Below are 57,671 nucleotides of genomic sequence, written 5' to 3'. Positions count from 1 at the left end.
CCGCCGGCTCCAGCGCGGCGGCCGTGTTGGTTGGAACAATTCCAGGAAAAGTGCGACGCGGTTTAGGCTTGGCGACTTCGCCATAGTTTCCGCCTGGAATTGCGTGAAATAAGAGACGTCAGCCTTTCTTGATCGCCGGGCTGAACACCATCAGGCTCAGAATCTCGAACAGCACCTGGGCGCCGACATGGGCGGTGTTGGTGGTGGCGTCATATTGCGGCGCCACCTCGACGACGTCGCCGCCGACGACGTTGAGGCCCTTCAGGCCGCGCAGCAGCTCCAGCACCTCGCGCGTCGTCAGCCCGCCGACTTCCGGCGTGCCGGTGCCCGGCGCGAAAGCCGGATCGATGCTGTCGACGTCGAAGGAGATGTAGGTCGGGCCATCGCCGACGATTTTCCGCGCCTTCTCGATGATGGCGGGGATGCCGAGGCCGGTCACCTCCTCGGCATGCACGACCGTCATGCCGGATTCATAGGTGAACTCCCACAGATATTCGGCCGAGCCGCGAATGCCGATCTGGATCGTTCGGGTGGGATCGAGCACGCCGTCCAGCACCGCGTTGCGGAACGGTCCGCCGTGGTGGAACTTGGTCATGTCGAACAGGCCGCTGGTGTCGCAGTGGGCGTCGATATGGATCATGCCGACCGGACCCTTTTTGCCGACCGCCTTCAGGATCGGATGGCTGATCGAGTGGTCGCCGCCGACCGAGAGCGGCAGCACGCCGGCATCGACGATCTGGTTGGTGCGCTTTTCGATGTCCTCATGGCTGATTTCCAGTCGATAGCGGCTGCGGAACGGCGTGTCGCCGATATCGGCGACGCGAAGCTCATGCGTCGGCGCGCATTCCAGCACATGGTTGTAAGGGCCGATGCGCTCGATGGCGCGCAACGCCCTGGGTCCAAAGCGCGCGCCCGGCCTGTTGGTGACGCCGAGATCCATCGGCACGCCGATCATCGCCACCTGCAGGTCGCCGAAATCCGGATTGTCGGCAGCGACCTGCAGGTAGGGCGCGGCGAGGAAGGTCGGGACGCCGGAATAGGGGGCGAGGCGCGTGCCGCTCTTCGAAAAGATCTTGTCGGCGACCTTGCGGAATTTCGGGTCGAACATCTCGCCGCCATGGCTCTCGCCATATTTGCGGCGCAACGCTTCGAGCTTGCCGCGATCGTAACCCATGTCCGGTCCTCCTCTGCTTGCAGCGCTGCCCGCATGGACGATTTGCCAAGCCGGCCCCTTGTCCAACCCGTTGTCCGGCTGGATCGTCGCCCCGCTGGCGCCCGCGGGTTCCACATCTGTTGAAGCTGTTCCGGGCAAAAGTGTCGGGCAGCCGCTTTGAAAAATCAATTGATATTGTTAGGGTCTTCGTTGTGAGAAAATTTCACAAAGTCGGGAGGTATCCGTGGCCAAGCGCCTGCCGCCGCTGAACCCGCTTCGCGCCTTCGAGGCTACGGCGCGGCATGCCTCGCTGACCAAGGCGGCGGGCGAGCTCAACGTCACCCATGGCGCCGTCAGCCATCAGATCAAGGCGCTCGAGCGGTCGCTCGGCGTGAAGCTCTTCGAGCGCACCGGTCAGCGGGTCAAGCTGACGCCGCATGGCGCGGAGTTCCTGCCGGCGGTTTCGGTCGCCTTCGAGGGCATCGCCGCCGCCACCCAGCGCATGACGCGGCCGGCAAGCGCCGGCGTGCTGTCGGTATCCTGTGTGCCGGCGCTGTTGCTGCTATGGATGACGCCGCGGCTCGGCTCCTTCACAGCGCAATATCCGGACATCCAGCTCACGCTGATCCCCTCCAACGACGCCAGGGACATCCGCGCGCCGCATATCGACGTTTGCGTGCACTATGGCGACGGCAGCTGGAGCGACTGCTGGATACGCAAATGGTCGGGCCTCGAGCTGTTTCCGGTGGTCAGCCCGACACTGATCAACAACCGGCCGATCCGCAGCGTCCGCGACCTCGCCGATCACGTCTTCCTGCATGGCGACGACGGCCGCGAGTGGCACACCTGGCTCGCCGCCGCCGATGCGCTCGACCTGGAGCGCGGCCGCCGCCATCATCTGGGCGACGCGCGCATGGCGACGGAGGCGGCGGTCCACGGCCATGGCGTGGCGCTGGGCGATTCCGTGACCGCGCGCGCCTTGCTCGCCAGGGGCATGCTGGTCGCGCCCTTCACTTTGTCTGTGCCGGCGGTCGACGATTTCTATGTCGTCTGTCGCAACGAGATGCGCTCGGCGCCGATCGTCCAGCTCTTCATCGACTGGCTGTTTGCCGAGAAGGAACAGGACGAGGGCAGGGCCGATGCGCCGGTGGCCGGCCGCCTGCCGAGCCGCAGGAAGCGGCCTGCGCTCAAGGTGATCGGGGCCAGAGCAATTCCAGGAAAGGTGTGAAACGGTTTCCGTCCGGAATTGCGTCAACAAAAACCGGAGCAATTCCAGGAAAAGTGTGAAACGGTTTCCGTCCGGAATTGCGTCAACAAAAACCGGAGCAATTCCAGGAAAAGTGTGAAACGGTTTTCCGTCCGGAATTGCGTCAACAAAAACCGGAGCAATTCCAGGAAAAGTGTGAAACGGTTTTCCGTCCGGAATTGCGTCAACAAAAAACTGGAGCATTTCGCCGGTTCCGTGAAACGGTGAAATGGTCCAGGACGGCGTCCTGAGCGCTGGACTTGCATGGCTGCTTTTTGTCGGGCCAGCGGGCAAAGCGGGCAGAACTTTCGGAAATTCGATGCTAAGAGGCTTTCGGAGCAATTCCAGGAAAAGCCTGTAGCGGTTTTCCGTCCGGAATTGCTCAATAACAAGGCTAGCCTGAGCAGTGAAGGCAGGACATGGCAAAGACCGATATAGCGCGGCGCGTCTACAACCACACCTGGAAGCTGGACCCGATCGTCCGCAGCCTGCTGGACACCGATTTCTACAAGCTTCTGATGCTGCAGATGATCTGGGGCATGTACCCCAAGGTCGACGCCACCTTCACCCTGATCAACCGAACCACCTCGGTGCGGCTCGCCGACGAGATCGACGAAGGCGAATTGCGCGAGCAGCTCGACCATGCCCGCACCTTGCGCTTCTCGAAGAAAGAAATGATCTGGCTGGGCGGCAATACCTTCTATGGCCGCAAGCAGATTTTCGAGCCGGAATTCCTCGCTTGGCTCGAAGATTTCCAGCTGCCCGACTATGAGCTCACCAAGCGCGATGGCCAGTACGAACTGTCCTTCCCCGGCCCCTGGATGTACACCACGCTGTGGGAGATCCCGGCGCTGGCAATCATCAATGAGCTGCGTTCCCGCGCAGCCTTGCGCTCCTTCGGCCCGTTCGCGCTCGACGTGCTCTATGCCCGGGCCAAGGCCAAGATGTGGGACAAGACCGAGCGGCTCAAGGCCTTGCCCGGCATCCGCATTTCCGATTTCGGCACGCGCCGCCGCCACTCCTTCCTGTGGCAGCGCTGGTGCGTCGAGGCGCTGAAGGAAGGCATCGGCGAGGCCTTCACCGGCACCTCCAACGTGCTTCTGGCCATGGACAACGACCTCGAGGCGCTTGGCACCAATGCCCATGAGCTGCCGATGGTCTTTGGCGCGCTTGCCAATTCCGAAGAGGAGTTGCGCGAAGCGCCCTACAAGGTGCTGCAGGACTGGCAGCGCTACTACGGCGGCAACCTTCTGATCGTGCTGCCGGACACCTTCGGCACGGCTGCCTTCCTGCGCGATGCGCCGGACTGGATCGCCGACTGGACCGGCTTCCGCCCCGACAGCGCGCCGCCGATCGAAGGCGGCGAGAAGATCCTCTCCTGGTGGCGCGAGAAGGGCAGGGACCCGAGGCAAAAGCTGCTCATCTTCTCCGACGGGCTCGAGGTCGAGACCATCGAGGAGGCCTATCGTCACTTCAAGGGCAAGGTGCGCATGTCCTTCGGCTGGGGCACCAACCTCACCAATGATTTCGAAGGCTGCGCGCCGACAGAGACCAAGAGCCTCGATGCCATCTCGCTGGTCTGCAAGGTCAGCGAAGCCAATGGCCGGCCTGCGGTGAAACTCTCCGACAACCCGGCCAAGGCGACGGGGGATGAGAAGGAGATCAAGAGGTATCTCAGGATATTTGGCGAGAAAGGGCGCGTGAGACAGCTGGTCAAGGTTTGAGGGTGGCGGGTGCTTCCCGTATCGCCACGCGAGACGGCAAAGTTGGATAGGCTGAGTTCCTTCGCGCCCCCCTCTGTCCTGCCGGACATCTCCCCCTCAAGGGGGGAGATTGGTCTCTCATCTCCACCTTCGCCAATCTTCAGCGTTGCAGGGGAAGCGCCGGCAGAGAAGCTGCCAATCTCCCCCCTTGAGGGGGAGATGTCCGGCAGGACAGAGGGGGGCGCAGGCGCCGTAGGGCGCCAACCTTCGCGATTGGCTCTCGCGACCGCATTCACACTGCTCGTCCCCACCCTCGCCTTCGCCCATGCCTCCGACCGCGGCCATGTCCTCCTTCTGCCGACCGGCTATTACATCGCCGGCGGCGCTTTTGCCGTGGCCGCCAGCTTCCTCGTCTTGGTGCTGCTGCCGCCGGCGGTCCTCGACAATTTCTGGCGTCGGCGCTTCTCCCTGTTCCCCTTCGGCGACGCGCCACGCACCATCGTCAGCCTGCTTTCCTTTGCCGGCTTCGTGCTGCTCATCGCCGCCGGCCTCCTCGGCAGCCGCGATCCCCTCTCCAACCCGCTTCCGCTGGTGATCTGGACGTTGCTTTGGGCCGGCTTCACCTTGCTGCAGGGCGTCTTCGGCGACCTCTGGTCCTGGCTCAACCCGTGGTACGGGCCGTGGCGCGTCGTATCCCTGCTTGTCGGCAAAAGCGGAAGCGAGACCCCGCAACGTCTGCCCTCACGGCTCGGCCTCTGGCCGGCCTTCGCGCTGTTCCTCGCCTTCGCCTGGTTCGAGCTGATCGACCCGGCGCCCGACGATCCGTCCCGCCTGGCCCTCGCTGCCGGCCTCTACTGGCTGTTCAGCGCCGTCGCCATGCTGGCCTTCGGCTACGAGGACTGGAGCCGGCGCGGCGAATTCCTGACGATCTTCTTCTCCATGGTCGCCCGCTTCGCGCCCTTCCAGCGCGAGCAAGGCCGGCTCGGCCTCGGCTGGCCGGGCTCGAAGCTGCTGGCCGCGTCCCCGCTGCCGGCAAGCGGCACGGCCTTTCTCTTGCTGGCCTTGTCTTCGGTATCTTTCGACGGCCTGTCCAAAACCTTCTTCTGGCTCGGCCTGTTCGGCATCAATCCGCTGGAGTTTCCCGGCCGCACCGCGCTGATCGGCATCGGCACTTCCGGCCTCGTGCTGACTTTTGTCTTGCTGGCGGCGATCTTCGCGCTGGCGGTCTTCCTCGGCCAGCGCCTTGCCGGCGGCGGGCATTCATTCGGCGAGGCGTCCGGCCTGCTGGTGTGGTCGATCGTGCCGATCGCGCTCGCCTATCACATCGCCCACTACCTCGCAGCGCTGCTGGTCGACGGCCAATACGCGCTGGCTGCGCTGTCCGATCCCTTCGCGCTAGGCTGGAACCTGTTCGGCACCGCCGACATGGTGGTCGAGGCGGGTGTCGTGGCCGGCGCCGGATCGGCCTGGTGGCTGTGGAATTGCCAGGCCGGCGTCATCATCGCCGGCCACGTGCTTGCGGTGCTGATCGCGCACGGGCTCGCCTGGCGCCTGCATCCGCAACCGTCCCGCGCGGCGCTCAGCCAGTTGCCGCTGACGCTTCTGATGATCGCCTACACGATATTCGGCCTATGGCTGCTTGCCACGCCGACTGCCGGGTGAGAGTGTCCCAGCGAAGCTCGCTTGCCACGCCATGGCTTTGGTGATTTAGTTTGTACACATGCAATTTTCGCGTCCTCCGAGCGCGGAGGATCGTGCCGCCTTATCGCTGGTCAAGACTGAAAAAACAGGGGAACGGACATGGCTGACAAGAACGGATTTTTCGACCTCTCCAAGACCACGCTTTCGCGCCGCACCGCGCTGAAGGGCATGGCGGCCGGCGCCGGTCTGGCGCTGGCGCCCGGCTTCGTCCGCTACAGCCAGGCGCAGAGCTCGGCGCCGATCAAGATCGGCTTCCAGTCGCACCGCACCGGCATCGGCGCCGCCTATGGCCGCTGGTACGAGAAGACGAGCGCAGCCGCCGTCAAGGCGATCAACGACGCTGGCGGCATCGGCGGCCGCAAGGTCGAGCTTGTCATCGAGGATGACGGCACCGACCCCGCCCGCGGCGCCGAGGTGGTCGGCAAGTTCGCCAAGCAGCACAAGACTGACATCGTCTTCGGCACGCTGTTCTCGCATGTCGTGATCGGCTCGGCGCCCGCTGCCGGCGAGAACAAGATCCCCTATTTCGTGGTCAGCGAAGGCCACCACGTCGCCTCGACCAAGCTCAACCGCTACGTCTTCCAGCCGGGCATCACCGACGTGAAGAGCCAGATCCAGTCGATGGCGCCTTGGATCGCGGCCAACGCCGGCAAGAAGGTGACGCAGATCTTCCCCGACTTCGCCTTCGGCTACGACCATCGCGACTACCTGCCGCCGGCGCTGAAGGCGCAGGGTGCCGACGTCATCGCGCAGATCGCCATCCCGCCGACGGAGAGTTCCTTCACCAAATACTTCCCGCAGATCCCGGCCGAGACGGAGGTCATCTACCACGTCATGGTCGGCCCGGCGGTGCTCACCTTCGTCAAGGAGCTTGGCGAGTTCTACGGATCGCAGAGGCCGCAGCTGTTCGGCTTCATGGATTCGCTGGAGGCCACCGACATCAACAGCCCCGGCCTCGAATTCCTCGACGGCAGCCATTTCTGGGAAGGCTCGCCGCGCTACGCGCAGCCCGATGACTCCGCCGCGCAGAAGGCCTACCGCGCCGCCGTCGGCATCGACGACAATGGTGCTGCCGTCGGCGATCCCAAGGACGTCTCCACCGCCTCGCACATGTTCGGCTGCTGGGAAACGCTCTATGTCGTCAAGAAGGCGATGGAGGATGCCGGCTACAAGGGGCCGGAAGACCGGGCCAAGCTGGTCGAGGCGACCGAGGCGCTGAAGGAATTCGCCGAGGGACCGGAGCATCCGCAGGGGCCGAAGACCTTCAACGGCAAGATCCACCAGTGCTTCGGCATCCAGAACATCTCCAAGGTCGAGGGCGGCAAGCTCAAGGTCGTCCACAAGACCAAGATCGAGGACGGCCTCTACGAGCCGGAAGGGGATTACACGACGCAGGCGCTGTGAAGTGCCTTTACCCTCCCCCTTGTGGGGAGGGTCGGCGAATTGGCTTCGCTCGCGAAGCTAATGAGACGGGGTGGGGGTCGCTACGACTCGTGCCCCACCCCCCACCCGACCGCTGCGCGGTCACCCTCCCCACAAGGGGGAGGGTCAAGGGCGCCCTGAATGCACTTCGGACCCCACCTCCTCCTCGCTGCCCTGGAAGGCCTCGTCACCTCCGCCGTGCTGGCGCTGACGGCGCTTGGCCTGTCGCTGGTCTTCGGCGTCATGCGCATCGTCAATGTCGCCCATGGCGAATTCTTCATGCTGGGCGCGGTGCTCGCCTGGGCGGTCTCGACGGCGATTTCCGGCCATCCGGCGATCGGCTTCGTCGCGGCACTCGTGATCGCGCCCTTGCTGGTCGGGCTGGTGGCGTTTCTCGCCGAATGGCTGGTGCTGCGCCGGCTGAACTACAATCCCGAAAGCACAATCGTCGCCACCATCGGCATGCTCTACATCATCCAGCAGCTGGCGCTCTCTTTCTACGGCCCGGAGGCGCGCCCGGTCGAGCCGCCCTTCAGCTACCGCATCCTTCTGCCCTGGTTCGGCTATTCCGGCTACAAGCTCTCGGTGGTTGCGGCCTCAGCGGTTCTGCTCCTGCTCACATGGCTGGTGCTGACGCGCACCAGGATCGGCCTGATCATGCGCGCCACCCAGTATGACCGCGAGACGGCGCAGGCCTTCGGCATTCCGGTCGAGCGCGTCTATGCCGGCGTCTTCGCCATCGGCGCCATGCTGGCGGCGATCGCCGCGGTGCTGATCGTGCCGATCAGCCAGGCCCACTACCTGATGGGGCAGGACCCGCTGCTGTTGTCCTTCATCGTCGTCATCATCGGCGGCCTCGGCTCGCTGCGCGGCACCGTGGTCGCCGCCATATTGATCGGCCTCTCCGACGGTATCGTCTCGGTGTTCTTCTCGCCGACGCTGGCCAAGATCATCGCCACGCTGGTCGTCGCCATGGTTCTTGTGTTCCGGCCGCAGGGCCTGTTCGGGACCGCCCAGCGATGAGGAATGCTTCGCCGGCAAAAATCTACGCCCTGCATGTCGGCGTCATCGCGCTGCTGTTCGCGCTGAACTTCGTCCTGCCCGACTATCACCAGGGCGTCTTCGCGCGCATCATGGCGCTGGCCGTCTTCGCCATGGGCTACAATCTGCTCTTCGGCTATGTCGGCCTGCTCAGCCTCGGCCACGCCATGTTCTTCTCCGCCGGTCTCTACGGCGCCGGGCTGACGGTCTATCATCTCGGCTGGGGCGTGCCGGAGGCCTTCATTGCCGGCATCGTCTGCGGCGCGGCGCTCGCCTTGGTCATCGGACTGCTGGCGCTGCGCACCTCGGGTGTGGCGTTCATGATCGTCACCATGATGTTCGCGCAGGCCTTCTATCTGCTCATTCTCTATTTCGCCGCCTGGACCGGCGGCGACCAGGGCCTTGTCATCCAGCAGGCGTCGCGAATGATCACCATCGGCGGCGCTTCGCTCGACCTGACAAACCCTACCGTCCGCTACATGAGCGCGCTGGCGCTGTTCTCGGTCGTGTTGCTTGCCACGCTGGCCATCGTTCGCTCCCGCTTCGGTCGCGTTCTTGTCGCCATTCGCGAGAACGAGGAGCGCACCAAGATGCTGGGCTACGACACGGTCGCCAACAAGCTCGCAGCGGTCGTTATCTCCGGCGCCATCTGCGCCGCGTCCGGTGCTGCCTATGCGCTGCTGTTCGGCTATATCGGTTCCAGCTTCGCCTCGGTGCAGTATTCGATCCTGCCGTTGCTGTGGGTGCTGCTCGGCGGCGCCGCGACGACGCTCGGACCGCTCATCGGCACGCTGTTCATGTATTATGTCACCGACATCACCAGCGGCTTCACATCCGCCTATCTGCTGATCGTCGGCGTCGCGTTGATCCTGCTGGTGCTGTTCGCCCCGAAGGGCGTTCTGGGCTCCATCCGTCAGCGCTGGCTGGGGTGGCTGCCGTGATGCCGCTGCTCACCACCAAGGGCTTGTCGCGCCATTTCGGCGGCCTGCGCGCCGTCGACGGCGTCGACTTCGCGCTGATCCCCGGCGAAATCCGCGCCATCATCGGTCCCAACGGCGCCGGCAAGACCACCTTCGTCAGCCTGCTCTCGGGCCGCATCCGCCCGTCCTCCGGCATGATCGTCTTCGACGGCGCCGACATCACGACCATGCCGGCTTACAAAAGGGTTCGCCTCGGCGTCGCCTACACCTTCCAGATCACCAGCGTCTTCGCCAATCTGACGGCATTCGACAACGTCGCCCTGCCGGTGCAGCGCACGCTGACCGACGGCCGCTCGAAGGGCCAGGTGAGGAGCGGCGTCATGGAGGCGCTGGAGCGCACCGGCCTCGCCGACCGCGCCGGCACGCTGGCCGGGCATCTCTCCTACGGCCACCAGCGCCTGCTGGAAGTCGCGATGGGCCTGGCGCTCAGGCCGCGCCTCTTGATCCTCGACGAGCCGACGCAAGGCCTGGCCGACAGCGAGATCGACAATTTCATCACGCTGGTGCGCGAGATCGCCAAAAGCGCCACCGTGCTTTTGATCGAGCACAACATGCCGGTGGTCATGCAACTCGCCGACCGCATCACCGTCTTCAATTCGGGAAAGATCCTCGCAGAGGGCACGCCGGAGCAGATCCGCGCCGACACGCAAGTGCAGGACGCCTATCTCGGAGCGACCCATGGCTGAGGCGCTCACCATTTCCGGCCTCGACTGCTTCTACGGCGAGGTGCAGGTGCTCTACGGCCTCGACCTCACGCTCGACAAGGGCGAGGTGCTTTGCCTGTTCGGCCGCAACGGCGCCGGCAAGACGACGACGCTGAAGGCGATCATGGGGCTGGTTCCGGCCACGGCAGGCTCGATCAGGCTGGACGGCACGGAATTGACCGGGCTCGCCGCGCATGACGTGCCGAGGGCGGGCGTCGCCTATGTGCCGCAGGGCAGGCGGCTGTTTGCCGAGATGACGGTGGCGGAGAACATCGAGATCGGCCTGATGACCCGCGGCAAGGGCAAGGCGACGCGTGAGAGAGTGCTCGATCTTTTCCCGCTGCTGCGCGAGCGGCTGAAGCAGCGCTCCGGCACGCTCTCCGGCGGCGAGCAGCAGATGCTGGCCATGGCCCGCGCGCTCTGCCTGGAGCCGCAGGTGCTGTTGCTCGACGAGCCGACCGAAGGGCTGATGCCGTCGATGATCGCAAAGATCCGCGAGACGGTGGCGAAGCTGCGCGATCTCGGCGTCTCGACGATCCTGGTCGAGCAGCGCGTCGATGCCGTGCTCTCGGTCGCCGACCGCGTCTCATTCATCGAGAACGGCCGCAACCGCGAGACGGTCGATGTCGAGGCCTTGCGCGCCGATCCATCGGCGGTGCGGCGGTATGTGGGAGTGGGTTGAGGCAGGCCCCGGATTTTGAGTCGAGAGCAATTCCAGGAAAAGTGTGAGCGTTTTTCCGTCCGGAATTGCGCAAAAACAAGGAGATAGGGCGTTTCGCCGTTTCCGTGAAACGGTGAAACGCACTAGTTGTCCAGGGCGCCGGTCGCTTTCGCGCGCACAAATGCCAGGCCGGCTATTGCGAGATCGCCGACCGCCATGCCACGGAACACGAAAGCAGTTCGCTCACTCGGGCTTTGACGACCGGACACGTCGCCGCTGACCAGACCCGTCAAGTCGCCGGCAACGCGTTCGGGCCTGACCATCGGTCTGCTCATCTGCGCCTCTTGCACCAAGTCGTCGATGACGATGCGATCGAAGCTGACCATGGTGTCAGGGAACCAGGGCAGGGCCAGATCGGTCATGGTCGCAAAAACGCCGGCCTTCAGCCAACGCGCATCCAGAAATGGAACCGGCTCGGGCACCAGAGTGACCGTCGTCACCACGATGTCGGCCGACTCGACCGCCGCTTTGGCGGTATCGCTCGGCACCGCGGTGAGGCCACGCGCCTCGGCCATCCGACACAGTGCGTCGCGGCTGCTTTTGCCCCGACTGAAGGCGCGAATCTCCTGCAGCGGAAAAAGGTCAGCCAGCGCCTCGAGATGGCCGCGCGCCTGAACGCCGCACCCGATGAACGCGACGCTTGTCGAACCGGCCCGAGCCAGTCGCCTCGCCGCCACGCAGCTTAGACCGGCCGTGCGCTTCGCGGTCACCCAATTGCCGTCGACCACGGCAAGCGGCAGCCCCGTTTCGCCGTCGAGAAGGGTGACGATTGAGTTGAGGGTTGCAAGTCCCCGCTCGGGGTTTCGGGGGTTGACCACCAGCGATTTGGTCGCCAGCACCGGGGGCTCGGTCGCGACCCCGAGAGTCGCCATGATGTAGCGGTCGTCGCCCGGCAGCACCACCGCCTTCGGCGCGCACCAGACCTCGCCCTGCCTCTGACCGATGATCTGGCGCTCGATTTCGTCAACCACGTCGGATGTCGAAATCGCCAAGCCATCCAGAAAATCGGCCGACAGATAGGGCAGCTTCTCGATGGTCATTGTTGCCCCGGGAATGGCGTGTTTTCGATAAGCATTTACTCGGTTCGGCTTCTGAAACGAACCTGATCGCGGACTCTCGCCTCGCTCATAGCAGAAATTGCCAACCGCGCATACGCAGCCGCCGTCGCCCATGGCGGCGGCCCACCAGCTTCGAGGCCGATGGCGGCGATCACGCGAACAGAGCGACCCGGTGGTGGTTTCCCGGCTCACCTGAAGAACAGGAATCCCGCAATCAAAAAGGTCGGGATCAGCACCAGGCCCGACCACGCCATGTAGCCGAAGAAGCCGGGCATCTTGAAGCCGCGATGCCTGGCGATGGCAAAGACCATGAAGTTCGGCGCATTGCCGATATAGGTGTTGGCGCCCATGAACACCGCCCCGGCCGAGATCGCGGCAAGCGTCGAGGCGGCCTCGGTCATCAGGTGCTTTGCATCGCCGCCGGCAAGCTCGAAGAACACCAGATAGGTCGGCGCGTTGTCGAGGAAGGACGACAGCGCTCCGGTCAGCCAGAAATAGGCCAGATTGTTCGGCTGGCCGTCGGCGGAGGTGACGAGCGACACAAGCGGCGCCAGCGCGCCGTCGTGGCCGGCCCGAAGGATGGCGATGACCGGCACGATGCAGATGAAGATGCCGGCAAACAATTTCGCCACTTCGGCGATCGGCCCCCAGCTGAAGCCGTTCGCTTGCCTGTGGCTCTTGTAGGACACGCGAAGCGACAGCCAGGCCAGCGCCAGGATGATCGCGTCGCGCACCAGGTTCTGCAGTTCGAGGCCGACGCCGAGGATCGGAATGCTGATGCCGGGCTTCCAGCCGGCGGAAAGCAGGATGGCGCCGATCACGCCGGCGAGCAGCGGCAGGTTGGCGAGGCCCCGCAGGCGCACCTTCGTGTCCGGTGTCGGGTCCTTGATCTTCGGCAAGCCGCCTTCGCGGCGATGCAGGACAATGTCGAGCGCCAGGAAGATGACGAGCACCAGCCCGCCGGTGAACAGCGTCTCGCGCCAGAGATTGGCTGTCGTCCAGAAGAAGTCGACGCCGCGCAGGAAGCCGACGAACAGCGGCGGGTCGCCGAGCGGCGTCAGCGAGCCGCCGATGTTGGAGACCAGGAAGATGAAGAAGATCACCACATGGGCGTTGAACGGCCGGTTGTCGTTGGCGCGCAGCATCGGCCGGATCAGGATCATCGAGGCGCCGGTGGTGCCGATGACCGAGGCAAGGAGCGCGCCGACGAGCAGCAGCCCGGCATTGACCAGCGGCGTGCCGTGGATGTTGCCGGCAAGCAGGATGCCGCCCGAAATCGTGTAGAGCGCGAACAACAGGATGATGAAGGACATATATTCGGTGAGCAGCGTGTGCAGCACCGCTTCGCCCGCGGTCGGGATGCCGAAGGCGATCGCCAGCGGCGCCACCACCAGCGCAGCCCAGCCGGCGGCGATCTTGCCGTAGTGATGTTCCCAGACATGATGGAAGAGCAGCGGTCCGGTCGCGATCGAAAGCAGCAGCCCGGCAAAAGGCAGCGCCCACAACAACGACATCGCCGCGCCCGGCAGTTCGTGGGCCTCGGCGGCGAAAGCCGACTGCGGAAAAGCGATCGGGAGTGCGCCGGCCATGCCAGCCGCCAACGCCTTCGCAGATATCGTGAAGCCCCCTCGATGCCTCACAGGTGGGTCAGTCCGACGAATGGTCTTCGAGCGTCACGCCGGCTTCCCGCATACCTTTCAACATCGTGTCGAGCGAGCCGCCGAGGTCGATGCCGCGGCAGGCGTCGAGCCGCACGGTCGCCTTGAAGCCCTGCTTGACCGCATCGAGCGCCGAATAGGCGACGCAGAAATCGGTGGCGAGCCCGACCAGGGTGACGGTATCGATGCCGCGTTCCTTCAGATAGCCGGCAAGCCCGGTCGGCGTCGTATGGTCGTTTTCGAAGAAGGCCGAATAGCTATCGATCGCCGTGCGAAAGCCCTTGCGGATCACCAGCTCGGCCTTGGTCCAGGCAAGCCCGGAATGGAAATCCGAGCCCAGGCTGCCCTGGATGCAGTGGTCCGGCCAGAGGGTCTGAGGCCCGTAGGGCATCTCGATGGTCTCGAAAGGCTGCTTTCCGGGATGGCTGGAAGCGAAGCTCGAATGGCCGGCGGGATGCCAGTCCTGCGTCAGGATCACATGGTCGGTCCGCCGGATCAGGTCGTTGACCAGCGGCACGATCTCATCGCCGCCGGCAACAGCCAGCGCGCCGCCGGGGCAAAAATCGTTCTGCAGGTCGATGACGATGAGCGCTTCGTCGGCCATGCGGCCTCCCTTCTGTCTCGGCTTGGGCTCCGGTTGACGAGACCGGACACGGAACCTTGACCAGATGGCCGGCGGCGTCAACCTCCATAGGCATAACAAAGCCGTGGCGGCTTGTTTGCGACAGGCCTGGCCGGTGGCTTCGCTTTGACAATCGCCGCGAAGTTGATATCATTTGCATACGAATGAATTTGCCTGACTGGGACGGCGGCAGATTCCCTCGGAAAGGCCCCTTTTCGGGAAGGCAAGGCGTGACCCGTTACGCGAAACCCACCACGGTCGACGAGGCGCTCGCTCTGCTCGGCGAGGATCGCTGGCGCGTTCTCGCCGGCGGCACGGATTTCTATCCGGCGCAGGGCGCGAAGCCTTTCCGCGACAACATCCTCGACATCAACGGTCTCGCCGCGCTGCGCGGCATTGCCGAGACGGCCGATCACTGGCGGATCGGCGCCCGCACGACCTGGACCGACATCGTGCGCCAGCCGCTGCCGGCGGCATTCGACGCGCTGAAGGCCGCCGCGCGCGAAGTAGGCTCCGTCCAGATCCAGAACGTCGCCTCCGTCGCCGGCAATCTCTGCAACGCCTCGCCCGCCGCCGATGGCGTGCCGGCGCTGCTGGTGCTCGATGCCGATGTCGAACTGCGGTCGGCGAAGGCCACGCGCCACTTGCCGCTCGGCGCGTTCATCCTCGGCAATCGCCGCACGGCGCTGCAGCCCGGCGAGATGGTCACGGCCATTCGCGTGCCGAAGCGCTCGGCTGTCGGCGCATCGGCCTTCGTCAAGCTCGGCGCCCGGCGCTACCTGGTCATCTCCATCGCCATGGCTGCGGCTCGGCTGGTGGTCGAGGGCGGCGTGGTCGCGGATGCCGCTATCGCCGTCGGCGCCTGCTCGGCGGTTGCCCGCCGTCTGGCCGGCGTGGAGGCCGCCCTGCGCGGCCAGCCGATCACCGCCGCGGTTGGCGGCGCGATATTGTCTGCGCCGATCGATGAACTGTCGCCGATCGGCGATGTGCGCGGCAGCGCCGAATACCGAGAGCACGCCGCGCGTGAGATCATTGTGCGCGCCGCGGGTGCCGCCCTCGGCCAGGATAGCGGCAGGGTGGCGGCATGAACGACGCGCGGCCCGACATCGGCAAAGCCTGGCCGTCCACGAGCATGGAACGCGCCGACATCGCCTTCCAGGTCAACGGTGCCGCCGTCAATGTATCGGTGCCGCCGGTGCGGCGGCTGTCGCAGGTTCTGCGCGACGAGTTGCGGCTCACCGGCACCAAGGTCGGCTGCGATGCCGGCGATTGCGGTGCCTGCACCGTGCTGGTCGACGGCGAGCCGGTGTGCGCCTGCCTGGTGCCGGCGGCCTCGGTGTCCGGCGCTTGTGTCACCACGGTCGAGGGCCTCGCCAATGGCAGGCTGTCCGCCTTGCAGGCCTCGTTCCTGGCGCATGGCGCCGCGCAGTGCGGCATCTGCACGCCGGGCCTGCTGGTGGCGGCCACCGCGCTTCTGGAACGCAACCCGACACCGAGCGAGGCCGAGACGCAGGACGCGCTGGGCGGCGTGCTCTGCCGCTGCACCGGCTACCGGAAGATCGTCGCCGCTGTCATGGACGCATCGCGTCACGTTGGCGGCCTTGATCATCGGATGCCGACGATTGGCAGCGCCGTCGGCGCCTCGCCGATCCGCCTCGATGGCGTGCCGAAGATCACCGGCGGCGAAAAATTCGGTGGCGATACCTTCCCGGCCGATGCGCTCGCCGTGCTGGTGGTGCGCTCGCCGCACCACCACGCCCGTTTCAGCTTCGACGAAATCGAAGCCTGGGCCAAATCCCATCCCGGCGTCGCCGGTGTGTTCACCGCCGCCGATATTCCGGGCAAGAACTGCTTCGGCGTCATCGGGCCCTTTGCCGACCAGCCGGCGCTTGCCGAAGGCTTCGCACGCTTTCGCGGCGAAGCGGTGGCGCTGGTGGCTGGCGAACGCGAAGCGATCTTGGATCTCGACCTGACGGATTTTCCAGTCGCCTGGACGGAGCTGCCGCATGTGCTGCAGCCCTCAGACGCGAAGGCCGACGGCGCCAAGCTCATCCACCAGCATCGGCCGGCGAACCTGCTCACCTCCGGCTTTGTCGAGCGCGGCGATCCCGATGGCGCGCTTGCCGGCGCTGCCGTCACGGCGTCCGGCGCCATCGAGACCTCCTTCGTCGAGCACGCCTATATCGAGCCGGAAGCCGGCTATGCCTACATGGACGGCGGCACGCTGGTCGTGGTCGCCTGCACGCAGGCGCCCTATATGGACCGCGACGACACGGCCAAGGTGCTGGGCCTTCCCGTCGACAAGGTGCGCATCGTGCCGACCGCCACCGGCGGCGGCTTCGGCTCCAAGCTCGATGTCTCGCTGCAGCCGCTGATCGGCTTGGTGGCGATGAAGACGGGCCGGCCGGCGGCACTCGTCTACACGCGCAACGAATCGATGATGTCGACCACCAAGCGCCATCCGGCCGAGATGCAGGCAACCATCGGCACGGACGCCGGGGGCCGCGTCACCGGCATGGTCTTCTCCGGCGATTTCAACACCGGCGCCTACGCAAGCTGGGGCCCCACCGTCGCCAATCGGGTGCCGGTGCATGCCTCCGGCCCCTATGTCACACCGAACTATCGGGCAGAAGGCCGGGCCATCCACACCAACGGCCCGATCTCCGGCGCCTTCCGCGGCTTCGGCGTGCCGCAGGCGACCATCATGCAGGAGACTCTCTATGACGATCTCGCCATTAAGCTCGGCCTGGATCGGCTCGACTTCCGCCTGAAAAACTGTCTTCGTAACGGTTCCGAAACGGTCACCGGCCAGCGCCTGGAATCGGGCGTCGGCATCGGCGAATGCCTGGAGCAGCTTCAGCCGCACTGGGCGCGCGCGCTCGCGGATGCGGAGGCCTTCAACGCGGCCCATACGGCAAGCAAACGCGGCGTCGGCGTCGCCTCCTGCTGGTATGGCTGCGGCAACACCTCGCTGCCCAATCCCTCGACCATCAAGGTCGGTATCTCGGCCTCCGGCGACGTCGTCCTTCACCAGGGCGCCGTCGACATCGGCCAGGGCTCGAACACCGTCATCACGCAGATCTGCGCCGACGCGCTTGGCCTGCCGCTTGAAAAATTCCGGCTGAAAAGCGCCGACACCGCCATCACGCCCGATGCCGGCAAGACATCCGCCTCACGGCAGACTTTTGTCACCGGCAAGGCCGCCGAGAAGGCCGGCCGCGCGCTGCGCGAGAAAATCCTGCGCTTTGCCAATGTGTCCGACCGGGCTTCGATCGCGCTCGATGGCGCAAGCATCTCAATCCAGGAAGGCGACGCGACGCGGCTGATCGATCTCGCGACCCTGAAGGCTGATGCCGACGGCCTGGTCTTCGTCGCCGAAGAAACCTACGACCCGCCGACGCTGCCGCTCGACGCCAAGGGCCAGGGCAAGCCCTACGCCGTCTATGGCTATGGCGCGCAGATCGCCGAGCTCGAGGTCGACCTCAGGCTCGGCACCGTGAAGCTGATCAAGATCACCGCCGCGCATGATGTCGGCAAGGCGATCAACCCGGTGCTGGTCGAAGGCCAGATCGAGGGCGGCATCGCGCAAGGCATCGGCATGGCGCTGATGGAGGAATACATCCCCGGCCGTACCGAGAACCTGCACGACTATCTCATTCCGACCATCGGCGACGTGCCGCCGATCGAGCATATTCTCGTCGAGGTTCCGGATCCCGAAGGTCCCTTCGGCGCCAAGGGCCTGGGCGAGCATGTGCTGATCCCGACGGCGCCGGCGATCCTCAATGCCATCCGCCATGCCAGCGGCGTCCTGGTCACCAAGGTGCCGGCGACGCCGAGCCGCATCCTTGCGGCGATCCGCGAGAAGGAGGCGCGCCGATGAGCGAGCTTGCCGAGCGTTTCGAAACCCACGATCCCGGCGAGAAGCAGGTGGCGGAGAAGGTCCGCTGCGATGCCTGCCCGGTCATGTGCTACATCGCCGACGGCCGCACCGGCGCCTGCGACCGCTACGGCAATGTCGGCGGCCGCATCGTGCGCATGGACCCGCTGACCATCCTCGACCATGCCGCCGAGACCGGCGGCGCGGTCGTGCCCTTCGTCGCCGAGGGCGAGGCCTGGAATGGCGAGCTGGTCAACACCGGCCGCCGCTTTGTCACCGCGATCGGCGCCGGCACCACCTATCCGGACTACAAGCCGGCGCCCTTCATCGTCAGCCAGGAGGTCGAGGGCGTCGACCTCGTCACCGTCGTCACCGAAGGCATCTTCTCCTACTGCGGCGTCAAGGTGAAGATCGACACGGATCGCCACATCGGCGACGAGACGACGACGGTGCGCTCCGAAGGCGAGGCGATCGGTCATGTCACCACCGGCGAATACGGTTCGCAGATGCTGTCGCTCGGCGGCGTCCATCACCTGACCGGCGGCTCCAAGGCTGAAGGCCGCGCCACCTGCGACGCGCTGCTCAACCTTTGCAACAGGAAGCCCGTCGAGCTCACCATCGACGGCGGCGCGACGATCGTTGTCGAGGCCGGCAAGGCGCCGGTCATCGACGGCAAGGTCGAACACCGCATGCGCGTCGGCTGCGGCTCGGCCACCATCGGCATGTTCGCCACGCAATGGCGCGGTCTCGTCGACGAGGTGGTGGTGGTCGACGATCACATCACCGGCGTCGTCTCCGAGCACCAGGCCGGCAAGGTGCTGGGCTGGGAGGATACCGGGATAAAGATCATTGGCCGCCGCTCGACGCCTGGCCGCTATTTCAAGGTCTCGGAACCCGGCCTCGGCTGGGGCGGCACGACGATTTCCGATCCGTTGTCGATCCTCGGCGACTGGAACGCCAAGAAGGGGGCGCGCCCCGGCCTGTCGCTGCTGATGGTGTCGACCACGGGCGAGCAGTTCGCCTATTACGAGCTCGACGACCAGCTGAAGCCGGTCGAGAAGCCGTTTCCGGAGCGGCTCCAAAAGTCCGTCGGCCTGATCGAGGACAATTGTGAGCCGGCGCTGTGCACCGTGCTGTTCATCGGCGGCGCCGGCGGCTCGCTGCGCGCCGGCGTCACCGAAAACCCTGTGAATCTCACCCGCTCGGTGCAGGGTTTGAAAACCTATGTCACGGTTGGCGGCGCGCCGGTCTATGTCTGGCCGGGCGGCGGCATCACGCTGATGGTCGACGTCACCCGCGTGCCCGAAGGCGCCTTCGGTTATGTGCCGACGCCGGCGCTCGTCGCGCCGATCGAGTTCACGCTGCGCCGCGACGACTATATCCGGCTCGGCGGCTACGAGAACGAGATCCGCAGCGTCGAGGATATCCTCGCCAAGGGCGGCGAGTATCTCAATCCGCGCCGTGGCGCTGGCGCACCGGTAAACAACCCCTGGCCGCCGCTGGCGCAACTGCGGCGCGCCGCGGCGAACGGGGCCGGCTGATGAACGGCCCGCAAGCGCATTGGCTTGCCGACGGCAGGCGGCTCCATCTCAACCATGGGCCGATCGACCTGATCGTCGAGGCCTTTGGTGCTGCGGATGAATGCCGTGCCGCCTACGCGCAGGCTGTCGCGCGCTTCCAGACGGTTTTGAACGGGCTGGTCGCGGAGCTTCCTGAACTGCGTCGCCCGGCATCATTGAAGCCACGAGCATTCGCCGACCCGACGGCACGGCGCATGGAGGCGGCGGTTGTGCCATTGTCCGAAAGGTTCATCACGCCGATGGCAGCCGTCGCCGGCTCGGTAGCCGACGAAATGCTTGCCGCATTGCTTCCCGGGCGCCGGCTGCAGCGCGCCTATGTCAACAATGGCGGCGACAGCGCCATCCATCTCGGCAAGGGCCAGTCGATGACGCTGGCGATCGCCGGCACCGGGCATGGCATGGCCGATCGCATCACGATCCATGCCGAGGACGGCGTGCGCGGCGTCGCGACCAGCGGCTGGCGCGGCCGCTCCTTTTCGCTCGGCATAGCGGATGCGGTTACTGTGCTAGCGCGCTCCGGCGCCGAGGCCGACGCTGCGGCAACGCTCATCGCCAACGCCGTCGATCTGCCTGGACACCCCGCGATCCATCGCGAGCCCGCGCGCGATCTGGCGCCCGACAGCGATCTCGGCGACCGGCCGGTGACACAGGGCGTCGGCGCGCTCGCATCCGATGCGGTCGCTCGGGCGCTGGACAACGGCCTTGCCGTCGCCGAAGATTTTCGCCGGCGCGGCCTGATCGCCGCATCGGCGCTGTTTCTGGCGGGCCAAACCCGCATCAGTGGCTCGGTGGCGCTCGTCGCGCCCAACAAGCATAAAGCGAAGGAAACTGCCCATGCCTGAATTCCCGATCCGTAAGATCGCGGTCCTGACCGAAGAAATTTTTCACGACGGTGGTCCCGTGGCCAAGGAGCCAAGGCTGCGCGCCGCCGCTCTCGCCGTGGTCAAGAACCCCTTCGCCGGCCGCTACGTCGAGGAGTTGCAGGGCGCGATGGATGACCTGAAGCCGCTCGGCCTTCTGCTGGCCGACAAGCTGATTGCGGCACTTGGCGGCGACGTGAAGAAGATCGACGGCTACGGCAAGGGCGCCATCGTCGGCTCTGCGGGCGAACTGGAGCACGGCGCGCTATGGCACGTGCCGGGCGGTTACGCCATGCGCGAGCGGCTCGGCGACGCCAAGGCGATCGTGCCGTCGGCCAAGAAGGTCGGCGCCTTCGGTTCGCGGCTCGACGTGCCGCTCGGCCACATCAACGCCGCCTATGTGCGCAGCCATTTCGACGCGATGGAGGTCGGCATCAGCGACGGGCCACGTCCGGACGAGATCCTGTTCTGCCTGGCCATGACCTGCGGTCCGCGTGTCCACAACCGGATGGGCGGTCTTGCTGCAAGCGACATCAAGGCATGGGATGGGTTGCGATGAGCGGCGAGGACAATCTGCTGCGGCTGGTCGAGGCCGAAGAGCCGGATGAAAACAATTACCATCTGCAGGACCAGGTCGGCTTCATCCTGCGCAAGGCGCACCAGCGACATGTCTCGATCTTTGCCTCGCACATCGGCGATCTGACGCCGCCGCAATTCGCGGCTTTGGCCAAGCTCTACGACATCGGCGAGACCTCGCAGAACCAACTCGGCACGCTGATCGCCATGGATGCCGCGACAGTGAAAGGCGTCATCGACCGGCTGAAAGCGCGCGGCCTGGTCGAACTTTCCAAGCACGAGGTCGACAAGCGTCGCCTGCTGGTCAACCTGACACCGGAAGGCCGCGAGGCGATCGAACGGCTGATCCCGCTCGCCCGCACCATCACCGAGGAGACACTGGCGCCCCTGACCGCCAAGGAGGCCGCGACCTTCCTGCGGCTGTTGGCGAAGCTGGCCTAATCAGTCGGTCGGAACGCTCCCGAACATCTCCTTGGCCTGTTCGGCCGTATAGTAGCCGAGCCTGACATCCTCGGCGACCAGCTTCGGGTCGCGCTGGCGCGGGTCGCCATAGCCGCCGCCGCCAGGTGTGCCGACACGCACGCGGTCGCCGGCCTTGAGCGCGATGTCCTGCTCCTTGGACAGATGCGGCGGCACATGCGCTTCGCCGCCCCGGAACACGGTCACGCTGTTCGGCATGCCATCCTTGCCGCCGAGCGCGCCTTGCGGGCCGAAGCGGCCGTGATCCATGACGAAGGACGCGCGCGCCTCGCCGCGCAGGATCTCCACTTCATAGGCAAGCCCGAAGCCGCCGCGATGCCTGCCGGCGCCGCCGGAGCCTTCGCGCAGCGCATAATGCCGGTAGAGCACCGGAAAGGCCTGCTCCATGATCTCGACCGGCGGCGATTTCGAAATGCCGATGGTCGAGCAGCCGTTGCTCAAGCCGTCATGGCCGGCATTGCCGCCGTAGCCGCCGCCGGAGATCTGGTACATGACGTAGTCGCGGCCGCGCACGGGATCGTTGCCGCCGAGCGCGAAATTGCCGCTGGAGCCGGCGGGAGCCGCCGTCACCTTCTCCGGCAACGCCTGCACCATGGCCGCGAACACCGCCTCGGCGATGCGCTGCGAAACCTCCGCCGCGCAGCCCGACACGGGCCGAGGATATTTCGCGTCGAGGAAGGTGCCCTCCGGTCGCTTCACGATCAGCGGCTCGAAGGCGCCGGCGCTGATCGGCACCTCGGGGAAGATGTGGCGCATGGCGAGATAGACCGACGACAGGGTCGTCGCCAGCACGCTGTTCATCGGCCCGGCGCAGGGTTTTGACGAGCCGGTGAAATCGAAGGTCAGCGTGTCGCCCTTCTTCTCGACGGCGAGATTGATGGTCAGCGGCTCGTTCACCACCCCGTCGGAATCGACGAAGGCCTGCGAGCGGTAGACGCCGTCCGGTATGGCGGCGATCGAGGCCCGCATCTGCTCGGCGGCGCGGCGGCGCAGTTCCGCGATCGCCTCGACAACGGTTTCGTCACCGTAACGATCCAGGATTTCATTGAGCCTGTCCTGACCGATCAGCAGGGCCGCAGCCTGCGCGCGGATGTCGCCGATGCGCTGGTCGGCGACGCGGATGTTCGAGCAGATGATGGCGTAGATCTCCGGATCGAGCGTGCCCTTCTTGAACAGTTTCACCGGCGGCAGCCTGAGCCCTTCCTGCTCGACCGCGGTGGCCGAGGCCGAAAAACCGCCCGGCACCGAGCCGCCGATATCCGGCCAGTGGCCGGTGTTGGAAAGCCAGCAGAAGATTTTTCCACCCCGATAGACCGGCATGACGAAGCGCACATCCATCAGATGCGTGCCGCCGAGATAGGGATCGTTGACGATGTAGATGTCGCCCGGCTCCGGGGCGAGACAGCGGCCGTCGGCGATCATCTCGATCACCGTCCTGGTCGAATATTGCATGACGCCGACGAAGACCGGCAGGCCCTGGCTGCCTTGCGCGATCAGCGAGCCGTCGACGGCCGAATAGATCCCGTCCGAGCGGTCGTTGGCCTCGGCAATCACCGGCGAGAAGGCGGCGCGGGAAAACGTCAGATCCATCTCGTCGCAGACCTGCTGCAGCGCCGCCTGCAGCACCGAAAGCGTGATGGTGTCGAGGGTGCTCATCTCAGGCCTCGCCGATGTCGATGATGATGTTGCCGTCGGCATCGGAGAGTGCCCGATCGCCGGGTTCGAGCACTGTCGTGGCATCCATTTGCTCCAGGATCGCCGGCCCCTTGATGATCGCGTCGAGCGGCAGCTTTTCGCGGGCGTAGACCGGCGTGTCGTGCCAGGCGCCGTGATACCAGACCGGCCGGATCTCGCGCCGCGCCTCCTCAAGCGTCGCCGCGCGTCCCGCCGGGTCGATCAGCTTCGACAGGTCGATCTGCGGCCGCACCCCGGTCACCGATGTGTTGAGGTTGACGAGGTTGGCGCGGATCTCCGGCAGTTCAACCTTGAAGCGCGCGAAATAGGCCTTTTCGAACAGCTGCTGCAGCGTTTCTCGTGAAACCGACGACGAAGGCAGTGGCACGTTGATGATATGCGTCTGGCCGACGAACTGCATGTCGGCGGAATGCGTGACGCGGATCGCGTCCGGCTTCACCGCTTCCTTGGCGATCAGCGCCTCGCCTTCGTTACGGTGCCGTTCCAACACCTCGCGAAGCGCAGCTTCGTCGAGCCCGCCCACCGGCATGTTGATTGTGTTGACAAAGTCATGCCGCATATCCGCGACCACGCAGCCGAGCGCGTTGGTGATGCCGGGGCGCGCCGGCACCAGCACTTTCGGCAGGCCGAGCTCGCGGGCGAGCGCCGTCGCATGCAGCGGTCCGGCGCCGCCGAAGGCGAACAGCGCAAAATCGCGCGGATCGTGGCCGCGCGAGACGGAAACCATGCGGATGGCGCCCGCCATCTTCATGTTGCCGAGTCTCAGCACCGCGCCGGCCGCCTCGACGCCGGAGAGGCCGGTGTGCTTGCCGATACTGTCCTCGAAGATTGCCGTCACGCGCTCGACGGTGACCGGATTGTCGACCGCGAGCAGCTTCTTCGGCGCCAGCCGGCCGAGCACCAGATTGGCATCGGTGATGGTCGGCTCCGTGCCACCGCGCCCGTAGCAGATCGGACCGGGATTGGCGCCGGCGCTTTCCGGGCCGATCTGGATCAGCCCGGCCGCGTCGACGCGCGCGATCGAGCCGCCGCCGGCGCCGACCGTGTGCACCGCCACCATCGGCACATGGATGGGCATCGCATATTCGATCTCGATCTCGTTCGAGACGGCGGGCTCGGCGTTGCGGATCAGCGCCACGTCGGTCGAGGTGCCGCCCATGTCATAGGTGACGAGGTTGCCGAAGCCGGCGCGTTTTCCGGTATAGGCGGCGGCGATCACGCCCGACGCCGGGCCCGACATGACGGTTTTGGCCGATTCCAGCGTGACGAAGCGGGCCGAGATCATGCCGCCATTGCCGTTCATGATCAGAAAGTCGCGGGCATAGCCTTTTGCGGCGAGCTCCTTGCGCAGCCGTTCGACATAGCGCTCGAGAATCGGCTGCACCGAGGCGTTGACCGCGGCCGTCACGCCGCGCTCGAACTCGCGCGCTTCCGAAAGCAGCGCATGGCCGGTGGTGATGTGGCCGTTCGGCCAGAACTCCGCCGCGATCTCGGCCGCGCGCCGTTCATGCGCCGGGTTGGCGTAGGAATGCAGGAAATGGATGACGAGCGATTCGCAGCCGGCCGCGAGCAGCCGCTTCAGCGCATCGCGCATCTCGGTCTCGTCGAGCGGCACGCGAACGGCGCCGGAGGCCTCCACGCGCTCGGAAACCTCAAGGCGGAGGTCTCGCGGAATGACTGGTACGAAAGTGCCCGTCATGCCATAGGCTTGCGGCCTTGTGCGCCGTCCGAGCTCGATCACGTCGCGAAAGCCGCGCGTGGTGATCATGCCGGTTCGCGCCAGCCGGCGCTCCAGCACGGCGTTGGTGGTGGTGGTCGTGCCGTGCACGATGAGGTCGATGCCGTCGACCGGAAAGCCGGTGGCGCCAAGCGCGGCGACCACGCCAAAGGCCTGATTTTCCATCGTGGTCGGCGTCTTGGCGATATGCACCTTGCCGCCTGCCTTGCCATCGATCAGGAGCAGATCGGTGAAGGTTCCCCCGACATCGATGCCGGCAACGACGCTTCCCGCCGACGCCGAAAATTTCTCATTCATTGCCGAAACCCGAAATGCCAGGACTACGGATATGCCTTGGTTTGGAAAGGCGTTTTACGCTGCCATCTTGACCTGAAGATCATTTGTATACTAATAAATTCGGGACACAAGAGCTTACCGCTTGGCAGTGTGTGGAGAGCGCGTCGGAACCTGACGGTTTGGGCGCGCAGGAGAAGGTTTGGCGCCAGCGCCGCGAGCCTGGGCCGGAAGGTTGGGTTTGATGAACACGTCATCCGCGTTGAACGTTGCCGGCGCCAAGCCGCTGCAGTTCCCGATCCCGGCCAATGTCTATGCCGAGACCGTGGTCTCGGTGAAGCACTACACCGACCGCCTTTTCTCGTTCCGCATCACCCGCCCGCAGTCGCTGCGCTTCCGCTCCGGCGAGTTCGTCATGATCGGTCTGCCTAATGCCGAGAAGCCGATCTTCCGCGCCTATTCGGTCGCCAGCCCCGCCTGGGACGACGAGCTCGAATTTTTCTCGATCAAGGTGCCGGACGGTCCGCTGACCTCCGAGCTGCAGAAGATCGAGGTCGGCGACACCGTCATCATGCGCCAGAAGTCGACCGGCACGCTGGTGCTCGATGCGCTGACGCCCGCCAAGCGCGTCTTCATGATCTCGACCGGCACCGGCATCGCGCCCTTCGCCAGCCTGCTGCGCGATCCCGACACCTATGAGAAGTTCGACCAGGTCATCCTCACCCACACCTGCCGCGACAATGCCGAGCTTACCTACGGCCAGGAACTGGTGGAGGCGCTCGAGAGCGATCCGCTGATCGGCGAGCTGACCGGCGGCCGCGTCACGCTCTACAATTCGACGACCCGCGAGGAATCGGCGCGCATGGGCCGCATCACCGCGCTGATCGGCTCGGGCAAGTTCTATTCCGACCTCGGCATCGACAAGCTCAATCCCGAGACCGACCGCATCATGATCTGCGGCTCGATGCACATGCTGAAGGATGTCAAGGAACTCGCCGAGAGCCTCGGCTTCCAGGAGGGCTCGCTCAGCCATCCCGCCAGCTTCGTCGTCGAGCGCGCCTTCGTCGACTGAGGCGCGTCGCGGCCGGCCAGTTCTGTTGGAGGCGTCTGAGATTAGCGACGACATTCGCGCTTCGTCATTCTAGGGCGGAGCAAGGAGCGGAGCGACGCGCGCAGACCCTAGAATCCATGCCGTTACGCTAAGGCGTTGTGGCGGTTACAGAATTCTGCACCGTTGCACTCTACGGCGAGGGTCGCGGCATGGATACTCGGGTCAAGCCCGAGTATGACGAAGTGATGGGCGTTTCGGCCAATCTCCAACGCCGAGCACCCACTCAGCATGATGTTTTGACCATGCGGTCAAAAATTGACTGCTTTCGCCGCCTTTTTCCGCTATGACCCACTGAAGGACTCGTGAAGGACAATTTCGCGGGGTATCTTCGGCTGAGGTCGCTGAGTGAAAGGGCAGGAGATGAGCAGCACAATCCGCGAGGCCGGCGCAGGCGCCGGCGCGTCCAAGGTTATGCCGCTGCCGGCGCGCGCCGCCGCCAACACGCCGATGCCGCTGGAGCATGGCATCGCCCGCAACCCCGGCATGAAGCTCGATCTAGGCTTCCTGGAATCGGTGCGCAGCGTCAACCGATCGGCGCTGGAGCGCCGGGTCGCCACGCTCACCAAGCGGCGCTCGATCAAGACCGACAACCAGGCCGCATGGCTGCTGCGCGCCATTGCCTGCATGGACCTCACCACGCTGAATTCCAACGACACCGACGAGCGCGTGCGCCGGCTCTGCGCCAAGGCGATCAATCCACTGCGTCGGGATATCGTCGAGGGGCTCGGCATATCAGGCGAAACCATCCGTCCGGCGGCGGTCTGCGTCTACCATCCCTTCGTCGCCACCGCGGTCGACGCGCTGCGCGGCACCGGTATCCGTGTCGCAGCCGTCTCCACCGCCTTCCCGCACGGGCTGGCGCCGCTCTCGACCCGCCTGCAGGAGATCGAGGCCTCGGTGCGCGACGGCGCCGACGAGATCGATGTCGTCATCCCGCGCGGCCTGGTCTACGGCGCCAAATGGCGCGAATTGTTCAACGAGATCGTCGCCATGCGCGCCGCCTGCGGCGATGCGCATCTCAAAGTCATCCTCGGCACCGGCGACCTTGCAACGCTGCGCAATGTGATGCTCGCCTCGATGGTGGCGATGATGGCGGGCGCCGATTTCATAAAAACCTCGACCGGCAAGGAAAGCGTCAACGCCACGCTCCCGGTGGGCCTCGCGATGGTGCGCGCCATCCGCGCCTATTTCGAGGAAACCGGCTATCTCATCGGCTTCAAGCCGGCGGGCGGCATTTCCACCGCCAAAGTCTCGCTCGACTGGCTGGTGCTGATGAAGGAAGAGCTCGGCCGGCCTTGGCTGGAGCCGGAGCTGTTTCGCTTCGGCGCGTCCAGCCTGCTCACCGACATCGAACGCCAGTTGGAGCATCACCTGACCGGCCACTATTCGGCCAACCATCGCCACGCGATGGCATAGTGCGGGCCAAGCCCTTGAACGCCGAGTTCCTTCGCGCCCCCCTCTGTCCTGCCGGACATCTCCCCCACTTGCGGGGAGATTGGCTGTCATCGATGATTTCGCCAATCGTCGACGTTGTAGGACGGCAGCCGACAGGCGCGAAGGCTGATCTCCCCCCTTGTGGGGGAGATGTCCGGCAGGACAGAGGGGGGCGCGAAGGAATGCCTCCCGAGACAATTATCTGGAGCGCCGTCTCATGAACATCCTCGACCGCTACCACGCCATGGAATACGGCCCGGCGCCGGAAGCCCGCAACGAGGCGGATGCCTGGCTCGCCGCGCGCGACTTCTCCAAGGCGCTGTTCATCGACGGCGCCTGGAAAGCGGCGGCGGGCGGCAAGACTTTTGAGACAACCGAGCCGTCCTCCGGCAAGCTGCTTGCCAAGGTCTCGGACGCGAGCGCCGCCGACATCGACGCCGCGGTCGCCGCGGCCGCCAAGGCTCTGCCGAAATGGAGCGCCAGCTCAGGCTATCAGCGCGCCAAGGTGCTCTATGCCATCGGCCGCGCCATGCAGCGCCATCAGCGGCTGTTCGCGGTGCTGGAATCGATCGACAACGGCAAGCCGATCCGCGAGAGCCGCGACATCGACGTGCCGCTGGCGATCCGCCATTCCATCCATCACGCCGGCTGGGCGCGGACGCTTGAGAAGGATTTTCCCGATCACAAGCCGGTCGGCGTCGTCGGTCAGGTCATCCCGTGGAATTTCCCGCTGCTGATGCTGGCCTGGAAGATCGCGCCGGCTTTGGCCGCCGGCTGCACCGTGGTGCTGAAGCCGGCCGAGTTCACGCCGCTCACCGCCATACTGTTCGCCGAGATCTGCGAACGCGCCGGTGTGCCGAAAGGCGTCGTCAACATCGTCCAGGGCGGACCGGAGGCGGGTGCGGCCATCGTCAATCATCCAGGCGTCCAGAAGATCGCCTTCACCGGCTCTTCGGAAGTAGGCAAGATCATCCGCAAGGCCACCGCCGGCTCGGGCAAGAAGCTTTCGCTGGAGCTTGGCGGCAAGTCGGCCTTCATCGTTTTCGAGGATGCCGATCTCGACAGCGCCGTCGAAGGTCTGGTCGACGGCATCTGGTTCAACCAGGGCCAGGTCTGCTGCGCCGGCTCGCGGCTGCTGGTGCAGGAAGGCGTCGCCGAGGCCTTCATCGCCAAGGTCAAGGTCAGGATGAGCCGGCTGCGCGTTGGCAGCCCGCTCGACAAGAACACCGATATCGGCCCGTTGGTCGACCGCACCCAGCTCGACCGCGTCAGGGGCTTGATCGCCGAGGGCGCCAGACAGGGCGCGGTGTGCTGGCAGCCGGATGCCGCCTTGCCGACAACCGGCTATTATCATCTGCCGACGCTTGCGACATCTGTTTCGCCGGCTAACATCCTGGCGCAGGAGGAGGTGTTCGGACCGGTGCTGGCGACGATGAGCTTCCGCAACACCGAGGAAGCGATCGAGCTTGCCAACAACACGCGCTACGGCCTTGCCGCCTCGGTGTGGAGCGAGAATATCAATCTCGCCCTGCATGTCGCGCCGCAATTGAAGGCCGGCGTGGTGTGGGTCAACGGCACCAACATGTTCGACGCCGCCTGCGGCTTCGGCGGCTATCGCGAAAGCGGCTTCGGCCGCGAGGGCGGCCGGGAAGGCATGTTCGAATATCTGACGGCAAAACTGCCCGTCGGCCCCGCCATCAAGCCGGCTGCCGCGGGCTCAGCTCAACCGGTCGAGCAGGCCGACGGCATGGCCGTCGACCGCACGGCAAAGCTGTTCGTCGGCGGCAAGCAGGTGCGGCCGGACGGCAACTACTCGCTCGCCGTCGCCACCGCCAAGGGCAAGCTTGCCGGCGAGGTTGGCCTCGGCAACCGCAAGGACATCCGCGACGCGGTTTCTGCTGCTCGCGCGTGCAAGGCCTGGCCGGAGGCGACCGCCTACAACCGCAGCCAGGTGCTCTACTATTTCGCGGAAAACCTTTCGGGCCGCGTCGACGAGTTCGCGGCGCGCCTCGTCCAACTCACCGGCGTCGCTCCCAAAGCCGCGCGGGAAGAGGTCGAGCAGTCGATCGAGCGACTGTTCCTCTATGCGGGCCTCACCGACAAGTTCGAGGGCCGTGTCCACCAGCCGCCGGCCCGCGTCGTGACACTTGCGTTGCACGAGCCGGTGGGCGTCGTCGGCATCGTCGCGCCGGACAACCAGCCGCTGCTCGGTTTTATCTCGCTGGTGGCGCCGGCGCTCGCCATGGGCAACACGGTGGTGGCCGTCCCGTCCGAGCGCCACCCTCTGCTGGCTACGGATCTCTACCAGGTGATCGAGTATTCCGACATTCCGGCCGGCGCCATCAACATCGTCACCGGCCGTAGCGCCGAGCTTTGCGGCGTGCTGGCCAAGCATGACGACGTCGACGGGCTCTGGGTGTTTGCCGATGCCGACACCTGCGCCAAGGCGGAAGCCGACTCCATCGGCAACCTCAAGCGCGTCTGGACCGGCAACGGCCGCAGTCTCGACTGGGCCTCGGGCGAAGCCGCAGGCGATGCCTTCCTGCGCCGCGCCGTCGAGGTCAAGAACGTCTGGGTGCCTTACGGCGACTGAAGCCCGTCGCTGCAAACGCGCAGGCTTGCGGCCATCGCCGCGACGAGATCGCGTTCGGGCTTGACGCTGGCGCGTGTGTTCTTTAACGAGAAAAAACATCTTTATCTATGAAGGGCAGCGCATAGGCGCACGATGCGGCCCGCTGGCACACGACGCCGCAGCCGGCCATCGATAGAGTCGGACGCACCAGGCAGGCGAGGAGGAAAGCATGGCGGATCTGGCAGGCAAGGTGGTGGTCGTCACCGCGGCAGCGCAGGGCATCGGCCGGGCAAGCGCCCTGGCTTTTGCCAATGCCGGCGCCACGGTTCACGCCACCGACATCAATGAGCCTCTATTGGCCGAGTTTGCCAAGACTGCCGGCATCAGGGCTCGCAAGCTCGACGTGCTGAACGATGCGGCTGTCAGTGCCGCCTTCGCCGAGATCGGACCGGTCGATGTGCTGTTCAACTGCGCCGGCTTCGTCCATTCCGGCTCGATCCTCGAAATGACCGATGCCGATCTCGATTTCGCGCTCAACCTCAATGTCCGCTCGATGATCCGCACCATCCGCGCCGTGCTGCCCGGCATGCTGGAGCGCGGCGACGGCTCGATCATCAACATGGCCTCGCTGGCGAGCTCGCAGAAGGGCGTGCCGAACCGCTTCGTCTATGGCCTGACCAAGGCGGCGGTCGTCGGCCTCACCAAAGCGGTCGCCGCCGACTATGTCGCCAAGGGCATCCGCTGCAACGCCATCTGCCCCGGCACGGTCGAGAGCCCATCGCTGCAGGACCGCATGCACGCGCAGGGCGATTACGAGGCGGCCCGCGCGGCATTCATCGCCCGCCAGCCGATGGGGCGGCTTGGCACGCCTGAGGAGATTGCCGATCTCGCCGTCTATCTGGCAGGCGCGACCTACACCTCGGGGCAGGCCTACAATATCGACGGCGGCTGGTCGATCTGACCTGTTGCCTTGGGAAAAGGACGGACAGGGAAGATAGCGGCCTTATCCGACATTTGTCGGCGGAGGGATCGCAGGGTCTGAAAATCCTGCTTCCGGGCGCAACTTGAGTGTGACGCGCGCTTGCTGGCGACCGGGACGGCGACTACGGTCCGCCCGGTTTCGCGAGTAGAGTTTGAGAAAACGGCCCTTGGCCGCAAGGTGGAGAACAAAGATGAAGTTGCTGCGCTATGGCGAGGTGGGGAGCGAGCGTCCCGGGCTGCTCGATCAGGATGGCACGATCCGCGACCTTTCGGCCCATGTCGTCGACATTGCCGGCACCGCGCTCCATCCGGCTTCGCTGGCGATGCTGTCGAAGCTCGATCCGAACTCGCTGCCGGCGGTCGCCGGTAGCCCGCGCATGGGCGCCTGCGTCGCCGGCACCGGCAAGTTCATCTGCATCGGCCTCAATTATTCCGACCACGCGGCGGAGACCGGCGCCACCGTGCCGCCGGAGCCGATCATCTTCATGAAGGCGAGTTCGGCCATCGTCGGGCCGGACGACGACGTGCTCATCCCGCGCGGCTCGGTCAAGACCGACTGGGAAGTCGAGCTCGGCGTCGTCATCGGCAAGACGGCGAAATATGTCAGCGAAGACGACGCGCTGGATTATGTTGCCGGCTATTGCGTCGCGCACGACGTCTCCGAGCGCGCCTTCCAGGCCGAGCGCCAGGGCCAGTGGACCAAGGGCAAGTCCTGCGACACCTTCGGCCCGATCGGCCCCTGGCTGGTCACCAAGGACGAGATCGCCGACCCGCAGAACCTCAAGATGTGGCTGGCCGTCAACGGCAAGACCATGCAGAACGGCTCGACCAGGACCATGATCTACGGGGTCAAATATCTGGTCTCCTACCTCAGCCAGTTCATGTCGCTGCATCCCGGCGACATCATTTCCACCGGCACGCCGCCCGGGGTCGGGCTCGGCATGAAGCCGCCGGTGTTCCTGAAGCCCGGCGACGTCGTCGAGCTCGGCATCGAAGGCATGGGCCAGCAGAAGCAGACGTTCAAGGCGGACGAGTAGGGCCGCCCTTGCCTTCTCCCCTTCTTGTGGGAGAAGGTGGCCGCGAAGCGGCCGGATGAGGGGTGTTGGAAGGATCTCAGCCTTGCAGATGTGAGAGCTGAGCACCCTTCGATTTCCTGACGCCGCGCTCCGTCGCGCACCCCTCATCCGTCTCGGCGCTGCGCGCCGATCCACCTCCCACAGGGGGGAGAAGGAGAGGCTGGCGCCTACTTCAACACTCTTCCATCGGCTCCGAACCGATACGTCTTCGCCGGATCGGGCGTCGCATAGAGCGTCGAGCCCGGCTCGGCATTGTAGACGCCGAAGATGCGCACCGTCAGCAACCCCGCCTTCTCGCAGTCGAGATAGAGGTTGGTGTCGGCGCCGAGGTGCTCGGCATGCACCACCGTGCCTTTCCAGGCCCCGGAATTGCCGTCGACCGTCAGATGCTCCGGCCTGACGCCGACGGTCTTCGCCGTCTCGCCCAGCTTGGCCCCGTCGATGAAATTCATCTTCGGTGAGCCGATGAACCCGGCGACGAAATCATTGGCCGGCGAATTGTAGAGCTCCATCGGGCTGCCGATCTGCTCGATCCGGCCGGCGTTGAGCACCACGATCTTGTCGGCCAGCGTCATCGCCTCGACCTGGTCGTGGGTGACGTAGATCATCGTCGCCTTCAGCCGCCGGTGCAGCTGCGCGATCTCCAGACGGGTGTTGACGCGCAGCGCCGCATCGAGGTTCGACAGCGGCTCGTCGAACAGGAACAGTTTCGGCTCGCGCACCACGGCGCGGCCGATGGCGACGCGCTGGCGCTGGCCGCCAGAAAGCTCCGCCGGGCGCCGCTCGAGATAGGGCTCCAGCGACAGCATGGTGGAAGCGATCTTGATGCGGCGGTCGATCTCGGCCGAAGGCGTGCCGGCCTGCTTCAGGCCGAGGCCCATATTGTTCCTCACCGTCAGATGCGGATAGAGCGCGTAGGTCTGGAACACCATGGCGATGCCGCGTTTGGCCGGCGGCGTCACGGAGACGTCGTCGCCGTCGATCAGCACACGGCCGGAGGTCGAATCCTCCAGCCCGGCTATGACGCGCAGCAGCGTCGACTTCCCGCAGCCGGAGGGTCCGACGAAGACGACGAACTCGCCGTCATTGACCTCGAGGTCGATGCCCTTCAGCACCTCGACCGGCCCGAAAGCCTTCTTCACATTCTCGATGTTCAGCGAGCCCACGGCTTCGTCCTTGTTCTAGAGTTTGATTGGGGCGCCGGTGCGCACGCTCTCGTCCGCTGCGAGGCAGACGGCGAGCGACTTCACCGCGTCGTCCATGTGGCGGGTGAGGTCGATGTCCTCTCGGATGGCCCTGAGCAGGAAGGCCTGTTCGCGGTCGCAGAGCTCCTGGTGTCCGGGCTCGCCCTCCATCGACAGCAGCTCGTCCTCCTTGGCGAACGTGCCGTCCGGACCGGTCGCGGCACTGTGCAGGCGGATGGTCGAGGTCTTGGTGTGGGTGTCGATGTCGTCGGACTTCACGCCCTCCTTCATCACGATCGACACGCAGCCGTTTGGAGACATCACGTCCTTCACGAAGAAGGCGGTCTCCGAGATCATCGGACCCCAGCCGGCTTCGTACCAGCCGACCGAACCGTCCTCGAACAGCACCTGGAGATGGCCGTAATTGTACATCGACGGCGCCACCTCGTCGGAGAGCCGCACGCCCATGCCGCGCACCTCGACGGGTCTGGCGTCGGTGATCTGCAGCATCACGTCGAGGTAGTGCACGCCGCAGTCGACGATCGGCGAGGTCGTCTGCATCAGCTGCTTATGCGTCCCCCAGGTATGGCCTGAGGACTGCTGGTTGAGGTTCATGCGGAAGACGTAGGGACCGCCGAGCTTGCGCGCCTCGGCGATCAACCGCACCCAGGACGGATGGTGGCGAAGAATATAGCCGATCACCAGCTTTTTGCCGTTGGCCTTGGCCGCGTCGACGACGCGTTGCGCATCGGCAACCGTCGTTGCCAGCGGCTTCTCGACGAAGACATGGCAGCCCGCCTCGAATGCCCTGACCGCGTAGTCGGCATGGCTGTCGGAATAGGTGGCGATCGCGGCGACATCCGGCTTCTCGTCGCGCAGCGCGTCCTCGAAGGAGCGCCTGATGCCGTAGCCGGCAAGCCCGTCCGGCAGCGGCACGTCGGAGCGGTTGACGAGCGCGGCGATCTCGAAGCCCGGATTGGTGTGGTAGGCCAGCGCATGGCTGCGGCCCATATTGCCGAGGCCGGCAACGACGACGCGTAGGGGTCTTTCTGAACTCACTTGACGGCTCCCGAGGTGATGCCGCGGATCAGCTGCCGCGAGAAGATGACGTAGAGGATAAGCACCGGCAGGATCGCCAGCGACAGCGCGGCCAGGATCGCGTTCCAGTTGGTGACGAACTGGCCGAGGAAGAGCTGCGCGCCGAGCGTCACCGTCTTGGTTTCTTCCGACGGCGCAAGGATCAGCGGGAACCAGAGATCGTTCCAGATCGGGATCATGGTGAAGACAGCGACCGTCGCCATCGATGGCCGCACCAGCGGCAGCACCAGCCGGAAGAAGATTGTGTATTCCGACAGCCCATCGATGCGGCCGGCGTTCTTCAAATCGTCGGACACCTGCTTCATGAATTCCGACAGGATGAAGATCGCTAAAGGCAGGCCTTGCGCGGTATAGACCAGGATCAGCGCCGTCAGCGTGTTGACCAGTCCTGTCGCCACCATCAGCTGCAGGATGGCGACCGTGCCGAGGCGGATCGGGATCATGATGCCGAGCGCCAGATAAAGCCCCATCAGCGTGTTGCCGCGGAAGCGGTATTCCGACAGCGCGAATGCCGCCATCGCGCCGAACAGCAGCACGAAGAATAGCGAAGCGACGGTGACGACGAGGCTGTTCTGGAAATAGTGCAGGAAGTCGCCCTGGCCGAACACGGTCGTGTAGCCGATCACGTCGAAGGTCTTCGGCGTCGGCGGCGTCAGAGGCGCGCCGAAAATGCCCGCGCGCGACTTGAACGAGTTCATGATCACCAGGATCACCGGGAACAGCGCGATCACGGTGTAGGTCAAAAGGACCGCGTGTGCGCCGATGGTGCGGGGAAGCGAATGGGTGGCTGTGCTCATGGCGCGCCTCAGAACTGGTAGCGACGCAGGCGCGTCTGGACGAGGAAGAGGTAGACGCAGACGCCGGCCAGGATGATCAGGAACATCATCGTGGCGATCGCCGCGCCCATGTTGGGGTCGCCGACCTGCAGCTGAAAGCCGAAGAAGGCGCGGTAGAGGAAGGTGCCGAGGATGTCGGTCGAATAGTTCGGCCCGGCCAGCGCCCCTTGCGCGGTGTAGATCAGGTCGAAGGCATTGAAATTGCCGACGAAGGTCAGGATCGAGATGATGCCGATCGAAGGCAGGATCAGCGGCAGCTTGATCTTCCAGAACTGCGCCATGCCGGTGACGCCGTCGCACTCGGCGGCCTCGATCACCTCGTCGGGGATCGACAGCAGCGCGGCATAGATCAGCATCATCGGAATTCCGACGAACTGCCAGACCGAGACCAGGCTGAGCGCGGTCAGCGCATACTGCTCCTTGCCGAGCCACGGCGTGAACAGGCTCTTCAGCCCGACGAAGTCAAGCAGGTGCGGCGCCACGCCCCAGATCGGCGACAGGATCAGCTTCCAGGCGAAGCCGACGATGACGAAGGACAGGATCGTCGGCACGAAGATCGCCGTACGGTAGAAGGCGGCGAAGCGCAGCCGCGGGCTGGACAGAAGCGCTGCGAGCAGGATGCCGATCGGGTTCTGCACCAGCATGTGGATGATGAAGAACCAGACATTGTTCCGGAGCGCGTTCCAGAAGTTGACCGACCAGTTGGGGTCGCCGAACAGCGTGCGGAAATTGCCCAGCCCGACGAAGACCTGGGACTGCTCGATGTTGCGGAACAAGGAGAGCTGCAAAGTGCCGAACAGCGGCAGGATCATGACCGCCGTGTAGACGAGCACCGCCGGCGCCAGGAAGACGCCGATATGCCAGCGGATCGGTTTCTTGGGTCGTGTTTGTGCGGCCATGAGTTCGGTCCCTGCCGTCTCTCGGTTCCAGGTCGATGATGCTTAGCTGATGCCTCGATGCACGGTCTGAATGTCCCCACCATCAGGGAGGACAAGGCCAGCAACCGTACGGCTTCGTTTTCCCCGCAAGATGAGGGTAGGACCGAGAGGCGGCGCCGACAATCGCTATCTGAGAACTGTTCGAATGCCGGCCGGGCATGTTCCCGGCCGGCCGTTGCCTGAGCTTTTACTTCGCCGGCTTGTACCAGCTGTCGAGGCCGTCCTGCAGCTTCTTGGCCGCGGCTTCCGGCGTATCGGTGCCGTTGATCACGTTGGCCGATTCAACCCAGGTCTCGTTCTCGAGGTTCGGCGTGCCGCGCGACAGGATCTGATAGGTCGAGCGGATCGTCGACTTGCACTTGCCGCGCCAGGAGACGAATTCCTGCGCCAGCGGGTCTTCCATCTTCACCGGCGTGCTGTTCAGGCTGAAGAAGCCGGGCAGCGCGTTGGCGTAGATGGTGGCGAAGTCCGGCGAGGCGACCCATTCCAGGAACTTCTTGGCCTCTTCCGGATGCTTCGATGCCGCATTCAGGCCCATGCCGATGTCGGTATGGTCGGAAATGTAGCAGGTGTCGCCGGCCTTCTGCACCGGCGGCGGGAAGGCGCCCATCTTGAACTGCGCCTGGGTGTTGAACAGGCCGATCTCCCACGAGCCGGCCGGATAGATGGCGGCGCGGCCGAGCGTGAACAGGTTCTGGCTGTCCGGATAGGTCTGCGCCTCGAAGCCGTCGCCGAGATAGGGCTTCCACTTGGCCAGTTCCTTGTAGGGCTCGACCCAGTCGGCGTCGGTCAGCTTCTGCTCGCCCTTGATCAACGCCTGGCGGCCGTCCTCGCCCTTCCAGTAGTTCGGGCCGATGTTCTGGTAGCCCATGGTCGCGGCTTCCCAGAGGTCCTTGGTGCCCATCGCCATCGGGATGTAGGTGCCGTCCGCCTTGATCTTGTCGAGCACGGCGTAGAACTCTTCATTCGTGGTCGGCACCTTGAGGCCGAGCTTGTCGAAGGCGTCCTTGTTGTAGATGAAGCCGTGGATGACCGAGGCCATCGGCACGCAGAAGCTCGACTTGCCGTCATCGGTCTGCCAGGCGGCCTTGGCGACGGCCGAGAAGTTGTCCATGCCGGGCAGCGACGAGAGGTCGGTGAGGTTGCCCTTCTTGAACAGCTCCAGCGACTTGTCGAACGGCCGGCAGGTGATCAGGTCGCCCGCCGAGCCGGCGGTGAGCTTGGCGCCGAGGGCTGCGTCGTACTCGGTCGGCGCCGAGGGCGCGAACACCACCTTGATGCCGGGGTTCTTGGCCTCGAAGGCCGGGATCAGCTTGTCCTTCCAGATGGTCAGGTCGTCGCCGCGCCAGCTTTCGATGTTGAGCGTCACGTCCTCGGCCAGCGCCATCCCGGTGGTGCCGAGGATGCTCGTGCCGAGCAGAAGGGCCGTCAGTAGTTTGGTCGTCATGTTCAGTCTCCCTGTTGACCTTTTTCAGGTTCGGTTCTGATGAGAACAGAGGCTAGCGCCCCTTGCTCCCCTCGATCGCGGAAAGCGCCGGCCTGAGCTTCTGGCCGGTTCCTTCCAGTATCTTCTCGGCCGCGTCGGCGTTGGCGGCGCCGGCGGCGAGCAGAATGGCAGTCTTGACCACACCGCCGCTCTCTTCGAGCAGGCGCGCCGCCTCGTCGCGGCCGCGGCCGGTGATGGCGGCTACCATGCGCACCGCGCGGTCGCGCAGCTTGATGTTGTCGGCGGTGAGGTTGACCATGTAGCCGTCATGCACATGGCCGAGATGGACAGCGGCAAGCGTCGACAGCATGTTGAGCGCGATCTTCTGCGCGGTGCCGGCGCCCATGCGGGTCGAGCCGGCGATCAGTTCCGGCGGCGTTTCGAGCAGGATGGCGACATCGGCCTCGCCGAACAGCGGCGCGCCCCTGTTGTTGGCGATCGCGATCGTCGCGGCGCCCCTGCGTCGCGCATCGCCGATCGCCTGGACGGCATAAGGCGTCGAACCGCTGGCCGAGATCGCGATCAGGCAGTCGCCCTTGCCGATATCGGCCTTTGCGACCGCTGCCGCGGCTTCCTCGGTGTCGTCTTCCGGTCCGCCGGCAAGCGTGCGGAAGGCCTCGTCGCCGCCGGCGATCAGGATGGCGATGCGGTCACGCGCGATGCCGAACGTGCCGGGAAGTTCCAGCGCGTCGGCAACAGCCATCAGGCCGGAGCTGCCGGCCGCCGCATAGGCGAGCCTGCCGCCGCTCTTCAATTGTCTTGCGATAAGTTCGGCTGCCGCGGCGATCGTCGGAATGGCGCCATGCACGGCCTTGGCGGCCTCGATCTGGGCATTGGCCAGGAACGCCAGGATGGCTTCCGGGGTCTGGACATCCAGCCCCTCGGCGTTTTGATGAAGCGCTTCCGTGCGCGTCTCGACCATCCAACGTCCTCCAAACTGAGGGAACAATACCAAAAAAATACCACTTGTCCACATCCATTAACACTTTTCGTGCCTTCAAAATGCCTTGCCGGCAAATTCCGCTGATTTTTCAATAAAATATGCGTTAATCTTTTTCGAACCGAAATTAACGCTTGGCTATTGGTATTTTATTGGTATTATCCTCGGCGAGGAGAAAATCGCGTGAAATTCGTGCTTGGCATCGATGGCGGCGGCACCAGCTGCAGGGCGGCCCTTGCGACCGTCGACGGCGCCGTCGTCGGTCGCGCCAAAAGCGGCGCGGCCAATATCCGCACCGATCTCACCGGCGCGCGCGCCAACATCGTCGAGGCGGCAAGGCAGGCATTCCTGGCCGCCGGCCAGGACCCTGAGCTGATCCCTGAGACGCCCGCCATCCTCGGCCTTGCGGGCGCCAACGTCGGCACCTACAGGCAGCAGCTGGAAGCGATCCTGCCCTTCAGCAGGAGCCGCGTCGAAACCGACGCCGAGATCGCGCTTGAAGGCGCGGTCGGCTCTGGCGACGGCGCCATGGCGATTCTCGGCACCGGCACCGCCTATATGGCGCGCAAGGACGGCAAGTCGCGCGCCATCGGCGGCTGGGGTTTCCAGGTCGGCGACCAAGGCAGCGGCGCCCGCATCGGCCGCGATCTGCTCGAGCAGACGCTGCTTGCCTATGACGGCATCCGCCCCGGCTCGCCGCTGACGGACGCCATGCTCGCCGTCTTCCGCAACAATCCCGAGGACGTGGTCGAGTTCACCACCAACGCCAAGCCGGGCGACTTCGGAGGCTTCGCGCCAAAAGTCTTCGAGCATGCCGAGAAGGGCGACGTTGTCGCCAACTGGATCCTCGACAAGGCGGTTGCCGATGTCGAGGCCTCGCTCGGCGCGCTCGATCTTGCGGACGGTGCTCCGCTCTGCCTGCTCGGCGGCCTGGCGCCGCTCTATGCGCCGCGCCTGTCGGCGCGCTATCAGGCGCTGCTGAAAGCCCCGCTCGATGACGCGCTCGGCGGCGCGGTGCAGATGGCCGTGCGCATCTTCGCCGGCAAGTCGGGGACGGCCCGATGAGCGCCGCCGACCAGATCTTCGCCATGCTGCCGGAGGCGTCGCGATGAGCGCCGCCGACCAGATCTTCGCGATGCTGAAGGAATCCTCGCAGAGCGGCGCGCCGCTCTATCTGCAGCTGAGGAAAAGCATCGAGGAAGCGGTCAATCGCGGCCTGATCGGTCCGGGCGACGCGCTGCCCTCCGAGCGCGACATCGCCAGCAAGGCCGACATCTCGCGCGTCACGGTGCGCAAGGCGGTGCAGGACCTGGTCAAAGGCGGCATCCTCGTCCAGCGCCACGGCTCCGGCACCTTCGTCGCGCCGCGCATGGAGCGCGTCGAGCAATCGCTGTCGAGGCTAACCTCCTTCACCGAGGACATGGCGCGCCGCGGCATGGTCGTGCGCTCGGCCTGGCTCGACCGCGGCCTCTATGCGCCCTCGCCGGACGAGATGATGGTGCTCGGCCTGTCGTCGAGCGAGCTGGTGGCGCGCGTGGCGCGCCTGCGCATCGCCAACGACACGCCGCTGGCGATCGAGCGCGCCGCGATCTCGGCGAGCGTGCTGCCCGACCCCGAGGCGATAGGCTCCTCGCTCTACGCCGCGCTGGAACTGACCGGCAACCGTCCGGTGCGGGCGGTGCAGCGCATCTCTGCCGCCAATCTCGGCGACGCCGACGCGCGCCTGCTGGAAGTGCCGCCGGGGGTTGCCGGACTGCACATCGAGCGCATTTCCTATCTGGCGAGCGGCAAGGTGATCGAGTTCACCCGTTCGATCTACAGGGGCGACGCCTATGATTTCGTCGCGGAACTCCGGCTGACCGGGCCGGGAGAGGAGATCCGGCCATGAGCGCAACCACCACCCATATGCGGCGCGAAATCGACGAGATCCCTGAGGCCACCGCCCGCCTGCTCGACGGCTCCGCCAACGCGCTTGCTGAAGCCGGCCGCGGCCTTCGCGAGCGCGATCCGCATTTCGTCGTCACCGTGGCGCGCGGCTCGTCCGACCATGCCGCCACCTTCACGAAATATGCGGTCGAACTGACCGCCGGCCTCGCCGTCGCTTCCGTCGGCCCGTCGATCGCTTCCATCTATGGCGCGACGCTGAGACTGCGCGGCTCGGCCTGCCTGGCGATCTCGCAGTCGGGCAAGAGCCCCGACATCGTCGCCATGGCCGAAACGGCGAGGGCGGGCGGCGCGCTGACCGTCGCCATCACCAACACGGCCGACTCGCCGCTGGCGCGCGCCTCGGACTACGCCATCGACATTCTCGCCGGGCCGGAGCGCAGCGTCGCGGCCACCAAGACGTTCGTCAATTCGGCCGTGGCCGCCCTGGCGCTGATGGCGCACAGCACCGGCGATGAGGCGCTGCTTGCCGCGCTCGCCCGCCTGCCCGAGCATTTCGCGAAGGCCATCGCCTGCGACTGGATGGCGCTGGCGGCGGCGCTCGAGACGCCGCAGTCGCTGTTCATCCTCGGCCGTGGCCCGTCCTTCGCCATTGCCAGCGAGGCGGCGCTGAAGTTCAAGGAGACCTGCGCGATGCATGCCGAGGCCTACAGCGCGGCGGAAGTCATGCACGGGCCGCTGGCGCTGGTCGGGCCGGGCTTCCCGGTTCTGGCGCTCGCCGCCCGCGACGCTTCGGAACCTTCGGTGGCCGAGGCCGCCGACAGCCTGGCGGCCAAGGACGCGGCCGCCTTCGTCACCTCCGACAAGGCAGGGAGCGCCAGGCCGCTGCCGCATGTCGCGACCGGCCATCCGCTGACCGACCCGCTGCCGCTGATCGTGTCCTTCTATGGCTTCGTCGAGGCCTTCGCCCGCCATCGTGGCCTCGATCCGGATGCGCCGCGCAATTTGCGCAAGGTGACGGAAACCGTATGAGCGACCGTTTCGCCCTCACTGGCGCCAGGATCTTCGACGGCGCGGACTGGCATGAAGACGCCGCCCTCCTCGTCAAGGACGGTCTTGTCGAAGCCATTCTGCCCACCGGCGCCATTCCGTCCGGCGTGTCCAAGGTCGAGACCGGCGGCGGCCTGCTGGTTCCCGGCTTCGTCGACATCCAGGTCAATGGCGGCGGCGGCGTCATGCTCAACGACCACCCGGATGTCGCCTCGATCGAGACCATCTGCCAGGCGCATGCGCCCTTCGGCACCACGGCGCTGCTGCCGACGCTGATCACCGACACGCCGGCGATCACCGCCGCGGCCGTCGCCGCCGGCGCCGAGGCCGCCGCCAAGAAAGTGCCGGGATTCCTCGGCCTGCATCTCGAAGGGCCGCATCTCTCCGTCGCCCGCAAGGGCGCGCATGATCCGGCCCTCATCCGGCCGATGACGGATGCCGACCAGGCGGCGTTGATCGCCGCGCGCAGTGCGCTTCCCGTCCTGCTTACCACGATCGCGCCGGAATCCGTCGAACTCGCCCGCGTCACGGCGCTGGCCAAGGCCGGCCTCGTCGTCAGCCTCGGCCATTCCGACACCGGCTATGCCACGGCAGTTGCCTTCGCCGGGGCCGGCGCCACCGTCGTCACGCACCTTTTCAATGCCATGAGCCAGATCGGCAATCGTGAGCCGGGGCTGGCCGGCGCGACCGTCGACACGGGAAGTCTCTACGCCGGCATCATCGCCGACGGCATCCACGTCCACCCGGGCACCATGACGCTCGCGCTCAACGCCAAGAAGGGACCGGGCAAGATCCTTTTGGTCACCGACGCCATGGCGACGATCGGCACCGACATGACCTCCTTCACGCTAAACGGCCGCACCATCTATCGCAAGGACGGAAGTCTCAGGCTTGCCGACGGCACGCTGGCCGGCGCCGACCTCGACATGATTTCCGCCGTGCGCTTCGTCCACCGCGTCGTCGGGCTCGATCTCGACGAAGCGCTCCGCATGGCCTCGCTCTACCCCGCCGAGGCGATCGGCCAGGCGCACCGGCTCGGCCGCTTCGCCAACGGCACCGCCGCCGACATCGTTGGGCTGTCGGAGGATCTCAATGTCAGGAAGGTCTGGATCGGCGGCAGAAAGGTATTCGGAGCGTAGGGTCGTCAGCCGGCGCTATTTCGCCGCGTAGATATGCTTATACGTCTCGCGCAAAACGTTCTTCTGCACCTTGCCCATCGTGTTGCGCGGCAATTCGTCGACGAAGATCACCTGCTTCGGATGCTTGTATTTCGCCAGCCGCCCGGCGATGGCGTTTGCAATATCGGCGGCGTCGATCGTCGAGCCGGGCTTGCGCACCACGACCGCCGTGACGCCTTCGCCGAAATCGGGATGCGCGACGCCGATCACCGCGCTTTCGCTGACGCCTGCAAGCGCGTCGATCTCGCTCTCGATCTCCTTCGGATAGACATTGTAGCCGCCCGAGATGATCAGATCCTTGCCGCGACCGACGATATGGACATAGCCGTCGGCGTCGATCAGCCCGAGATCGCCGGTGATGAAGAAGCCGTCGTCGCGGAACTCGGCTTTGGTCTTCTCCGGCATACGCCAATAGCCGACAAAGACGTTCGGCCCTTTCACCTCGATCATGCCGATCTCGCCCTGGGCCAGCGGCTTGCCGTCTTCGGGATTGGTGATGCGCAGCGACACACCGGGCAGGGGAAAGCCAACGGTGCCGGCGCGCCGCTCGCCGCCATAGGGGTTGGACGTGTTCATGTTGGTCTCGGTCATGCCGTAGCGTTCGAGGATGGCATGGCCGGTGCGCTCGCGCCAGGCATTGTGCGTCTCGGCAAGCAGCGGTGCCGAGCCGGAGATGAACAGCCGCATGTGGCTGGCCGCGTCCTTCGTCAGGCCATCCTGCTGCAGGAGCCGCACATAGATGGTCGGCACGCCCATCAGCGCGGTCGCGCGGGGCAGGAGCGAGATGACGCGGCCGGGGTCGAATTTCTGCTCGAACAGCATTCTGGCGCCGGCCATCAGGACGACGTTGGTGGCGACGAACAGCCCGTGCGTGTGGAAGATCGGCAGCACGTGGATCAGCACGTCGTCGGCGTCGAAGCGCCAGTGCCCGGTGAGCACGCGCGCGTTGGAAGCGAGGTTCTCGTGGCTGAGCATCGCGCCCTTGGAGCGGCCGGTCGTGCCTGACGTGTAGAGGATGGCGGCAAGATCGTCGGGGCCGCGCGCCACATCGGCGAAATCCGTCGGCTGCAGCGCGGCGCGATCCGCAAGCGTACCCCGCCCGTCGCGGCCAAGCGTCAGCGTCGCGGCGCCCGCGGATGCGGCAAGCGGTTCGATGGCGGGTGCCTTTTCCGGATCGCAGACGACCAGCCGCGGTTCCGCGTCGCGAAAGAAATAGTCGAGCTCGGGCAGCGTATAGGCGGTGTTGAGCGGCAGGAAGACGGCGCCGGCGCGCAGACAGGCGAGATAGAGGAGCAAGGCCTCCGACGTCTTCTCCACCTGCACGGCGACGCGATCGCCGGGCTGGACGCCCGCTTGCGTCAGCGCGTGCGCATATTGCCCGGACCTCGCCAGCATCTCGCCATAGGAGATCGAGCGCCCGTCATCCGTTTCCATCAGCACGCGGTCAGGCGCCGGCATGCTGGCCCGAAACGCGTCGAACAGGTGATTGGTCATGATTGTCCTCTGGCCCGCGGTCGAAGAATGCATCGGCCTGGCCAGAGCGAATATCAGATTTGCCTGCCAGAGCAATTCCAGGAAAAGTGCGTAGCGGTTTTCCGTCCGGAATTGCGCAAAACAAAGAGATAGAGCAATTCCAGGAAAAGTGCGTAGCGCTTTTCCGTCCGGAGTTGCGCAAAAACAAAGAGACAAAGAGATAGAGCAATCCCAGGAAAATGCGGTGCGGTTCTCCGCCCGGAATTACGCAAAAACAAAGAGACAAGGCAGCTATTTGCGGCCGTGCGCGGCTTTGGCTGAGCCGGCTCTCGGATCGTAGCCCTGGTTGAAACGCGCCAGGCACATCTCCGCCGTCAGCCGGTAATGGCTGAGCAGGGCTTCGACGGCGCCGTCGGCGTCGCCGTCGAGCGTCCGCTCGGCAATCGTCCGGTGCTCGCCCAGCTCGTCGCGTTCGTAGCCCGGGCTACGCTGCGAGATCAGCCGGTAGCGGGAGGCCTGGTCGGAAAGCTGATCGCAAAAGCCGATCAGCCAATGCGACCGGCAGGCCGAGATCAGCGCGCGATGGAAGGCCCGGTGCAGCGTCTCCCATTCCGGATTGTTGGTTGCCGGGTCGTTGGGCTGGCGCCGCTCGGCGCGCGCCAGCCGGTGCAGGGCAAGCACCAGCTGCTCTTCCCATTCCGCCGTGCGGTGCGCAATGGATTCGCGCAATGCGCGTTCTTCCAGCCAGCAGCGCGTGCGGGTCAGCTCCTCCAGCTCGGCCGCGCTCACCGGCATCAGGAAGAAGCCTCGCTGGTCATGGCGGCCGAGCAGGCCCTCGGCGGCAAGGCGGTTGAGCGCCTCGCGCACCGGCGAGGCCCCGGCGCCATAGCGGGAGACGACCCATTCGACGCGCAGCTTGCCCTCGGCTTCCAAAGCTCCGCGCAGCAGGTCCTCGCGGAGCTGATGGTAGACCGAACTGGCCAGCGTGCTCTTGGCACCCTTGCCGTCGCCCGTATCGACGTTCCCGTATGTCAATCCAACTCCCATTGCTTGCCCCTGTTTTGCCAGGGCCCCTCGGCGAAGCAATTCCCGTACATGTATCATACAGCCGGGCACGGCCGTCTCAAAGTGGAAGATGGCGATATTCGACTTTAAGACGAGGCGGCGGCCTATTATCGAGTAAAGTAAAATCCGCTCAAAAAAAGCTGATCTTTATAGGTAGCAAGATATATATTGACCAACAGTTCAGCAACGAGATTGGATCGGCAACTTCTGCTCGAAATGCGCTGGCCGCGTATTTAGTTGGCGGCTTTGTCGGCCGCTGAGCGGATCGCCTCGATATTTGCCCGGTAGGCTTCAACCGTGCCGCCCTTGAAGACGGCGGCGCCCGCCACCAGCACATCGGCGCCGGCGGCAGTCACCTGCGGCGCCGTTTCCGGCGAGACGCCGCCGTCGATCTCGATGCGGATCGGGCGGTTGCCGATCAGCGCCTTCACCCTTCGCACCTTGTCGACGATCGCCGGGATGAACGCCTGGCCGCCGAAGCCGGGATTGACGGTCATGATCAGGATGAGGTCGAGCCGGTCGAGCACATATTCGATCGCCATTTCCGGCGTCGCCGGGTTGAGCGAGACACCGGCCTTCTTGCCGAGGCCCTTGATCGTCTGCAGCGAGCGGTCGAGATGCGGGCCGGCCTCGGCATGCACGGTTATGCCGTCGCAGCCGGCCTCGGCGAAAGCCGCCAGATAGGGGTCGGCCGGCGCGATCATCAGATGGCAGTCGAAGAAGGTCTTTGTCCGGCTGCGGATCGCCTTGATCACTGGCGGGCCGAAAGTGATGTTGGGCACGAAATGACCGTCCATCACATCGAGATGGATCCAGTCGGCGCCGGCGGCCGCGACCGCCTCGACCTCGTCCCCGAGCTTCGAAAAATCCGACGCCAGCACCGACGGCGCGATCAGGGTCTTCTTGCTCATGAAAGGCCTCTCCCGGCATCCGCTTCGGCGCGCCGGACGCGCGCCTTCCGTGCGCGTCTGCCTAGACCATCGTCCGGCCAAGGGGAAGCCTGTTTTCCGCATCGGTCAGCAGGCGCACAAATGCGCAGCTTCGGCGCTGAAAAAGAAAACCCGCCGGATCGCTCCGGCGGGTCCGTTGATTGCAGCCGACCGGACTACGGCTTGAAGTTCTGGATGTTCGCGCCTGCCGGGTCCTGCAGCACGCGCCGTGGCTGGCGCTGCGGAACCAGTTGCTGCAGGATGTTCGGATTGAGCAGCAGGTTCGGATTGATCTCCAGGCCCGGCCGTCTGCGGATCGGGAAGCAGTCCGGATACCGTCCGGTCGTCCCGACCGGGCAGCGCCGCCTGATGATCGGCTGGCAGATGCCGTCGATCATCTGCGAGCCCGGGGCGCATTCGGCGTCTTCGAACGTGCCGCACCTGCCCTCTATCACCTCCGTCCCGCGCGGGCACACACAGGCGCCGCGCTTGTTGAGGATCTGGCCGCGGATGGAGCAGCCTTGCGGCTTCTTGACCGGCGCGCAGACCTTGCCCCTGACCTCCGTTCCCTTCGGGCAGACACAATCGCCGTCGGCGTTGCGCACCTGGCCGCGGATGCGGCACTGGCTCGGTGGCTGCCTGTCGGGGGCGCAGGCCTTGGCGGCGCGGTCGAGATGCGTGCCCTTGGGGCAGACGCAGCCGTCCTGTGTCGGCACCGCGCCGCGGATCGTGCATTTCGGCGGAACGACCTGGCAGACGCCGTTCACCAGCTCGCCGCGCCGGCACACGCAATTGCCGTCCTGGTCGCGGTACTGGCCGGGGCGCAGCGTGCACTGCGGCTCCTGCGGCTCTTCGCCCTGCACGCACCTGCCGTTCTCAAGCTCGGTGCCGCGCGGGCAGACGCAGCGTCCGTCCTCGGTCCGGATCTGGCCCTTGAGCAGGACGCAGCGCTTCGGCTCTTTTGGTTCCGGCAGAATGATCACACCGCCGCCGCCGGAGCACTGGCCATTGCGGAAGGTCGTGCCTTCCGGGCAGGCGCAGCGGCCGGCCGAGTTGAGCACCATGCCGTTCGAGCACTGGATCTTCACCTCGCGCTTGATGGTGAACGGGTGGCAGGCATAGGCCTTGCCGCGATCGCCCTGGGCGTTGGCCGGCGCGCTCGACAGCACGTCGCCGCCTTGCACCGGCGTGTTCGGCGACAGCACACCGACGCAGTTCTGCCCGCTGACAGCGCCCTGCAGTTTGGCAAGGCCGGGAAGGACCACGGTGACGTTGTGGGTGCGGCTTTCGCCGGCGCCAAGCGTCAGCTTGGCGATGCAGGAGGCAGGCAGCGTCGCCGGCTCCGGCGAGCAGCCGAAGGGCGGGTCGATCGAGGTGATCGGAACGCCTTCCAGGCGGCCGACGCCGTCGATGCCGATCGCATCGCCGATGCGGACCGGACCGGAGAAGGCGTTCGGCCCGTCATTCGTGATGGTGATCTCGAACGAGCAGGGCTGACCTGGCTGGCATTCGCTGTCGCCGGTCTTCTCGACGCGGATGGTGGAAATGCTGCCGCCCTTCGCGCAGGCCTGGCCGATCGGATAGACGATGTCGTCGCCCGGCGCCGGCCCAAAGGAGCCGCGCGCGCAGTTCTCGAACACGCCGTTGCCGCTCACCGTCACGTCGAAGTGCCGGCTGGTTCCAGGCGTCATCGCGGCGCCCGGAATCCGGCAGGACAACGCGTTGGCCGGCACTGGCCCGCAGCTCCAGTCCGCGCCGTCAGGCGTCACGGTCTGGATGGCCACCGGCGTGCCGCCCGATACCAGCGTCGCGGCGTCGTTGACCCGCACCGGACCGGTGGGGGCGGCGGTGCCGGCGTTGGTGACGGTGATGCGGCAGGACACCAAAGCCGCGCCGGCGAGCGATCCGTCGCATACCTTGGTGATGCGCAGGCCGGGCTGGCCGCCGTTCGGATGGCGGATGCGCTCGCTCGCGCAGGCCTTGTTGTTGGCGAGGTCGACCTCGCCGGGAATGGCCTTCACCTCGGCGCAGTTCTCGACCCGATCCGGCCGGTAGTTTGCCGGCATCGCCGCCTTGACGACGATCGGCGTCGAGGCGCCCGGAGGCAGTGCGATGTCGGCATTGTCGCAGCGGAACCGGCCGGGGCCGTTGGGTCCGCAGGTCCAGGGCGGGCTCGGCCCGAAGGTCGAGGACGTCGGCGCGCCGCCGGGATAGGTGTCGATCACCGTCAGCGGCCCATGATAGGTGCTGGTGCCGTTGTTGATGATGTCGATCACGAAGTAGCAGGCGCCGTCCGGCGTGCAGACCGGAATGCGGGCGCGCTTCTTCAGGATCAGGTCGACCTTCTTCTCGACCGGAGGCTGGCACCGCGGATCGCGATCGCCGCGGCGGCAGATCGGGATCGAGGCGCAGCCGCGGTCGTTCTGCTGGCTGCCGAACAGCGGCTTGCCGCTGGCCTGGTAGTCATAGGCGGCGCAATTGCGCAGCACGCCGCCCTGCCAGCCGCCGGCCGGCTTGAAGCCGAGCTTGAGGTTGACGGAGGCGCCAGGGTTGAGCGTCGTTACCGGATGGGTGCAGGTCATCGGCGTCGTCCCGGGCACGCAGGCCCAGGGCGGGTTCGGTCCCGATGAAAGCGTCGAGCCGGCGGGCAGCGTCACCTCGTCGAGCACGATCTTGCCGTTATAGGGCGCTTCACCGACATTGGTCACCGTGATGGTGAAGTTGCAGCCGCCGGCCATCGTGCAGCGCGGCACCTCCGCCCACTTCTCGACCTTGAGGTCGTGCTGCTTCTCAGGCGGGCACCTAAGGTCGCGCGGAATGACGATGTCGATCGTCTGCGTGCAGCAAAGCCCCCAGCCTTCCTTCGGCCCGGCATAGGTTTCGATGCCGGTGACCACGAGATGGATGGCCTCGCCGGGCGAGGCGCCGATGATCTTCCAGTTGAGCACGCCGCCGCCGGCGGGCACTTGCTGGGTGTCGGGAAAGATGGTGATGCCGGGCGTCGTCGTCGACACCTGCACCCACTTGCCGCCCATCTCCGGGCCGACCGGCATGTGATAGATGAAGGCGCCGCCGCCGGGCACGCAATCGACCGTGCCGCGTTCGACCTTGAAGCATTCCTTGCCGGGAGGCGGAGGCGGCGGGTTGCACTTGGTCAGGTCGATCTCGATCGAGGTCTTCACGCCGGTGAGGAAATCGCCGTCGTCGGGCTTGCCCGGATCCTGCGACGGGATCGTGGTCGCCGGACCGCGCCTGAAGGCCACGTCCATCAGACCCTGGTTGTCGACCGTCGCAGGTGCGGGAAAGGCTGCATGATCTATCTTGGCCGTGATGCGGAAGGTGATCACGCGTTCGTTCGCGGCGCCGACGCCGTCGAGATTGGAAGCGCTGATGCGGAAATTGGAAACGCTCGCCGTATCGTTCGGGCCGGCCGATGTGCCGATCGAAGCAGCGGGCAGCGGCCCGCCCGAGGCGCCCGTGCCGTCGCCGACGACATCGACGCTGACGATCTGCAAGCCGTGCGGCAGCTGGTCCTTGAAGTCGAGCCTTGTCGCCTTCAGCAGGGCCGCCACGCTTGGCCTGTCGAAGTCCTGCGGGTCGCCACGGATGCCGAAGCTCAGGACATACTCGACGCTATCGCAGCTTCTCTGGGCGCCCTTCTTGGTGAAGAAGGGCACGATCCGCCCGAGCTCCGGGTTGATGCCGCGCGACTCCGGATTGGCGGCCTGGCCGGCCGCGGCCGGAGCCTTGTCTTGGGCAAGCGCCGGCAATGCCGGCGTCATGGCTACGGCGATACCGGCCGCCATCAGCCAGCGCGCCCCGCGCCTGGCGTATGACAGGGGTTTCATGATCGTCTCCATGACGGTTTTGCGCGATGCGAAGCGGGAAAGGGCGAGATTGTTCATCTGTCCCTCCTCGGCGCTTCGCAGCCGACGGCCGGCGTTCTCAGCGGCAGCGTCATCTTGCAGCAAGGATAGTAGCCGCCCTTGTCCTGGTCGGACTTCCTGTAGAAGCAGAGCCCGACATTGACGGTGTCGCCCGGGTCCTGGCCGGTGATGTCGATCGTGTATGGCTTGCCCGGCGCATGCGACATGGGGGATGTCACCCCGACGCCTGGCGTCTTGGACCACGCCTTGATCGAATCGCCGCCGAAGCCGGCATGGTCATGGATATAGAGGTCGGCCTGCAGCCCGCGCGGCGTGCAGAAATACTGGACGTCCTCGATATCGATGCAGGGAGGCGGATTGCCGGGCGGCGGGAAGTCCGGCGGATAGAAGGGAGGCAGGAAGCCGCCGGGGATTTCCTCATAATAGCCGGCGCGGCCCTCGCAGGGGCGCCACACCCTGACGTCGCCGACATGGCCCTGGACGTCGGGGTCTTCGAAATAACCGTCGAAGTCGACGAACCATGAGCCGAAGGGCGGCACGTTGGCCGGCTTGACCAGCGCGCTCGGCGTCAGCTGCACGCCATGCACGGCGAACGGCCCGCCGCCGGCGAGCCGCTCGGCAAGCTCCGGATTGTCGCGCAATTTGTCGCCGGTGTTGACCACCGTGTCGGTGCACACCGAGGCGTCGAGATTGCCTTCGCCATCATAGCGGTACTGCAGGTCGACGCCGCCGGCCGACTGGCGGTTGCCCTGCGGGAAGCCGACCGCATATTCCTGCGGCACCTCGACCCAGACCGATTCCGTTGCCGGATCGTCCGGATCCTCGCGCTGGTAGCGAATGACCCCGCCTTTTCCGGAATCGGCGAAGCGGCTGTAGTCGTAGCGGTTTTCCAGCGGGCCGCGCTGCGCCAGATACATGAAGCCCTTGTTGTCGAAGGCGAAATCGGTGACGGCATAGTCCTGGTCGGCCTTGACCGTCAGCTCCCAGCGCGGATCGCCGCTAAAGCTTCCGTCGCTCGCAATGCCGACCGACCAGATTTCGGCCTTCTCGCCGACGGAATAGTAGAGCCGGCCGCCATGATAGGCGACAGCCCAGACGCGGCGCGCATCCTGGGTATAGCCCCAGGTCGCGGTGTCCTCGCTGTCGAAGGCGGCGGCCTGGATGTCCATGACGGCGCCGTCGTCGGCGACCGGGGCAAGCCCATGCGCCGGGCGTCCGGCAACGCCATGGTCGAACGTATCGATCAGATTGCCCTCGATGTCGATGCGGTGGATCAGGCCGGTGTCGAGGTCCGATGCGAAGAACTCACGGTGGGTCGGATCGAAGGCGAGGTTGCCGATGCCGGGACCGCTATTGGTGTCGATGTCGGCGAATTTCGAGACGGCGCCCGAAATGCCGTCGATCTTCCAGATCGTGCCCGGGCCGCCGCCGTTTTCGGTGCCGAACTGGCCGTCCATGAAGACGGCGCCCGCGGCGCCGCGGCGCTGACGCTCTGGCCTGCCGTCATCGTCGGCATCCGGCGTGACGATCTCGACGCCATGCAGCGAGGTCGCCGCAGCATAGAGGTTGGGGATGCCCGACGGCACGCCGTCGCGCACGCCGTCGTCATAGGTGAGGCCGAACACCTCGCCGATCTGGCTGGCCGTCACCTCGAAAGGCGGCGGCGTGTAGACGAGCTGGCCCGCGGCCGGGCCGCCGAGCCGCGAGACGTCGAAAATACGCAACGAGGCCTGCGAGGTGTCGATGAAGGTTTCGTCGACCGGGTCGACGCCGGGCGGCAGGCCTTGCTCAAAGTCGGGGATGACGGTGCCGGGAAAGCCGGTCACCGCCATCGAGCCGGGATAGATGATCTGCGTTTCCTGTGCCCTTGCCGTGCCGCCGAGCCAGAGGCCGGCGGACAGCGCCAGGGCGACAATTCCGCTGGCTGTCGTTATCGCGCGGCGCACACCGCGGGCGCGAGAAGCCACGAACGAGCCGCGGTCGCAAAACATTGAACTCCCCCCGAAGTCTTCGGAAGAACCATCGTTTTCGCCGCGCAAATCAGGGCAAGGCGCGGCGTTCCGGCTCGTTCGTCCCTGATATAATTGTCTGTTTTCCGCTTGGTCACGATACGACGGCTGCCTGGCAGGGTCAACGGAATCAGCCGAAAGCCCAGCGCATCGACCCCATCCCGAAGGCGATGGTCGCGCTGGGCTCTTGTTCTTCCCGGAGACCACCGAATCTCGGGGTTTCTGGTCATTTGGGCGTTCCTTTCCGGTCCCGTGCCAAAGCGGCGCCTGGCCGTCAGTCGCGGGCTGACGCGGAAAGGTTCAATGCGAAGGATGGGCGGAAGAGCGGTCCTTGCCGCCCGGGAAGATCACCAGATCCAGTCGCCCCTGCCGAGCGCCGACACCGCCTCGACGATGCGGGTGAAGCTCGACCGTGCCCGGCCGACCGTGTGCCGGGCTCTCAGATAGCCATGCACAAGTCCCGGCTCCTCGAACCAGTAGGCATGACCGTCGGCCGCGACGACACGGTCGCGATAGGCTTCGCCGTCCGAGGACAGCGGATCGCATTGCGCGGTGATCAGCACGGTCGGCGGCAGATAGGCGAAATTGGCATCGGCGAGCGGCGACAAGGTGATGTCGCCGGTCCGGTCCACGCCGCCGGTGCGGATGTTCAGATAGAATTCGATGTCGCGCACGGTCAGCATCGGCGCCTCGGCATGCGTGATATAGGAGCCCCGCGAGCGGTCGCCGCCAAGGCTCGGATAGATCAGCACCTGGCCGACCGGCTTCTTCTTGTGGCCGCGCGTGGCATGACTGACGGCGGCGCAGAGATTGCCGCCGGCGCTGTCGCCGCAAAGCACGACCGGGCAATCGTACGTTCCTGCCGTCCACTCGTAGGCGTCCATGACGTCGTCGAAAGCGACAGGGTGCAGATGTTCCGGTGCCAGCCGATAGTCGACCGAGACAACGTCATAGCCGGTGCGGGCGCAAAGCTCGGCGCAGACATCGTCATGGCTGTGCAGCCCGCCGAGGATGAAGCCGCCGCCATGGACATAGAGCACCATGGCTGCCTTGCCCGGCTCGGCATTGCGATAGATGCGTATCGGGATGCTGTTTGTCGGCGTCGTAATGGCGGTCGTTTCCGCCGTCACGCCCTCCGGATAGCCGGCGAAGAACTCGCGGCACATCCGGTCGTAGACCGCGCGCTGCTCCGCGATCGTGTAGCCGATCGTATCCGGCGGATAATAGGAATTGGTCTTCTCGATGAAGGCCCAGGTCTCGGCGTCGATCAGGCTTTTGTAGTCGGTCATGGGCGCGAAAGACTACTTCCCTTTCCACACCGGGTCGCGCTTTTCGGCGAAAGCCCGGAACCCTTCCATGTTGTCCTCCGAGCCGTAGAGGATATCGACCGTCGGCAGCTGGCGCCGCGTCACCTTGTTCATCGCCTCCTGGAAGGTCAGCGCTTCGGCCACGCGCGCCGTCTCCTTGATCGCGGCGAAGACCAGCGGCGGGCCGCTGGCGAGCAGCCGGGCGATCTCCCAGACGCGATCCTCGAGCTTTTCCTTGGGTAGCACCTCGTTGACCAGGCCCCAGCGATGCGCTTCCGCCACATCCATCCAGCGGCCGGTGAACAGAAGGTCCATGGCGATATGGTAGGGAATGCGCTTCGGCAGCTTGATCGTCGCCGCATCGGCAAGCGTTCCGGCGCGGATTTCGGGCAGCGCGAAGGAGGAATGGTCCGACGCGTAGATCAAGTCGCAGGAGAGCGCCAGCTCAAAGCCGCCGCCCACCGCCATGCCGTTGACGCAGGCGATCACCGGCTTGTTCAAGTCGCGCAGTTCCTGCAGCCCGGCAAAGCCACCGACGCCATAGTCGCCGTCGACCGCATCGCCGCCGGCGGCCGCCTTCAGGTCCCAGCCGGCGCTGAAGAACTTGTCGCCGGCGGTCTTGACGATGGCGACGCGCAAGCCGGGATCGTCGCGGAACGCCTTGAAGGTCTCGCCCATCAATCGCGAGGTCTTCAAGTCGATGGCGTTGGCCTTCGGCCGGTCGAGTGTGACCTCGAGGATGGCGCCTTCGCGGCGGGTGGTGATGACGTCAGCCATTCGTCTTTTCTCCAAGCACCAGCAGGGTATCCGCGATCCAGGTGCCCTTGCCTTCGGCGCAGACGATCAGCGGGTTGATGTCGAGCTCCTCGATCTCGCCGGCGTTCTGCTGCACGAAACCGGCAATGCCGGCGATCGCGTCGATGGCGGCCTGGACATCGGCCTTCGGCCGGCCGCGATAGCCTTCGAGCAGCGGATAGAGCTTCAGTCCCCGCAGCGCCGCCTCGATGTCGTCGCGGGTTGCCGGCAGCATCAGGGTGACGCTGTCGCGCAACAGCTCGACCAGCACGCCGCCGGTGCCCAGCGTCATCACCGCGCCGAACATCGGATCGCGGGTGAAGCCGACGATCAATTCGGCCACGCCGTCGCGCACCATGCGCTCGGCATAGAGCCCGGTGCCGAGCGGCAGGAGGTCATGCGCCGCGTTGCTGACGGATTCGGCGTCCTTGAGGTTGAGCCGCACCGCGCCGACTTCCGACTTGTGGGTCACGCCCAGCGCCTTCAGCGCCACGGGGAAGCCGAGCGCCATCGACGAGATCACCGCCTCGACCGCGTTGGCGGCGCGCTCGCCCTTCGGCACCGGCAGGCCAGCCCCGATCAGACGCGCCTTAGCCTCGGCCTCGTCGGGCGTGACATGGCCGCCATCGGTCGCGCCTGCGGCCGTGGTGTCTACCGGCTGCGCCTGCGGCTCGCGCCAGGCCCAGCCGATGAAGGCGGCCGCTTGCGCGGCGTCCATCGCTTCGGAAATGCCGAACAGCGGCACCATGCCCCGCGCCATCAGCCCGGCGGTGTATTCTTCCGGCAGGTTCTCCGGCAGTGAGGAGACGATCGCGCCCTGCGCCCGGTTGGTCTTCAGCGCCGCCTCGAAGGCGCGCAGCGTCGCCCACCAGTCGGTGTCCGAGCAGCGGTCGGGGCGCGGGAAGTCGAGCACCAGCATGTTTAGGTCGAAGCCGCCCGACACCATGGCGGTGAAGGTGGCCGTCATCGCCGGCTCGTTGTTCCAGATGAAGGTGTGGTAGTCGAGCGGATTGGCGACCGCGACCAGCGGCCCGAGCGTCGACTTGACATGGGCCCGGTGCTCGGAGGTCAGTGTCGGGAAATGCACCCAGCGCCCTTCGGCGCTGTCGGCCATCACGGAAGCTTCGCCGCCCGAGCAGCTCATCGACGACAGTTTGTAGCCTGGCAACGGTCCGGTGATGTGCAGGAGCTTCAGCGCCTCGATGAAGGCGGGAATCGATTCGACGCGCGCGATGCCGAGCCGCTTCAGGAAGGCGCCCGAGGCGGCGTCCGAACCGGCCAGTGAGGCGGTGTGCGAAACCGTCGCCTGCCGGGCTTGTTCCGAGCGGCCGACCTTCATGGCGATGATCGGCTTCTTCAGCTCGCGGGCTCGGGCAGCCAATCTCTCGAAGCCGGCTACCGAGTCGAAAGCCTCGATATGCATTCCGAGCGACGTGACGCGCTCGTCCTCGATCAGGCCGAGCGCCATCTCGGAAAGGCCGGTCTGCGCCTGGTTGCCGGCCGTCATCAGGAAGGCGATCGGCAGGCCGCGCTTCTGCATCGTCATGTTGATGGCGATGTTGGAGGATTGCGTGATGATGGCGACGCCCTTGCCGCCCTCGGGCAGCCTGATGCCGCCATGCTGGTCGGGCCACAAAAGCGCGCCGTCGGCATAGTTGATGAGACCGTAGCAGTTCGGGCCGATGATCGGCATCTCGCCCGCGGCGGCCACGAGCTCGGCCTGCAGCCGCTCGCCGTCCTCGTCATAGGCCTCGGTCTCGAGGAAGCCGGCGGCAAAGCAGACGGCGGCGCCGGCGCCGCGCTCGGCCAGCGCCTTGACGACCTCGATGGTGAGATGCCGGTTGACGCCGACAAAGGCCGCGTCCGGCGCGCCGGGCAGGTCGGTGACGGAGCGGTAGGCCTTGCGGCCGGCGACCTCGTCCTTGGTCGGATGCACCGGCCAGATCTCGCCGGCAAAGCCCATCTTGATCGATTGCGCGACGACGGCGGCGGCCTGCGCCCCGCCGAACACGGCGATCGATTTCGGGCGCAGGAGACGTTCGAGCTTATGCATGGTCATCTTTTCGTTTGAGCAGGGCCTTTTCCCAAAACCGGATCCGGTTTGGGGCGATCATGCTCTAAGCGCCGAACGGGCGCAGCAACGCCCGCGAAATAATATGTCGCTGAATCTCCGAAGTGCCTTCCCAGATGCGCTCGACGCGCGCGTCGCGCCAGATGCGCTCCAGTGGCAGGTCGTCCATCAGCCCCATGCCGCCATGGATCTGGATCGCTTCGTCGGCGACGAAAGCCAGCATTTCCGTGGCCTTCAGCTTGGCCATCGCCATGTCCTGATCGGTGACGGTGCCCTGATCGTACTTCCAGCCGGCTTCGAAGACCATCAGATCGGCGGCCTTCAGCTCCGTCGCCATGTCGGCGAGCTTGAACGACACGCCCTGGAACTTGCCGATCTGCTGGCCGAACTGCTGGCGCTGCGCGGCATATTCGATGGCATGGGAAAGCGCCCGCTCGGCGCGGCCGAGGCAGGTCGCGCCGACCTGCAGCCGCGTGGCGCCGAGCCAGGAGTTGGCGACCTCGAAGCCTTTGTGCACTTCGCCGAGCACCTGGCTCGCCGGCAGCCGGCAATCGTCGAATTCGAGGATCGAATTGGTGTAGCCGCGGTGCGAGACGTTGCGGTAGCCGTCGCGCACCGAAAAACCCTTGGTGCCCTTGTCGACGAAGAAGGCGGTGATCTTCTTGCGCTTGCCGCGCGGCGAATCCTCTTCGCCCGATGCCATGAAGACTATGGCAAAATCGGCGATGTCGGCGTGGGAGATAAAATGCTTGGTGCCGTTGAGCACCCAGTCCGACCCGTCCTGCACGGCGGTCGCCTTCATGCCGCGCAGGTCGGAGCCCGCGCCGGGCTCGGTCATCGCCAGGCAGTCCGACTTCTCGCCGCGAATGCAGGGGAAGAGGTATTTCTCGCGCTGTTCCGGCGTGCCGGCGAGCAGGATGTTGGACGGACGCGCCACGCAGGTCCAGTGCAGCGCGTAATTGGCGCGGCCAAGCTCCTTCTCGTAGAGCAGCCAGCTCACCGTATCGAGGCCGGCGCCGCCGACATCGGCCGGCATGTTGGCGGCGTAAAGCCCGGCCGCGATCGCCTTCGCCTTCAATTCCTCGATCAGCTCGCGGCGCAGCTCGCCGGTGCGCTCCACCTCGCGCTCATGCGGATAGAGCTCGTTCTCGACGAAGGCGCGCGTCGTCTCGACGATGAGCTTCTGTTCTTCCGAGAGACCGAAATGCATCGCCTCAGCCCTTCTTCTTGCTCTTCTTTGCCTTGTCGATCTTGGCCGGCTTGTCGGCCTTCTTCGCCG

At 65.7% G+C, this 57,671-nt stretch carries 45 protein-coding genes (1 of these 45 running past the window's edge); 23 read left to right on the top strand and 22 right to left on the bottom strand.

Features of this window, described 5'->3' with window-relative positions; all coding sequences use genetic code 11:
• Positions 1 to 118: 118 nt before the first annotated feature.
• On the bottom strand, positions 119 to 1,174 hold the full coding sequence (gene speB, locus EN874_RS10805; RefSeq protein ID WP_127424767.1) for an agmatinase: 1,056 nt from the start codon (positions 1,172 to 1,174) through the stop codon (positions 119 to 121).
• A 223-nt stretch (positions 1,175 to 1,397) separates the two neighbouring features.
• Between speB and gcvA the strand changes: the two genes are divergently transcribed.
• The 8 genes from gcvA to EN874_RS10755 all read left to right on the top strand — a co-directional run bounded on the left by gcvA (position 1,398) and on the right by EN874_RS10755 (position 10,632).
• On the top strand, positions 1,398 to 2,381 hold the full coding sequence (gcvA, locus tag EN874_RS10800) for a transcriptional regulator GcvA (RefSeq protein ID WP_127424766.1): 984 nt from the start codon (positions 1,398 to 1,400) through the stop codon (positions 2,379 to 2,381).
• A 437-nt stretch (positions 2,382 to 2,818) separates the two neighbouring features.
• Complete coding sequence (gene pncB / locus EN874_RS10790; RefSeq protein WP_126086422.1) at positions 2,819 to 4,123, top strand: nicotinate phosphoribosyltransferase; 1,305 nt, start codon at positions 2,819 to 2,821, stop codon at positions 4,121 to 4,123.
• A gap of 198 nt (positions 4,124 to 4,321) precedes the next feature.
• Positions 4,322 to 5,764, top strand: a complete 1,443-nt coding sequence (locus tag EN874_RS10780) for a hypothetical protein (protein ID WP_127424765.1) — start codon at positions 4,322 to 4,324, stop codon at positions 5,762 to 5,764.
• A gap of 138 nt (positions 5,765 to 5,902) precedes the next feature.
• Complete coding sequence (locus EN874_RS10775; RefSeq protein WP_127424764.1) at positions 5,903 to 7,207, top strand: ABC transporter substrate-binding protein; 1,305 nt, start codon at positions 5,903 to 5,905, stop codon at positions 7,205 to 7,207.
• Positions 7,208 to 7,366: 159 nt separating this feature from the next.
• Positions 7,367 to 8,248 (top strand): branched-chain amino acid ABC transporter permease, encoded by an 882-nt coding sequence (locus tag EN874_RS10770; protein WP_127424763.1) that lies wholly within the window; start codon positions 7,367 to 7,369, stop codon positions 8,246 to 8,248.
• Positions 8,245 to 9,207: a branched-chain amino acid ABC transporter permease gene (locus EN874_RS10765; protein WP_127424762.1), complete on the top strand. Its 963-nt coding sequence runs from the start codon at positions 8,245 to 8,247 to the stop codon at positions 9,205 to 9,207. The genes EN874_RS10770 and EN874_RS10765 overlap by 4 nt, the downstream gene beginning before the upstream one ends.
• Positions 9,204 to 9,932: an ABC transporter ATP-binding protein gene (locus EN874_RS10760; RefSeq protein ID WP_127424761.1), complete on the top strand. Its 729-nt coding sequence runs from the start codon at positions 9,204 to 9,206 to the stop codon at positions 9,930 to 9,932. Before EN874_RS10765 ends, EN874_RS10760 begins: the two co-directional genes overlap by 4 nt.
• Positions 9,925 to 10,632: an ABC transporter ATP-binding protein gene (locus tag EN874_RS10755; protein ID WP_127424760.1), complete on the top strand. Its 708-nt coding sequence runs from the start codon at positions 9,925 to 9,927 to the stop codon at positions 10,630 to 10,632. Before EN874_RS10760 ends, EN874_RS10755 begins: the two co-directional genes overlap by 8 nt.
• Before the next feature lie 122 nt (positions 10,633 to 10,754).
• Here EN874_RS10755 and EN874_RS10750 read toward each other — a convergent pair whose 3' ends face one another.
• From EN874_RS10750 to pncA, 3 genes are all read right to left on the bottom strand, one after another.
• Positions 10,755 to 11,711: an ornithine cyclodeaminase family protein gene (locus EN874_RS10750; protein WP_127424759.1), complete on the bottom strand. Its 957-nt coding sequence runs from the start codon at positions 11,709 to 11,711 to the stop codon at positions 10,755 to 10,757.
• Positions 11,712 to 11,917: 206 nt separating this feature from the next.
• Entirely contained in the window at positions 11,918 to 13,318 is a 1,401-nt protein-coding gene (locus EN874_RS10745) for a sodium:proton antiporter (protein WP_127424758.1), read from the bottom strand.
• A 58-nt stretch (positions 13,319 to 13,376) separates the two neighbouring features.
• Positions 13,377 to 13,991, bottom strand: a complete 615-nt coding sequence (gene pncA, locus EN874_RS10740; protein ID WP_127424757.1) for a bifunctional nicotinamidase/pyrazinamidase — start codon at positions 13,989 to 13,991, stop codon at positions 13,377 to 13,379.
• Between the two features lie 248 nt (positions 13,992 to 14,239).
• On the opposite strand from pncA, the gene EN874_RS10735 reads away from it, so the two are divergent.
• The 6 genes from EN874_RS10735 to EN874_RS10710 are packed head-to-tail and all read left to right on the top strand — an operon-like array spanning position 14,240 to position 21,343.
• Positions 14,240 to 15,097 carry a xanthine dehydrogenase family protein subunit M gene (locus tag EN874_RS10735; protein ID WP_127424756.1) on the top strand — a complete coding sequence of 286 codons (858 nt, stop codon included), beginning with the start codon at positions 14,240 to 14,242 and terminating at the stop codon, positions 15,095 to 15,097.
• Positions 15,094 to 17,889 carry a molybdopterin-dependent oxidoreductase gene (locus EN874_RS10730; protein WP_127424755.1) on the top strand — a complete coding sequence of 932 codons (2,796 nt, stop codon included), beginning with the start codon at positions 15,094 to 15,096 and terminating at the stop codon, positions 17,887 to 17,889. Before EN874_RS10735 ends, EN874_RS10730 begins: the two co-directional genes overlap by 4 nt.
• A complete protein-coding gene (locus tag EN874_RS10725) occupies positions 17,886 to 19,427 on the top strand; it encodes a 6-hydroxynicotinate reductase (RefSeq protein ID WP_127424754.1) in 1,542 nt (513 codons plus the stop codon). Before EN874_RS10730 ends, EN874_RS10725 begins: the two co-directional genes overlap by 4 nt.
• Complete coding sequence (locus EN874_RS10720) at positions 19,427 to 20,308, top strand: UPF0280 family protein (RefSeq protein ID WP_127424753.1); 882 nt, start codon at positions 19,427 to 19,429, stop codon at positions 20,306 to 20,308. The genes EN874_RS10725 and EN874_RS10720 overlap by 1 nt, the downstream gene beginning before the upstream one ends.
• Positions 20,301 to 20,885: an amino acid synthesis family protein gene (locus EN874_RS10715; protein WP_126086408.1), complete on the top strand. Its 585-nt coding sequence runs from the start codon at positions 20,301 to 20,303 to the stop codon at positions 20,883 to 20,885. Before EN874_RS10720 ends, EN874_RS10715 begins: the two co-directional genes overlap by 8 nt.
• A complete protein-coding gene (locus EN874_RS10710) occupies positions 20,882 to 21,343 on the top strand; it encodes a MarR family transcriptional regulator (protein ID WP_127424752.1) in 462 nt (153 codons plus the stop codon). Before EN874_RS10715 ends, EN874_RS10710 begins: the two co-directional genes overlap by 4 nt.
• Here the strand turns inward: EN874_RS10710 and EN874_RS10705 are convergent, their stop codons facing one another.
• Together EN874_RS10705 and EN874_RS10700 are read right to left on the bottom strand one after the other, a co-directional pair.
• Positions 21,344 to 23,038, bottom strand: a complete 1,695-nt coding sequence (locus EN874_RS10705) for a hydantoinase B/oxoprolinase family protein (RefSeq protein ID WP_127424751.1) — start codon at positions 23,036 to 23,038, stop codon at positions 21,344 to 21,346.
• Position 23,039: 1 nt separating this feature from the next.
• Positions 23,040 to 25,112, bottom strand: a complete 2,073-nt coding sequence (locus tag EN874_RS10700) for a hydantoinase/oxoprolinase family protein (RefSeq protein WP_127424750.1) — start codon at positions 25,110 to 25,112, stop codon at positions 23,040 to 23,042.
• A gap of 220 nt (positions 25,113 to 25,332) precedes the next feature.
• On the opposite strand from EN874_RS10700, the gene EN874_RS10695 reads away from it, so the two are divergent.
• The 5 genes from EN874_RS10695 to EN874_RS10670 all read left to right on the top strand — a co-directional run bounded on the left by EN874_RS10695 (position 25,333) and on the right by EN874_RS10670 (position 32,223).
• On the top strand, positions 25,333 to 26,160 hold the full coding sequence (locus EN874_RS10695) for a ferredoxin--NADP reductase (protein ID WP_127424749.1): 828 nt from the start codon (positions 25,333 to 25,335) through the stop codon (positions 26,158 to 26,160).
• A 399-nt stretch (positions 26,161 to 26,559) separates the two neighbouring features.
• On the top strand, positions 26,560 to 27,615 hold the full coding sequence (deoC, locus tag EN874_RS10690; protein ID WP_127424748.1) for a deoxyribose-phosphate aldolase: 1,056 nt from the start codon (positions 26,560 to 26,562) through the stop codon (positions 27,613 to 27,615).
• A gap of 235 nt (positions 27,616 to 27,850) precedes the next feature.
• Complete coding sequence (locus tag EN874_RS10680) at positions 27,851 to 30,226, top strand: aldehyde dehydrogenase family protein (protein WP_127424747.1); 2,376 nt, start codon at positions 27,851 to 27,853, stop codon at positions 30,224 to 30,226.
• Between the two features lie 208 nt (positions 30,227 to 30,434).
• Positions 30,435 to 31,166, top strand: a complete 732-nt coding sequence (locus EN874_RS10675) for an SDR family oxidoreductase (RefSeq protein WP_127424746.1) — start codon at positions 30,435 to 30,437, stop codon at positions 31,164 to 31,166.
• Positions 31,167 to 31,377: 211 nt separating this feature from the next.
• The gene (locus EN874_RS10670) at positions 31,378 to 32,223 is read left to right on the top strand and encodes a fumarylacetoacetate hydrolase family protein (protein ID WP_127424745.1); all 846 of its coding nucleotides are present in this window, start codon (positions 31,378 to 31,380) and stop codon (positions 32,221 to 32,223) included.
• Positions 32,224 to 32,429: 206 nt separating this feature from the next.
• Here EN874_RS10670 and EN874_RS10665 read toward each other — a convergent pair whose 3' ends face one another.
• The 6 genes from EN874_RS10665 to EN874_RS10640 all read right to left on the bottom strand — a co-directional run bounded on the left by EN874_RS10665 (position 32,430) and on the right by EN874_RS10640 (position 38,726).
• The gene (locus EN874_RS10665) at positions 32,430 to 33,428 is read right to left on the bottom strand and encodes an ABC transporter ATP-binding protein (protein ID WP_127424744.1); all 999 of its coding nucleotides are present in this window, start codon (positions 33,426 to 33,428) and stop codon (positions 32,430 to 32,432) included.
• 15 nt (positions 33,429 to 33,443) lie between these two features.
• Positions 33,444 to 34,505: a Gfo/Idh/MocA family oxidoreductase gene (locus EN874_RS10660; protein WP_127424743.1), complete on the bottom strand. Its 1,062-nt coding sequence runs from the start codon at positions 34,503 to 34,505 to the stop codon at positions 33,444 to 33,446.
• Complete coding sequence (locus EN874_RS10655; RefSeq protein ID WP_127424742.1) at positions 34,502 to 35,341, bottom strand: carbohydrate ABC transporter permease; 840 nt, start codon at positions 35,339 to 35,341, stop codon at positions 34,502 to 34,504. Before EN874_RS10655 ends, EN874_RS10660 begins: the two co-directional genes overlap by 4 nt.
• Positions 35,342 to 35,349: 8 nt before the next feature.
• On the bottom strand, positions 35,350 to 36,279 hold the full coding sequence (locus EN874_RS10650) for a sugar ABC transporter permease (RefSeq protein WP_126086396.1): 930 nt from the start codon (positions 36,277 to 36,279) through the stop codon (positions 35,350 to 35,352).
• Between the two features lie 226 nt (positions 36,280 to 36,505).
• Positions 36,506 to 37,765 carry an ABC transporter substrate-binding protein gene (locus tag EN874_RS10645; protein ID WP_126086395.1) on the bottom strand — a complete coding sequence of 420 codons (1,260 nt, stop codon included), beginning with the start codon at positions 37,763 to 37,765 and terminating at the stop codon, positions 36,506 to 36,508.
• A gap of 52 nt (positions 37,766 to 37,817) precedes the next feature.
• On the bottom strand, positions 37,818 to 38,726 hold the full coding sequence (locus tag EN874_RS10640) for an N-acetylmuramic acid 6-phosphate etherase (RefSeq protein ID WP_127424741.1): 909 nt from the start codon (positions 38,724 to 38,726) through the stop codon (positions 37,818 to 37,820).
• A gap of 201 nt (positions 38,727 to 38,927) precedes the next feature.
• Here EN874_RS10640 and EN874_RS10635 point away from each other — a divergent pair, with 201 nt between their 5' ends.
• The 4 genes from EN874_RS10635 to nagA are packed head-to-tail and all read left to right on the top strand — an operon-like array spanning position 38,928 to position 42,817.
• Complete coding sequence (locus tag EN874_RS10635; protein WP_127424740.1) at positions 38,928 to 39,809, top strand: N-acetylglucosamine kinase; 882 nt, start codon at positions 38,928 to 38,930, stop codon at positions 39,807 to 39,809.
• 43 nt (positions 39,810 to 39,852) lie between these two features.
• Positions 39,853 to 40,632, top strand: a complete 780-nt coding sequence (locus EN874_RS10630) for a GntR family transcriptional regulator (RefSeq protein ID WP_127424739.1) — start codon at positions 39,853 to 39,855, stop codon at positions 40,630 to 40,632.
• Positions 40,629 to 41,660 carry an SIS domain-containing protein gene (locus EN874_RS10625; RefSeq protein WP_127424738.1) on the top strand — a complete coding sequence of 344 codons (1,032 nt, stop codon included), beginning with the start codon at positions 40,629 to 40,631 and terminating at the stop codon, positions 41,658 to 41,660. Before EN874_RS10630 ends, EN874_RS10625 begins: the two co-directional genes overlap by 4 nt.
• Complete coding sequence (gene nagA, locus EN874_RS10620; RefSeq protein WP_127424737.1) at positions 41,657 to 42,817, top strand: N-acetylglucosamine-6-phosphate deacetylase; 1,161 nt, start codon at positions 41,657 to 41,659, stop codon at positions 42,815 to 42,817. The genes EN874_RS10625 and nagA overlap by 4 nt, the downstream gene beginning before the upstream one ends.
• A 15-nt stretch (positions 42,818 to 42,832) precedes the next feature.
• Here the strand turns inward: nagA and EN874_RS10615 are convergent, their stop codons facing one another.
• From EN874_RS10615 to EN874_RS10565, 10 genes are all read right to left on the bottom strand, one after another.
• The gene (locus tag EN874_RS10615) at positions 42,833 to 44,350 is read right to left on the bottom strand and encodes a malonyl-CoA synthase (protein WP_127424736.1); all 1,518 of its coding nucleotides are present in this window, start codon (positions 44,348 to 44,350) and stop codon (positions 42,833 to 42,835) included.
• Positions 44,351 to 44,620: 270 nt separating this feature from the next.
• The gene (locus EN874_RS10605) at positions 44,621 to 45,364 is read right to left on the bottom strand and encodes a GntR family transcriptional regulator (protein WP_168247440.1); all 744 of its coding nucleotides are present in this window, start codon (positions 45,362 to 45,364) and stop codon (positions 44,621 to 44,623) included.
• Between the two features lie 263 nt (positions 45,365 to 45,627).
• Positions 45,628 to 46,305, bottom strand: a complete 678-nt coding sequence (gene rpe, locus EN874_RS10600) for a ribulose-phosphate 3-epimerase (protein WP_127424734.1) — start codon at positions 46,303 to 46,305, stop codon at positions 45,628 to 45,630.
• Positions 46,306 to 46,499: 194 nt separating this feature from the next.
• Positions 46,500 to 50,228, bottom strand: coding sequence for a DUF11 domain-containing protein (locus EN874_RS10595; protein ID WP_127424733.1), 3,729 nt, complete (start codon positions 50,226 to 50,228; stop codon positions 46,500 to 46,502).
• The gene (locus EN874_RS10590; RefSeq protein ID WP_127424732.1) at positions 50,225 to 52,201 is read right to left on the bottom strand and encodes a hypothetical protein; all 1,977 of its coding nucleotides are present in this window, start codon (positions 52,199 to 52,201) and stop codon (positions 50,225 to 50,227) included. The genes EN874_RS10595 and EN874_RS10590 overlap by 4 nt, the downstream gene beginning before the upstream one ends.
• A 365-nt stretch (positions 52,202 to 52,566) precedes the next feature.
• Positions 52,567 to 53,508 carry an alpha/beta hydrolase gene (locus EN874_RS10585; RefSeq protein ID WP_127424731.1) on the bottom strand — a complete coding sequence of 314 codons (942 nt, stop codon included), beginning with the start codon at positions 53,506 to 53,508 and terminating at the stop codon, positions 52,567 to 52,569.
• A gap of 12 nt (positions 53,509 to 53,520) precedes the next feature.
• On the bottom strand, positions 53,521 to 54,303 hold the full coding sequence (locus tag EN874_RS10580) for a carnitinyl-CoA dehydratase (RefSeq protein ID WP_127424730.1): 783 nt from the start codon (positions 54,301 to 54,303) through the stop codon (positions 53,521 to 53,523).
• Positions 54,296 to 56,374, bottom strand: coding sequence for an acetate--CoA ligase family protein (locus tag EN874_RS10575; RefSeq protein WP_127424729.1), 2,079 nt, complete (start codon positions 56,372 to 56,374; stop codon positions 54,296 to 54,298). Before EN874_RS10575 ends, EN874_RS10580 begins: the two co-directional genes overlap by 8 nt.
• A gap of 64 nt (positions 56,375 to 56,438) precedes the next feature.
• Complete coding sequence (locus EN874_RS10570) at positions 56,439 to 57,602, bottom strand: acyl-CoA dehydrogenase (protein ID WP_127424728.1); 1,164 nt, start codon at positions 57,600 to 57,602, stop codon at positions 56,439 to 56,441.
• 4 nt (positions 57,603 to 57,606) lie between these two features.
• Positions 57,607 to 57,671 carry the 3' portion of a carnitine 3-dehydrogenase gene (locus EN874_RS10565; protein ID WP_127424727.1) on the bottom strand. Its footprint extends 1,048 nt past the window's final position, so 65 of the gene's 1,113 nt are visible here — the last part of the coding sequence; its start codon lies off the right edge, out of view — the gene reads right to left on this strand; its stop codon occupies positions 57,607 to 57,609.

The organism is Mesorhizobium sp. M1D.F.Ca.ET.231.01.1.1 (genome assembly GCF_003999155.2).
In the GTDB taxonomy this organism is placed as follows: Bacteria; Pseudomonadota; Alphaproteobacteria; order Rhizobiales; family Rhizobiaceae; genus Mesorhizobium.
This window is presented reverse-complemented; position numbering and strand designations above follow the sequence as displayed.

Coding starts and splice junctions, on each gene's coding strand:
- EN874_RS10705 (WP_127424751.1), bottom strand. CDS start 23,038: ATGAGCACCCTCGACACCATCACGCTTTCGGTGCTGCAGGCGGCGCTG.
- EN874_RS10710 (WP_127424752.1), top strand. CDS start 20,882: ATGAGCGGCGAGGACAATCTGCTGCGGCTGGTCGAGGCCGAAGAGCCG.
- EN874_RS10765 (WP_127424762.1), top strand. CDS start 8,245: ATGAGGAATGCTTCGCCGGCAAAAATCTACGCCCTGCATGTCGGCGTC.
- EN874_RS10570 (WP_127424728.1), bottom strand. CDS start 57,602: ATGCATTTCGGTCTCTCGGAAGAACAGAAGCTCATCGTCGAGACGACG.
- EN874_RS10640 (WP_127424741.1), bottom strand. CDS start 38,726: ATGGTCGAGACGCGCACGGAAGCGCTTCATCAAAACGCCGAGGGGCTG.
- EN874_RS10715 (WP_126086408.1), top strand. CDS start 20,301: ATGCCTGAATTCCCGATCCGTAAGATCGCGGTCCTGACCGAAGAAATT.
- EN874_RS10670 (WP_127424745.1), top strand. CDS start 31,378: ATGAAGTTGCTGCGCTATGGCGAGGTGGGGAGCGAGCGTCCCGGGCTG.
- EN874_RS10615 (WP_127424736.1), bottom strand. CDS start 44,350: ATGACCAATCACCTGTTCGACGCGTTTCGGGCCAGCATGCCGGCGCCT.
- EN874_RS10655 (WP_127424742.1), bottom strand. CDS start 35,341: ATGAGCACAGCCACCCATTCGCTTCCCCGCACCATCGGCGCACACGCG.
- EN874_RS10770 (WP_127424763.1), top strand. CDS start 7,367: ATGCACTTCGGACCCCACCTCCTCCTCGCTGCCCTGGAAGGCCTCGTC.
- pncA (WP_127424757.1), bottom strand. CDS start 13,991: ATGGCCGACGAAGCGCTCATCGTCATCGACCTGCAGAACGATTTTTGC.
- deoC (WP_127424748.1), top strand. CDS start 26,560: ATGAGCAGCACAATCCGCGAGGCCGGCGCAGGCGCCGGCGCGTCCAAG.
- EN874_RS10750 (WP_127424759.1), bottom strand. CDS start 11,711: ATGACCATCGAGAAGCTGCCCTATCTGTCGGCCGATTTTCTGGATGGC.
- EN874_RS10630 (WP_127424739.1), top strand. CDS start 39,853: ATGAGCGCCGCCGACCAGATCTTCGCGATGCTGAAGGAATCCTCGCAG.
- EN874_RS10720 (WP_127424753.1), top strand. CDS start 19,427: ATGAACGGCCCGCAAGCGCATTGGCTTGCCGACGGCAGGCGGCTCCAT.
- speB (WP_127424767.1), bottom strand. CDS start 1,174: ATGGGTTACGATCGCGGCAAGCTCGAAGCGTTGCGCCGCAAATATGGC.
- EN874_RS10645 (WP_126086395.1), bottom strand. CDS start 37,765: ATGACGACCAAACTACTGACGGCCCTTCTGCTCGGCACGAGCATCCTC.
- EN874_RS10675 (WP_127424746.1), top strand. CDS start 30,435: ATGGCGGATCTGGCAGGCAAGGTGGTGGTCGTCACCGCGGCAGCGCAG.
- EN874_RS10725 (WP_127424754.1), top strand. CDS start 17,886: ATGAGCGAGCTTGCCGAGCGTTTCGAAACCCACGATCCCGGCGAGAAG.
- EN874_RS10585 (WP_127424731.1), bottom strand. CDS start 53,508: ATGACCGACTACAAAAGCCTGATCGACGCCGAGACCTGGGCCTTCATC.
- EN874_RS10695 (WP_127424749.1), top strand. CDS start 25,333: ATGAACACGTCATCCGCGTTGAACGTTGCCGGCGCCAAGCCGCTGCAG.
- EN874_RS10775 (WP_127424764.1), top strand. CDS start 5,903: ATGGCTGACAAGAACGGATTTTTCGACCTCTCCAAGACCACGCTTTCG.
- EN874_RS10680 (WP_127424747.1), top strand. CDS start 27,851: ATGAACATCCTCGACCGCTACCACGCCATGGAATACGGCCCGGCGCCG.
- EN874_RS10580 (WP_127424730.1), bottom strand. CDS start 54,303: ATGGCTGACGTCATCACCACCCGCCGCGAAGGCGCCATCCTCGAGGTC.
- EN874_RS10650 (WP_126086396.1), bottom strand. CDS start 36,279: ATGGCCGCACAAACACGACCCAAGAAACCGATCCGCTGGCATATCGGC.
- EN874_RS10625 (WP_127424738.1), top strand. CDS start 40,629: ATGAGCGCAACCACCACCCATATGCGGCGCGAAATCGACGAGATCCCT.
- EN874_RS10730 (WP_127424755.1), top strand. CDS start 15,094: ATGAACGACGCGCGGCCCGACATCGGCAAAGCCTGGCCGTCCACGAGC.
- EN874_RS10590 (WP_127424732.1), bottom strand. CDS start 52,201: ATGTTTTGCGACCGCGGCTCGTTCGTGGCTTCTCGCGCCCGCGGTGTG.
- rpe (WP_127424734.1), bottom strand. CDS start 46,305: ATGAGCAAGAAGACCCTGATCGCGCCGTCGGTGCTGGCGTCGGATTTT.
- EN874_RS10700 (WP_127424750.1), bottom strand. CDS start 25,112: ATGAATGAGAAATTTTCGGCGTCGGCGGGAAGCGTCGTTGCCGGCATC.
- EN874_RS10755 (WP_127424760.1), top strand. CDS start 9,925: ATGGCTGAGGCGCTCACCATTTCCGGCCTCGACTGCTTCTACGGCGAG.
- EN874_RS10595 (WP_127424733.1), bottom strand. CDS start 50,228: ATGAACAATCTCGCCCTTTCCCGCTTCGCATCGCGCAAAACCGTCATG.
- EN874_RS10780 (WP_127424765.1), top strand. CDS start 4,322: ATGTCCGGCAGGACAGAGGGGGGCGCAGGCGCCGTAGGGCGCCAACCT.
- EN874_RS10575 (WP_127424729.1), bottom strand. CDS start 56,374: ATGCATAAGCTCGAACGTCTCCTGCGCCCGAAATCGATCGCCGTGTTC.
- pncB (WP_126086422.1), top strand. CDS start 2,819: ATGGCAAAGACCGATATAGCGCGGCGCGTCTACAACCACACCTGGAAG.
- nagA (WP_127424737.1), top strand. CDS start 41,657: ATGAGCGACCGTTTCGCCCTCACTGGCGCCAGGATCTTCGACGGCGCG.
- EN874_RS10745 (WP_127424758.1), bottom strand. CDS start 13,318: ATGGCCGGCGCACTCCCGATCGCTTTTCCGCAGTCGGCTTTCGCCGCC.